Raw genomic sequence first — 56,204 nt, 5'->3', positions numbered from 1 at the left:
ATTGCCGCAAGATCGAGCAGGTTGACGAAATTGGTGTAGCTGCCGAGGTTGGAATTGTATTTGACCGGCTCGGCGTCGAGATCCGCAAGCGTATAGAAGCGCGGCACGGTCGGCACGGCAAGGCAATCGACCGCGGCGATCAGCGGCTCGACCCTGCGCTTCAATTCGGCAAGCTTGTAGAGCGCCTCGAATGTCGCAACCGCCGTGAGTTTGCCGCCCGGTTCGATGATCGAACGCGTCACCGGCAGCATTGCGGCCGGATTTTCCTCCACCAGCGGCTTGGTCGCCGCATAGCGCTCGGCCACCCACGGGCCTTCATAGAGCAACCGCGCCACCGCATGCAGCGGCTCGAAATCCATCTCGACGATGGTAGCACCCATGACGGCCAGCGTTTCGAGATCGGCGCCATAGGCTGCCTCGGCATCCGCATCGCCGAAGAACAATCGCTGCTGAGGTAAAGGCACGCCGATCCGCAGGCCGATATGTGGCGACGTTATAGAGACTGGCGGCAGGCGCCGTGAATAGGCATCCTCCGCGTCATATCCGGAAGCAAGCGCGGTAACCTCTGCGGCGAGGGAGACGGTACGGGCAAATACCGAAATCGTGTCGAGTGTCCGGCAGGCGGGCAGCATGCCGGTCGACGACACCAGCCCGAGCGACGGCTTCAATCCGACAATCCCGTTCATCCCGGCGGGAATGCGGCCCGAACCCGCTGTATCGGTGCCGAGCGCAAAATCGACAATGCCGGCCGCCACGGCCACCGCCGAGCCCGAACTTGATCCGCCGGGAATGAGATCGGCTCGCAGCACGTTGCGCGGCACGCCATAGGGCGAGCGGACGCCGACAAGGCCGGTGGCGAACTGGTCGAGATTGGTCTTGCCAAGCACGATGGCGCCGGCAGCTTCGAGCTTGCTGACCACCGTCGCCGAGCGCTCAGGCATCCGCGAGAATGCAGGGCAGGCGGCCGTTGTCGGCAGGCCGGCAACATCGATATTGTCCTTGACCGCAAACACCATGCCGTAAAGCGGCTTGCCCGCCGGGCCTGCGGCTTGCAGCACCTCGGCTTCGGCAAGCAGCGTGGCCTTATCCTTCAGCGCCAGGAAGATGGCCGGGTCACTGATCTCGGCAAGTCGGGCGAGGCTCGCAAGCACTGCATCGATGGGCGATCGTTGAGGTGAGGCGTTCATGCAACATTCCTTGGAGCCGTGGAAGCCCGATATTGCTGCATACATTAAGAATTGAAAAGGCTAAAATATAATCAAACTGTGATTTCGCACATTTTGTGTCCATTGGCTGCGGCGGACAAAACAAAAGGCCGGGGATCGCTCCCCGGCCTTCGACTCAAACAACTCGTAGATGCGCTGATTAAGCGGACATCTTGAAGGTCGACATTGCCTTTTCGGCAGCAGCCTTGCCCGGCTGGGAGACGCTTTCGGCAACCTTCTTGGAGGTTTCCTGCAGCGACTTGGCCTGCTCGACGGCGAGTTCAGCCTGCTTCTTGAAGAAGGCGGTCTGCAATTCGAAAAGCTCGGAAACCGACTTCACGCCGAGCAGCGATTCAAAATGCGCAAAGGAATTCTCGGTATTGGTGCGCAGGATCTCGATGGCCTTCATGCCGAATTCGACAGTGCCGGCCTGGGCGTTCTGGAGGGTCGCTTCGACGGTCTTGCCAGCTTCTTCAGTCGCGTCCTTGACCTTGGCAAGGGCTTCCTTGGTCTTCACCGAGCTGTTCTCGGCGAAATCGCGGAAGCTCTCGGTGAACTTGGAGGGGTCGAAAGAGGAGATGGAGAATACATCTTCAGATTTCTTCGTAGCCATGCGCATGCTCCTTGTGTGTTTCCGGCCCGCCTTGCGGTGCCCGATTTCTTGTATGAATATTATGTAACATAACTTATTGTGCAGTGCAACATAATTTTGCGACGCGGCAGAATTAACCCTGCGAATGGATTCCCCAGCGGGGTTGTGGACCCCGGGCACGTCAGGCAGTATTAATGTTTTGTTAAGAGTTGTTCCCGCTTTAGTCTCGCGTCATCTAAGGTCAGCCATGCCGCAATTCCAGTATCCCTTCATCGACATTGCCGTGCACCCCGCCGTGCGCGCACGCTTTGCCGCGGGGGATGCGATCGCGCTGTTTTCGCCCGACATGGCCAACGTACTGTGGGCCAATGGCGAGGGCGCCGGCTTTTTCGGCTACTCCGATATCTATGGGCTGCTCGACAATGGCCCCAATCGCGCCAGCGTCTCCTTCCGGCAACTGGCCGCGACCGCAGCCCAGCTGCGCGAGGCGGGCGACCGCCGCTCGTTGACCATCCGCACCAGCAGCGGTTTCCAGAGCGCCACCGTGATGGCCGATGTCACCCTGGTGGAGCTTCGCAAGGGTGACACCGTGGTGATCTTTTCCGCCCCCGTCGCCGCCAATGCGGTTAGCGAAAAGGCGCGGATATCGGCAATGCTCAAGGGTTTTGACGATCCCGATACCCATATGGCCGTGCTTGACAGCGAGGGCAATGTGCTCGAAGCCTCGCACGGTTTCGGCACCATTGGTATCTCCCCTGACACATCACGCAATCTCATCGCCTCGCTGCGTCACACAGATGGCCTGATCAAGCGGCCGATCGCCACTGCCGCCGGCTATCTGCCCGCAGCAATCGGCACGGTGTCCGAGCATCCGCCGCTGCATCTGCTGTTCTGCGTCGAGACGGTGCTGGGGCGCATGGACCCGCCACATGAGCCGCGGGCCGACATCAAGCCGGTTGCGGAAGCCGCCGCTTTCGCTAGCGACGTGGCTGAAGACACCATCGATATGCCCGAAGAGCCTTTCGCGGATGACATGGTGGAGTCTGTCGAGGAGGAGGTCGCCTCGGAGACTGTTCAAGAGACCGCAGCTGAGCCCGCAGACCTCGCCGACAATATTGCCCCTGAACAGGAAACGGTCGCGCCGGACGAGACTGAACTGGCTGCCGACGAGGCGGAAGCCGTGGATCAACAGTTGACGCCGCCGGAGGATTTCCTCGAGGCCGAGCCCACCGTTGACGTCGAGGATATCGAAGACGCCGATGACCTGGAAGAGATTGGCGAGCTGGCAATACTCGATGGCGCCGAGCCGCATGAGATCCAGGCAGCAATCGAAGACGGCGGTCTGGAACACGAAGATGTCGATACCGAGGTGACTGACGTCGAGCCCTCCGCCGAGCTGGAAGCATCCGCCGAGGATGAGGCGCCCGTTGCCCAAGATGAGCCCCTCGTCGCGCCAATTGCAACAGATGGCTCGGAGAATGCCGCTGCGGTCAACGAGGACGTTGCTGCCCTTGCTGAACCTGCCCACGATGCGAGCCAGCCCTTCATCTTCCGTCGCGAAGGTCGTCCGGTGCGTTTCGTCTGGAAGCTCGATGCCCAGGGGCGTTTCGCCGAGGTTTCCGACGAATTCGCCCGCACTGTCGGTCCGCATTCCGGCGATATCAACGGACTGCATTTCCAGGAACTCGCCCACAAGTTCCACCTCGACGCCAATGGCGAGATCGGTCGCCTGCTCGAGCGCCGCGACACCTGGTCGGGGCGGATGATCCGGTGGCCGGTCGAAGGCACCAACCTTGCGGTTCCCGTCGATCTCGCTGCCCTGCCGACCTATTCGCGCAATCGTGAATTCGATGGTTTCCGCGGCTTCGGCATCATTCGCGTCGGCGATGCGGAGGAAGATCCCCGTGCGCTCGGCCTGCAGATCGGCATTGCCGATAGTGAGCCGGCCGACAAACCCGAAGAACGCGTTGAAGACATCAGCCTGACGGTGGACGATCAGTTCGCAGAGGCAGCCGATGCGGTAGAACCAGTCGCCGATGATGCACCGGTCGAAGACCTGCAGGATGAGTTCCATGGCGAAAAGCCGGCGCTCAATATCGTCTCCAATCCGCTGGCGAATTTCTCGGAAAAGATCGTCCACCTCGAAGAGCGCCGCAACAGGGCGCGCGAGGGCCTGACCCAGGCCGAGCAGAACGCACTCAAGGAAATCGCCCGTCAGCTCGAGCCATTCGGCAAGCGGCCGAACGAGCTTGTCGCCGGTGCAAGTGAAGAGACCGATTCCGACGCGACGACCGAAAACGAGAATGACGCCGTCGATATCACCTCAGATGACAGCCATGAGGAATTTGCTATTGCTGCCAGCGAGCTGACGACGGGCGAAGACGCCGCCGAGGTGCCGGTATCCGACGCAGCGCCCGCCGCTGAAACGGATGATTTCCTTGCCGCCGCTGAAAACGATGGAGAGACCACCGGGGAAGCCGATGGTCCGGGCCTGACGGCATCCGCCGCCGACGAGGTGCCGCTGGCGATCCTCATCCATGCCGGCGATCGGCTGATCCACGCCAACTCCGAATTCCGCCGCTTCTCCGGCTACGACAGCGTCGACGCGCTCGATAACGCCGGCGGTCTCGACAGCTTGATCAGCCGCCGTGAAGGCCCCGATGGCGGCGTCTACATGGTGCGCGCTAATGGCACCCAGCTGCCGGTCGCGGCGCGTTTGCAGTCGGTGAAATATGAAGGTGCTACGGCGCTGATGCTGACGCTGATGCCGGCGAGTGTGCCGTTGGTCGAGGAACCCTCGGCCGAAGACGAGCAGGCAGCCCGCAGGCTGTCGGCGCTCCAGGTGGAAGCTGACGAACTACGCGCCATACTGGAAACCGCCACAGATGGTGTCGTGGTGCTCGATACCGATGGCCGTATCCGCTCGATGAACCGTTCGGCGAGCGCGCTTTTTAATTTCGACGACAACGAGACGCGCGGCAAGCCGTTCGCAATGCTGTTTGCTCATGAGAGCCAGAAGGCCGTGCAGGACTATGTCGCGGGCCTTTCCGGCCACGGCGTTGCCAGCGTGCTCAATGACGGCCGCGAAGTCATCGGCCGCGAAGCGTCGGGCGGCTTCATTCCGCTGTTCATGACCATGGGGCGCATGGCCGGCTCCAACAGCTATTGCGCCGTCATCCGCGACATCACCCAGTGGAAGCGTTCGGAGGAAGAACTTCGGACCGCCAAGCGCTCGGCCGAAACCGCCAACCAGCACAAGAGCGATTTCCTCGCCCGCGTCAGCCATGAGATCCGCACGCCGCTCAATGCGATCATCGGTTTTTCCGACATGATCGCCAGTGAACATTTTGGTCCGGCCGGCCACCCGCGCTATGTCGAATATGCGCACGATATCGGTCGTTCGGGCCGGCATGTCCTCGATATCGTCAACGACCTCCTGGATATTTCCAAGATCGAGGCCGGCGAGATGGATGTCGAGTTTGCCGCGGTCGGGCTAAACGATTGCATCTCCGAAGCCGTGTCGCTCGTCCAGCCGCAGGCCAATGCCCAGCGGGTGATCATCCGCACGTCACTGTCGCAATCGGTGCCGGATGTCGTGGCCGATCTCCGCTCGATCAAGCAGATCGCCATCAATATCTTGGCCAATGCTATTCGCTTTACGCCCTCAGGCGGCCAGATCGTCGTCTCGACGGCCTATGAGCCCACCGGTTCGGTGACGCTGCGCATCCGCGACACCGGTGTCGGCATGTCGAAGTCGGAGCTTGAGCAGGCGATGAAGCCCTTCGGCCAGGTCCAGCCCGGCGCCCGCAAGCGCGGCGACGGCACCGGCCTCGGCCTGCCGCTGACCAAGGCGATGATCGAGGCCAATCGCGCCCAGTTCTCCATCCAGTCGGCACCCAACGAGGGCACGCTGGTGGAAATCACCTTCCCGCCGCAGCGGGTTCTGGCGAATTAGTGCTATCGCGTTGCGATTTCGCACCGATTGATGTCGACGAAGCTGGCGTACCCCCCTCATCCGACCCTTCGGGCCACCTTCTCCCCGAGGGGAGAAGAGGGAATTGGCCGCGCCGTCTCGTTCCTCCTCGCCCCTTGGGGGTCCGAAGGACGGGTTGAGACCGGTGGCTCGACCCCGGTCGTCCGCCGAGCGTAGCGGAGGCGGGGTGAGGGGTCCTTGGCGAGGCGCCGAAGTAAAAAGCCCATAGAACATCTTCGGCGAACCTTTTTCAGGAGGTTAGCCGGCTCACCATTCCGCGACCGAGCCGTCCTCGTGGCGCCAGACCGGGTTGCGCCAGCGATGGCCTTCCTTGGCGCGCTCGATGACATAAGCCTCATCCACCTCGATGCCCAGGCCCGGACCCTGCGGGATCGACACGAAGCCGTCAGCATAGTGGAACACCTCCTTGTTGGAGATGTAGTCGAGGATGTCGTTGCCCTTGTTGTAGTGGATGCCGAGGCTCTGTTCCTGGATGAAGGCATTGTAGCTGACGGCATCGACCTGCAGGCAGGCGGCCAAAGCGATAGGGCCGAGAGGGCAATGCGGTGCGAGCGCCACGTCATAGGCCTCGGCCATACCAGCGATCTTGCGGCATTCGGTGATGCCGCCGGCATGCGAAAGATCCGGCTGCAGGATGTCGACATAGCCTTCCGACAGGATGCGCTTGAAATCCCAGCGCGAGAACAGCCGCTCGCCCAGCGCAATCGGCGTCGAGCAATGATTGGCGATTTCCTTCAGCGCTTCGTAGTTCTCCGACAGAACCGGCTCTTCGATGAACAGCAGCTTGAACTGCTCCAGCTCCTTCGCCAGCACCTTGGCCATCGGCTTGTGGACGCGGCCGTGAAAATCGACGCCGATGCCGATATAGGGGCCGATGGCTTCGCGGATGGTGGCAATCGTTTCGACAGCCTTCTCCACCTTGTCCCAGGTGTCGACGATCTGCATTTCCTCGCAGCCGTTGAGCTTGATTGCCTTGAAGCCGCGCGCAACGACGTCCTTGGCGTTGTTGGCGACGTCGGAGGGGCGGTCGCCGCCAATCCAGGAGTAGACCTTGATCTTGTCGCGGCACTGGCCGCCCAAGAGCGCGTGCACCGGCTGCCCATAGGCTTTGCCCTTGATGTCCCAGAGCGCCTGGTCGATCCCAGATATAGCCGACATATGCACGGCACCGCCGCGGTAGAAACCGGCACGGTACATGACCTGCCAATGATCCTCGATCAGCATCGGGTCCTTGCCGATCAGGTAGTCGGCGAGTTCATGGACGTCTGCCTCGACCGTTAGCGCGCGGCCTTCGACCACCGGTTCGCCCCAGCCGACGATCCCCTCGTCCGTCTCGATCTTGAGGAAGCACCAGCGCGGCGGAACGATGTAGGTGGTAAGCTTGGTAATCTTCATGATGGGTCTGTCCGGTTGATGGCGAGGCGCGGCAAGGCACCGGGAACGGATTTCAGGTCGAGGATTTGCGGCTCAGCGCGGCGGAGATGTCGCGGGCGGCGAGATCGAGCATCCGGTTGGAGCAGGCGCGCGCGGCCTCCTGGTCTCGCATCCGCAGGGCCTCAACGAGTTCCTTGTGGACGGCCAGCGCCTCGTCGCGCTTCTCCGCGGCCTCGTTTGATGTGTGCAGCGCGTGCATCAGGGCTGCGTGGATAATCGAGAACAGCTGCCGGAACACCTGGTTGTGGCTTGCCTTGAGCATGATTTCGTGGAAGGCGGCGTCGGCTGATGTGAAAGCCTCGATGTCGTCGCCGGCATCGCGCATGCGCCGCCAGGCGCGGTCGAGATCGGCTATTTCCTGGGTCGTGGCGCGCTCGGCGGCAAAGGCTGCGGCGGCAGGCTCGACGATCCGGCGTGTCTCCAGAATGCAGTCAAGCAGACCCTTGCCCAACACATTCGGCCCCATCCATTCCAGAATCTGCGGATCCAGCAGGCTCCAGTCGTCCTTGCCACAGACAATCGTGCCGACGCGCGGCCGGCTGGTGACCAGGCCTTTCGTTCCCAGGATCTTCAGCGACTCGCGGATGACGGTGCGGCTGACGCCATAGAGTTCGCAGAGATCACTTTCGCGCGGCAGCGGACTGCGCTCGGGATAACGGCCCATGCAGATATCGGTGCCGATGGCTGCCGTGACATTCTTCTGCACGCGCGGTCGTTTGCCGGAGGGCTGCTCGGGCCCTGGCTTGCTGCGATCGATCGATGTGTCCACCCGATGCCCCCACTCCGGAGATGGTCCCTGCATTGCCGGCCGTGCCGACGAAACGCATGAAGCATCCTTATGGGCAGTGGCTTACCCCATTTGTCATACTAAATCAATTCTCAGTCTGATGAATTTGCCAGCACATAAAAAAGCCCTCGGGTGGTACCCGAGGGCGCATTGACATGCTCAGTGGCAGCTTACGCCGCGAGCTTCTTCGCATAGGGGTCGAAGCGCTTGTAGAATGTGTCGCCCTTGGCGGCCATGTCCTTGAGAAGCGGCGTCGGCGCGAAGTGAGCGCCATACTTTGCTGCCAGCGTCTCGCAAAGGGTGACGAAGGTCTTCACCCCCATGCCGTCGATATAGGAAAGCGTACCGCCGGTATAGGGTGCGAAGCCGAACCCGAGGATCGAGCCGACATCGGCCTCGCGCGGATCGGTGACGATGCCTTCCTCGACGGTGCGGGCCGCTTCCAGCGCGATGGTCACCAGCAGGCGTTGCTTGAGTTCGGCAAAATCGACGTCCTCGGCCTTCTTCTGCGGGTAGAGATCCTTGAGGCCCGGCCAAAGCGACTTCTTCGCCGGCTTCGGCGGGTAGTCGTAAAAACCCTTCTGGTTCTTGCGACCGAGACGGCCGAGTTCGGTGACCATCTTGTCGACCAGCGCCATATGATGCTTTTCAACCGAGGCTTCGCCCAGATCGGCAATCGACGCCTTCATAATCTTCTGGGAAAGGTCGATCGCCACCTCGTCATTCAGCGACAGCGGGCCGACCGGCATGCCGGCGAATTTCGCGGCATTCTCGATCATGATGGCCGGCACGCCTTCGGCCAGCATGTCGTAGGCCTCGTTGATATAGCGGAAGACGCAGCGGTTGACATAGAAGCCGCGCGTGTCGTTGACGACGATCGGTGTCTTCTTGATCGCGGCGGCATAGTCGAGCGCCACGGCAATCGCCTTGTCTTCGGTCTTTTCGCCGAGAATGACTTCCACCAGCCCCATCTTGTCGACCGGCGAGAAGAAATGCACGCCAACGAACTGGTCGGGACGCCTGGAGTTTTCCGCGAGGCCCGAGATCGGCAGGGTCGAGGTATTGGAGGCAAAGATCGATGTTGCCGGCAGCACCGCTTCCACGGCTTCGGTGACGATCTTCTTGATGCCACGATCCTCGAACACCGCCTCGATGACCAGATCGGCGTCAGAAAGCTGGCCGTAATCCGGCGTCGCCGTGATCAGCGACAGCAGCTTTTCGCCCTGTTCCTGGGTCGACTTGCCTTTGGAGATGGCTGCCTTCACCAAATCCTCGGAATGTGCCTTGCCCTTGTCGCAGGCGGCCTGGTCGCGGTCGATCAAGACGACGGGAATGCCGGCCTTGGCCGTCACATAGGCAATGCCCGCGCCCATGAAGCCGGCGCCGACAATGCCCACCTTGGTGAACTTGGTCGGCGGCACGTTGGCAGGGCGGCGAGCGCCCTTGCCGAGTTCCTGCATCGACACGAACAGCGAGCGGATCATCGAATAGGCTTCGGTGGTCTGCAGGATGGCGGTGAAATAGCGCTGCTCGATCTTGATACCGAGGTCGATCGGCACCTGCAGGCCCTCATAGACGCATTTCAGGATCGAATGGGCGCCGGGATAATTCATGTTGGTTTCGCGGCGCAGGATGGCATTGGCGGCCGAAAACAGTTGCACGCCCTGCGGCGACCAGATCGTGCCGCCCGATGCCTTGAAGCCCTTCTTGTCCCACGGCGCGACCGGATCGACACCGGCCTTCAGCAGCGCCTTGGCAGCCGCGATCAACTGGTCGGGCTCGACAACCTCGGTAACGAGACCGAGCGCCTTGGCACGCGATGGCGTGATATCCTGGCCGGTGGTCATGATCTGCAGCGCATCCTGCGTGTTGATCAGGCGCGGCAGGCGCTGGGTGCCGCCGGCGCCGGGGAAGATGCCGACCTTGACTTCCGGCAGTGCCATTTTCACCGACTTGCCGTTGGAAATGACGCGTGCATGGCAGGCCATCGCCAGTTCGGTAGCCCCGCCCATGCAGACGCCGTTGATAGCGGCGACCCATGGCTTGCCGCAGGTCTCGATCTTGCGCCACAGCCAGCTCATGCGGCCGGCCGCGTCAAACAGCTTCCTGGTTGCGCCTTCCGGATCGGCAGCGCGCTCGCTTTCGATCATCGAGAACATGTCTTTGAGCATGGTCAGGTCGGCGCCGCCCGAGAAGGCCGCCTTGCCGGAGGCGAAGACCACGCCCTTGATGGCTTCGTCGGCCACCACCTGATCGACGATCGCATCGATCTCATCCATCACATCCATGGTGAAGACGTTCATCGACTTGTCTGGCATGTCCCAGGTGACCAGGGCAAAGCCGTCGGCGTCGGTTTCGACGGTGAAATTCTTGTAGGTCATGTCTCTCTCCCGGAACTCAGACGCGTTCGATGATGGTGGCAGTGCCCATGCCGGCGCCGATGCAGAGCGTCACCAGTGCGGTCTGCAATCCTCGACGCTCCAGCTCGTCCAGCACGGTGCCGAGGATCATCGCCCCGGTGGCACCCAAGGGGTGACCGAGCGCGATGGCGCCGCCGTTCACATTGATCTTGTCATGCGGAATGTTGAAGGCCTGCATGTAGCGCAGCACGACAGCCGCAAACGCCTCGTTGAGCTCGAAGAGATCGATGTCGCTGATGGTCATGCCGGCGCGTTTCAGCAGCTTCTCGGTCACATCTACCGGGCCGGTCAGCATCAATGCCGGGTCCGAGCCGATGCTGGCGATCGCCTTGATGCGGGCGCGGGGTTTCAGGCCCATGGACTCGCCGCCGGCCTTGGAGCCGATCAGCACGGCTGCGGCGCCATCGACGATACCAGAGGAATTGCCGGCGTGGTGGACGTAGTTGATCTTCTCGATATCAGGATGCGCCTGGATGCCGACGGCATCAAAGCCGCCCATCTCGCCCATCATCTGGAACGACGCCTGCAAGGCCGCCAGCGACTGCATGTCGGTCGATGGACGCATATGCTCGTCGCGATCGAGGATTGTCATGCCGTTGAGGTCCTTCACCGGCACCACGGACTTGTTGAAATAGCCCTTTTCCCAGGAATTGGCCGCGCGCTTCTGGCTCTCGACCGCATAGGCATCGACGTCATCGCGGGAGAAGCCGTATTTGGTGGCGATCAGGTCGGCCGACACGCCCTGCGGCATGAAATAGGCCGGCACGGCGACCGAAGGATCGACCGGCCAGGCACCGCCCGACATGCCCATGCCGACGCGGCTCATCGATTCGACACCGCCGGCAATGATGATGTCGTCGGCACCCTGTGCGACCTTGGCGGCAGCAAGATTGACGGCATCGAGACCCGAGGCGCAGAAACGCGAAATCTGCATGCCCGGCGCGCGGTTGTCATAGCCGGCTTCAAACGCAGCGGCACGTGGGATCACCGAGCCCGCTTCCATCACCGGATCGACGCAGCCGAAGATGATGTCGTCGACGGTCTTGGTGTCGAGCCCATTGCGGTCGCGGATCCATTCCAGCGTGTGGGCAGCAAGGCGGACGGGCGGCACTTCGTGCAGCGATCCATCCTTCTTGCCGCGTCCGCGTGGCGTGCGGACGTGGTCGTAGACATAAGCCTCGGTCATGGTTGTTTTCTCCCTTTGGCACTGGGGTGCCTGAAATCTTCAAGTTGATTTCATACGCCTGATTCGCAGAAATCCTAAGTCGCAGTTGTCGCTCAAAACGCTGCCGCATCGAGCGCCATGATGCTGTCGGCGCCGGTTTCGATACGGGCCTTGCGCAGCGCGGTTTCCGGCATCATCCGCTCCATGTAGAACCTTGCGGTCAACAGCTTGTTGGCGAGGAAGTCCGTGCGCGGATCGCCGGCGTCCTGCTTTTCGAGTGCCGCCTTGGCGCTCTTGCCCCACATGAAGCCGAGAATGACAAGGCCGAACAGATGCATGTAGTCGGTGGCGCCGGCACCGGCATTGTCGGGCTTGGCCATCGCATTGCTCATGAACCACATGGTGGCGGCCTGAAGGTCGTTCAAGCCTTTCTTGAGTGCCTTGGTAAACGGCGCCAGACGCTCGTCGGCGCGGTTCTCCTCGCAGAAATCGCCGATCTCCTTGAACACGGCCATGACAGCGCGGCCGCCATTGGCGCCGAGCTTGCGGCCGACGAGATCCATGGCCTGGACGCCATTGGCGCCTTCATAGAGCATGGCGATGCGCGCGTCCCGCACATACTGGCTCATGCCGTTCTCTTCGATATAACCGTGGCCACCATACATCTGCTGGGCCTGCACGGCATTGTCGAAACCGCGATCGGTCATCACGCCCTTGAGGATCGGCGTCATGATCGACAGGATGTCATCGGCCTTCTGGCGCTCGGTCGCATCCGGCGAGCGGTGGGCGATGTCGGATTGCAGCGCCGTGTAGAGCATGAAGGCGCGGCCTGCCTCGTTGATCGAGCGAATCTGCATCAGCGTCCGGCGCACATCGGCATGCACGATGATTGGATCGGCCTTCTTGTCCGGCGCCTTTGGTCCGGTCAGCGAACGGCCCTGGATGCGCTCTCGGGCATAGTTGGCAGCGTTCTGGTAGGCAGCCTCCGAGACAGCCAGCCCCTGCAGGCCGACACCAAGGCGGGCCTCGTTCATCATCACGAACATCGCCGCCAGGCCGCGATTCTCTTCGCCGATCAGGTAGCCGGTCGCATCGTCATGATTGAGCACGCAGGTCGCGTTGCCGTGGATGCCCATCTTGTGCTCGATCGCGCCGCAGGAAACGCCATTGCGGGCGCCCGGCGTGCCATCGTCCTTGAGCACGAATTTCGGCACGATGAACAGCGATATGCCCTTGGTGCCTTCCGGCGCGCCTTCGATACGGGCCAGCACCAGATGGATGATATTTTCGGTCATGCCGTGTTCGCCGGCAGAGATGAAAATCTTCTGGCCGGTGATCCTGTAGGTGCCGTCGGGCTGTGGCACGGCCTTGGTGCGCAGCATGCCGAGGTCGGTTCCGCAATGCGGCTCGGTCAGGTTCATGGTGCCGGACCAGACGCCGGAGACCATGTTCGGCAGATAGGTCTTCTTCTGCTGGTCGGAGCCATGCACGAGGATCGCGGCAATCGCACCATTGGTCAGGCCCGGATACATCATCAGCGCCATGTTGGCCGACGACATGAATTCGCCGACGGCGGAATGCAGCGTATAGGGGAGGCCCTGGCCGCCGAATTCTTCGGGCACCGAAAGACCGCTCCAGCCGCCCTCGCAATATTGGTCATAGGCCTGCTTGAAGCCCTTGGGCACCTCGACCGAACCGTCGTCGTTGCGCCTGCAACCTTCCTGGTCGCCGGACAGGTTCAGCGGGAAGAGCACTTCCTCGGACAGTTTCGCCGCTTCACCGGCGATTGCTTCGAGCATGTCGGCTGTCGCATCGGCAAAGCCGGGCAGGTTGTTGAATTTCTCGATGCCGAGCACATCGTTCAGGACGAACAGCGTATCTTCGACGGGTGGCTTGTAAACGGGCATGCAATCTCTCCTCACCAAAATCCGACAACACGTCTACCTCAAAAAAGTTACTACAAAATTTTGACGTTTGCGTAAACGTCAAAATTTGCGCTGAAGCAAAATGCCGCGGCCAAAACTGTCGGGAAAACCGAGAAAGTGCTCTTGAGGCAGGCCGAGTGCCGAAAAAACACGCTTAAAATGCGCATCAGTGGCAAAGGTTAAATAATTTTCAGATCGGTTAACGGGTTGTTTACCACGATTTGTAAAAGCTCGTTAATGAAAAGCGGTGTCGTGCATTATTCGCCCCGCTCTCCGCAGAAGCATAATCTGATGCGAAAGCCAGGCGAAAGTCCCGGCTGGTAAGATTAGATTTGGCGCACATATTCCCGGGGGGTGGCAGTGACGCACGAATCCGGAAGTAAATGCCGGAATTACAGTCCGGCAACAGAGATGAGCGGGCTGGTGAAATGAACGGATCGCGATCAAACACACCGAATTACGGCAGCAAGTCCTCGCTGGACCAGCTGAATCGGACGATCGAAGGCCTCGAGGCGAGAATCCAGGGACTGGTGAGCGAGCGCAAGCAGGCGCAGGCGCGGCCGGTCCCAAGCAACGCGGATCCACTCGGTGAAATCATGGAGCGCCAGCGCATGCTCGGCGGCGCCCGCGAACGGGTTGCCGCCGCCATGGTGCGGACCCCGCGCCAGGAGCCCGAAGTCCGCCAGTCCTCCTATCGCGCCGAGCCAGAGGTCAGGCAGCCAGCCTATCGTTCCGAACTGGAACCTGCTCTCGAGCGCCAGGCACAGGTCGGCGCCATGGGCGAGATCGCCGCGACGCTTGCCGCATTGCGTGCCGAACTCAAGCACGGCATCCAGGACACGATCGCGCCGGATCTCAACGCAATCGTCAGCGACATGCGCAATCTCAAGACGACGACGCTGGGCGCGTCTGCTGGCACGGCTGACCTGCGCGACGAACTGGCCCGCCTCGGCGACAGCATTGCGCGGCTTGAAGGCGGCAACCGGTTCGATGCTGGCAGCGATCTCCGCGCCGATCTCGACGAGTTGCGCGCCATGACCGCCGGTCTTGCCCGCGAGGACAGTATCCGCAATCTCGAAAAGCGCTGGGACCGGACAGAAACCAGGCTTGCGGCTTTTGAACCCGACGCGCTGAAGGAAGAACTCGTCCAACTCGCGTGGCGCATCGACAGCATCAAATCCGGCCTCGGCGAGTTCAGCGCGGCACCGGCCGTACGTTCGCTCGAGGACAAGTTGATTGCGGTTGCCAGTGCGATCGAGGCCCTCGGCCGCAATGTTGAGGCCAGGTCCGATATGTCGGGCCAGTTTGCCGGGCTCGATCATCGTCTCGATGAAATCAGCCGGGCGATTGCCGCAAGCGCCAGCCAGAGCACCAGCGCCATCGACAATGCCAGCCTGCGCCGGCTCGAAAGCCGCATTGGCGAACTTGCCACTCATGTCGATTCGCTGCAGCAATCCAATCCGGAAAGCGAGATCGCCGAACGGATCGACGCGCTGTCACTGCGGATCGAGGAACTTGCCAATGAGGATGCGGCCCAAAAACTCGAAGAGCGGATCGGCCAGCTCTCCAACCTGATCGAGCGGAATTTCCGCGACAACAAATCGCCCGACCTGTCGAACCATCTCGTCGACATCTCCCGCAAGATCGACGATCTCGGCGCCAACCCGGCCGATGGCCTGATGGAACGTCTTGAGCGTTTGTCGCAACAGATCGAGGATTTCGAGCGGCCGGTCGATTCGTCGCCGCGCGCCATGGCCGATCTGACGGCGATGTCGCGGCTCGAAACCCGTCTTTCCGATATTGCCACGCGGCTTGACGAGAGTGCCGCTGCTGCGCCCGCCGATACCGGTGCCTTGCAGAATCTCGAACGCCAGATCGCCTCGCTGTCCAGTCTGCTTAGTCAGCCGGGCGCCACCCCGCTTGTCGCCGCAGCGACACCGGATGACGTCTCCCATCGCATGGCAGCGCTTGAGGATTACATTTCCTCGAGCGACGAATTCATCGTCGAGGCCGCGCGCCAGGCGGCCGAAGCGGTCGTCGAGGCTTATTCGCGCACAGGCATCGGCGCAGGCAATGCCAGCCCGGCCGAAATGTCGGCGCTGTCTGGTCTGGCTGAAGATCTCCGTGCGCTTGAGGCCCACACCCGCGTCAGCGAGGAGCGCACCGCCGAGACCTTTACTGCCCTTCATCAAACGCTGGTACAGATCGCCAGCCGTCTCGATGAATTCGGCCGCGAAAAGCCCGCGCCTGCCTATGAGCGCGAGGTTTACAAACCCGCCGACATTCCCGCAGCCCTCATGCCCAAGGCGTCGCAGCCCGCCTTTGCCGACAGCGAATTTACTCCGGCCCGCTTCGTGCCGGCTGATGAGCCGGTGCGCCGCCCGCCTGACAATCCGAAGGTCGAGGTGCTGCAGGAGCCAGATCTGCTGGAAGATGCGGCCGACGCCGATATCGCCCATGATACCGTCGATGCGGTCGAGGCCGTCGCGCGCAAGGAAAAGCCTGCGTCCAAGAGCCTGATTGCCAGCCTTGCCGCCCGCCTCAAGCCGGCGAAGAAGGAAAAGCCGGCAACTGGCGAGCGCGTCTCGGTCGACCCCACGCCCTCGCTCGATGCCAGCGAGATGCTGGTCGGCGAAGACAGCAACATGCTGATGGAACCCGGCTCCGGCGTGCCGGATGTCCGAAAGATCATGGAAAAGGTGCGCGCCGGCCAGAAATCCGGCACTGCCGGCGCCAAGGCTGCCCCAATCGGCCAGGCCGACGTGATCGCTGCCGCTCGCCGCGCTGCCCAGGCCGCTGCCCAGGAAGCAGGCCAGCAGAAGCTGGTGCAGCCTGCCGCCGCCAAGGGCAAGCCTGCCGCTAGGGATGCCAAGGTGCCCAAGGCTGGCGGCAACAGCGAAGTACGCCGCCCGATCCTGCTTGCTGCCGCCGCGGTGTTGCTGGTGGTGATGTCTTATCCGCTGGTCTCCAACCTGATTGGCGGCCGCCAGGCCGAGATCCAGAGCGAACAGCAGCCGGTCGCCGTCGAACCGGCAAAGCAGGATTCTGCGATCGATCCGGTCGTCGATCAGCCCGTCCAGGCAGACCGTGCACTCGATTCGAAATCGGTCGAGCCGGCGGATCAGGCAACAGTCGATGCAACGCCCGCAATGGCGCCCGAGAATATCGAAACCGGCGCCGAAAAACTGATGGCGCCGGCCGATGACGCATCACAAGCCGGAGCCCTGACCAAATCGGATGCTGCCGAGCCGGCCGTCGAGGACGCAGCCATTCCGCAGGTCGATCAGCCGACGGTGACGGCGGATGCTCAGGATCCCGTCGCGGCAGAGATTGCCAAGGCACCCGCTACCGCCCCTGCCGAGATCCAAATACCTGCCGGCCTGCAGCCGGCATCGCTGGTCGAAGCCGTCAAGAAGGGCGATCCGCTGGCCTATTTCGAGATCGGCGCGCGTTTCACCGATGGCCGCGGTGGCATGAAGGTCGACCTGACCGAGGCCGCCAAGTGGTATCAGCTCGCCGCCGACAAGGGTCTGGCACCGGCCGAATATCGCCTCGCCAATTTCTACGAGAAGGGCACTGGCGTCGCCCGCGACATGGATAAAGCCAAGGCGCTTTATCTCTCCGCCTCGCAAAAGGGCAATGCCAGCGCCATGCACAATCTGGCCGTCCTCTACGCCACCGGCGCTGCCGGCACGCCCGATTTCAACGAGGCGGCTCGCTGGTTCACCCAGGCGGCCGAACTCAATGTCCGCGACAGCCAGTTCAACCTGGCTATCCTTTATGCGCGCGGCAATGGCGTGGCGCAGGATCTCGAGGAATCCTACAAGTGGTTTGCGGTCGCTGCCAATCAGGGTGACAAGGATGCTGCCCAGAAGCGCGATGAAGTGGCCAATGCCCTCAAGCCCGACCAGCTGAAGAGCGCCAAGGCCAAGCTCGACCTCTGGAAGCCGCAGGCGCTCGACGACAAAGCCAACAACGCGGTCGTTCCGGACCAATGGGTGGCCAAGAGCAACACGACGGCGTCGATCGACATGAAGCGGGCGATCCGCAACATCCAGGCGATCCTCAACAACAATGGTTTCGACGCTGGCAAGCCGGATGGCGAGATGGGCAAGAAGACGGTCGAGGCCATCAAGTCCTTCCAGAAGTCGGTCGGCCAGGAGCCATCGGGCAAGATCAACGACGCGTTGGTCAAGGAATTGCTGGCGCGCAACAAGAAGGCCTGATCGGCCTTCCTTTGCCGACTAACCTGTCGACCGACAAGCGACGCTGAGGGAGCATGAACCCGTCGTTTGGCTAACGTTCATCTGTTGGGACTGTGTGCAGATGGCGCCACCGGGTTTTCTTGTCTGATCGCGAAACAAGTCCTTTGGTTCGATTGACCGCTTGCAGCCGAGTGGCGAATATTGGCGCAACTTCAATCGCGGACATCCCCCATGTTCACCATCCGACCCGCACGCGCTGACGACCTCGATGCCTGCTATGCCATTTCGCTGGCCACCGGCAATGCCGGTACTGGGGCGGCACATCTCTACCGCGATCCGCAGATGATGGGGCACATCTACTCCGCTCCCTACATTGTGCTGGAGCCGCGGCTGGCACTGGTCGTCGAAGACGACAAAGGCGTCGCGGGCTTTACCGTCGGCGCGCTCGACACCTCCGCCTGGGAAGAGCGGCTGGAGCACGAATGGTGGCCGACGCTCAGGGCCAGATACGAGGATCCGTCGGAGATACCGCCCGAAAGCCGGACGCTGGACCAACGGCGCGCTTTCATGATCCATCATCCCGTCCTGGTTCCCGATGCGGTCAAGCATCGCTACCCCGCTCACATGCATATGAACCTCCTGCCGCGCATGCAGAAACGCGGCGTGGGCTCGGCCTTGTTTCGGGCTTGGCTGGAGGTTGCTGCCGGGCACGGGGTGCATGTCGGCGTCAACCCGCTCAATGGCGGAGCACACGCTTTCTGGACCCGCCAGGGCTTTGCTGAGTTGCACCTGCCGAACACTCCATCCAGTCATCTTGTGTTTCTTGGACGTGATCCCTGACAAGTAGATCCGCAACGTTGCTGCACCCTGAAGCAATCACGACTTTCCCGCTAGACTTAGCGCAGATGTTGCCCGACGGAAACTATTGTATTGATTATCGATTTCGCGCCGGATCATGTCTTCCTATCGATTGACACTGCCATGGACCGGGCGCAAGACTATTTTAAAATCAATATGTAACACTTTGAACAGCCCCGAGAAATCCGGACTGTTTCACACCTATTGCCGGCAAGGGATCCGCGCGTGACAATCTACCTGCCCATAGCCGAGCTTTCGGTGAATATCTTCATCATCCTGGGCATGGGCGCGGCGGTGGGCTTCCTCTCCGGTATGTTCGGCGTCGGTGGTGGCTTCCTGATCACGCCGCTGCTAATTTTCTACAATGTCCCCCCGGCAATCGCCGTCGCCACCGGTGCCAACCAGGTCGTCGCCTCGTCGATTTCGGGCGCCATCACCCATTTCCGCCGTGGTACGATCGATCTCAAGCTGGGCACGGTGCTGCTGGTGGGCGGCCTGTTCGGCGCCACGCTCGGCATCTGGATATTCGCGGCCTTGCGGAAGCTCGGCCAACTCGATCTGACCATCTCGCTGCTCTATGTCGTGCTGCTGACGTCCGTCGGCACCCTGATGATGTGGGAAAGCATCAACGCGTTGCGCCGCGCCCGTCGCAATGAGACTGTCACGCTCAAGCGCACCGGCCAGCACAATTGGGTGCACCGGCTGCCGTTCAAGATGCGCTTCAAGAAATCGAAGATCTATCTCTCGGTCGTTCCGGTCGTGGCGCTGGGCTTCGGCGTCGGTATTCTCACCTCGGTGATGGGCGTCGGCGGCGGCTTTATCATGGTGCCGGCGATGATCTATCTCCTGCGCATCCCGGCCAGCGTCGTGGTCGGCACGTCGCTTTTCCAGATCATTTTCGTTTCCACCTATTCCACCGTCGTCCAGGCGGTCACCAATCATTCCGTCGATATCGTGCTCGCCTTCATCCTCATGCTGTCGGGCGTGGTCGCGGCACAATACGGCGTCCGCGTCGGCCAGCGGCTGAAGGCCGAGCAACTCCGTGCACTGCTGGCGCTGATGATCCTCGCGGTCGGCGTGCGCCTGGCGATCGATCTCTTCGTGCCGCCGGCCGATCTTTATTCTATTGCGCGTACGGGAGCGGCCAGATGAGGATCGCGCTGACGGCCGTGTTGTTGGCAATCTTCTGCGCCACGGTCGCCCAGGCCGAGCCGGCGACGGAGGCGAGGCCTCGCATTCCCGAAACGGTCAATATCGGCGTATCGTCGCGCGAAATCGCCATTGCTCCTGATTTCGCTGGCACTGATGTCACGGTGTTCGGCGCGATCGACAACCCCGATACCTATCTGCTAGCGATCGGTGCCTATGACATCGTCGTGTCGCTGGAAGGCCCGCGTGATTTCATCACCATGCGCAAGAAACAGCGCGTTCTGGGCGTCTGGGTCAACCGCAGCGGCGTTACCTTCGAATCGATGCCGCAATCCTATTCGATGGCTTCGACCAGGGTGCTGGACCAGATCGCCACCCCGATGGAGCTGACCACCTACAATGTCGGCCTGCCGCGGGCGCGCATTGTGCCCTCGACTTTTTCGGGCCGTGCCGAGGAAGTCGCCGAATATCGCGATGCCTTCCTCAATCTCAAGCAGAAATCCAAGCTCTTCCAGAGCAATCCGGGCGGCGTGACCTTCGTGTCTTCATCGCTGTTCCAGGCCAATATCCACATCCCCGCCGACATCCCCAACGGCACGCATACGATCCGCGCCGTGGTCTTCAAGACCGGCAGCGTGGTGGCCGAAAGTCAGCTGAAGCTGCATGTCGTCAAGACCGGCCTTGAGCAGACCATCACCCGTGCCGCCGAGGAGAATTCGCTCTACTACGGGCTGTTTTCCGTGCTGCTGGCCGTCATCACCGGTTGGGGCGCGAGCCTGATATTCAGGAAAGAATGAGGCGGCGGCTAAGAGACAGCCTTCCGCGCCACCACATCCTCATAGGCCTGCCGCAGCTTGGCAAACACCGATTCCTGCGGTGTCGGCGCGCCGAGATGCATCGCCCGCAGCTCCTGCATGAAATCCTCCCAAAGAGCCGGGCCGCCATTTTCCAGCAGTTCGGCGCGGATGCTGAGTTCCTCCGAGACCGCCAGGAATTTCCGCCCCCATGCGCCCATCGCCGCAAACACCGGCACCAGCGCGATGCCCATTTCGGTGAGGCTGTAGATCGATTTCTGCTTGTGGCTGGGATCATCCTGCTTGCTGATCAGTCCTTCCTCCATCAGCCGCTTGAGGCGATCGGCGAGGATGTTGGAGGCGATGCCCTCCTCGGACTTCGTCAGCAGCTCACGAAAATGGCGCCGATTGCCGAACATCATGTCGCGCAGCACGATCAGGCTCCAGCGATCGCCGAGAATTTCCAGTGTCAGGTTGATCGGGCATCCCGACCGGTGGGCGTCTTGCATTTCACTCTCCAAAAACTGCTTGCAATATAAAAGCAGTTTCGCTACAAAGCAACTGCTTGCAGTATGCAACTGGTCAAGTCATGGAGAATGGACATGGTCAAGATAATCGCATGGTCTATGGTAACGCTGGACGGGTTCTTCGAAGGTGAAAAACAGTGGGACATCGGCTTCCACAGCGATGGCTGGAGCGACGAGCTCAATGTGATGAGCCATGAATTCGGCGCAAAGGCCGGATTGTTGATGTTCGGTCGGGAGACTTACGAGGGCATGAAATCCTATTGGACGACGACATCAGAGGAAGACGGTGAGACCAAGCGCTACATGAACGCACTGCCAAAACTGGTCGCCTCGCGGACGCTGACCGCATCGGACTGGAACAACACGCGCATGACCTCGGACCCGGTCGGCGAGGTCACCCGGTTGCGCAAGGAGCCTGGCAAGGACATCTATATCTTCGGCAGTGCCGACCTGACGGATGGGCTTCTGAAAGCCGGCCAGCTCGACGAGTTGATGCTCGGCATCGTGCCGGTGACGCTTGGCAAGGGCAATCCCTTCCTCAAGCAAAGCGGGGAAAAAGCCAAGTTCACCCTGATCGAGGCGAGGCCGCTGAAATCCGGCACGGTGATCGTCCGCTACATGCCTCAAAACGTCAAATGATCAGCCACGCAGCGCGTGGTAGGCAAAGCTATGAATGCGGCCCTGGCTGAGCATATGGGCTGTCAGGGTGCTCTTCTCGAACAGGCCGGCAAAGGCGCTGGCGTCGATATCGAGACCACCGGTCAGCACCCCGAAGGACGGCATGATCATCCGCTTGCCGTCAATGGCAAAGCAGGGCCGACGGACGGCCCGCGCGCGTCGCCACAGCGTTGCCGAGGGATGCAGATGCCCAGATATTTCGCCGGCTAAAGGCTTTTTCTGCGGCTCGTGACGAAAATGCAGCCCGGCATGATCGAGCGTATCGACCGAGGTGCCAGCAAGATCGGTCACGCCATCGGGATCGTGGTTGCCATTGATCCAGATCCATTCGCGGCCGCGCGCCATTTCGTTGATCATCACCCGGAACTCGACCGGCATATGCACCGAGCCCGTCCGGTCGTGGAAATTGTCACCAAGCGATATCACGATCTTCGGATTGTGCCGAGAGATCACGCCCTCGAGAATCCGCAACGTCGCCAGCGTATCCCATGGCGGCAGTAACTGGCCGCGCCGCGCAAAGGCAGCACCCTTTTCCAGATGCAGGTCGGAGACACAAAGCACGCCGTGGTCAGGCAAATACATGGCCCCCGCCGGATCCAGCACGATGCGCTGGCCATTGATCTCTGTTTCCTGAGAGGGCGCCGGTATCATCTCACTGTCAATTCTTGCCGTTGCCAGCCGGTTCATGCGCATTCGTTCCCAATGCATCCTCTATGAGATCGGACGCTTCCGCCAGCAGCGACTCGTCGGCAGCGCCCGCCACCGATTCCTTGCCGATTTCCAGCATGATCGGCACGGCGAGCGGCGAAACCTGGTCGAGCCGCATCAGCCTGATGTGCCCCTTGATTCGCATCAGCATATCGCCAAGTCGCTTTATGTCCAAAAGCCCCTGTGCCGCATCGTGCCGCGTCGCCTCGAGCAGGATGTGATCTGGCTCGTGGGCACGCAACACGTCGTAGATCAGGTCGGCCGATACGGTGACCTGCCTGCCGGTCTTCTCCTTGCCGGGATGGCGTCGCTCGATCAGCCCGGCAATCACCGCACAATTGCGGAACGTGCGCTTCAGCAGCCACGTTTCACTCAACCATGCCTCGAGATCGTCGCCCAGCATGTCCTCGTCGAACAGCTCGGAAACCGACGTCTTCTTCTTTGAGAACAGCAAGCCGAGATCTTCCAGTCCCCATATCGCCAGCGAGTAGTCGGTGGCGACAAAGCCGAGTGGCTTGGCGCCGGCGCGGTCGAGCCTGCGGGTCAGCAGCATGCCCAGTGTCTGGTGCGCCAGCCGGCCCTCGAAGGGATAGATGACCATGTAGAAACGGTTGCCGCGCGGAAAGGTCTCGATCAGCAACTCGTCGCGCTTAGGCAGCACCGATTTCTCTTCCTGGATCGCCAGCCAGTCGCGCACTTGGTCGGGCAGACCGGCACGCTTTTCCGGATCGGCTAGCATGGCGCGGACGCCGTCGGCGAGATAGGTCGAAAGCGGAAACTTGCCGCCGGCATAAGCAGGGATACGTGGATCCTGCGAGCGCGCCTCTGATGCCAGGCACTCATTCTCGCGGATACCCTCGAAACGCAGCACCTTGCCGGAAAACAGGAACGTGTCGCCTTGCGCCAGCGTTTCGAGAAAATACTCCTCGACCTGCCCGAGCACCGGCCCGCCGCGTCCGACCGCGCCCTTGCCCGGCCGCACCAGACGGATGTTGAGCACCGGCGCCTCGATGATCGTGCCGATATTCAGTCGATACTGCTGGGCAAACTGCGGGTTGGAGACGCGCCAGAGGCCATCCTTGTTCTTGCGGATCTTGGCGTAGCGCTCATAACTCTTCAGCGCATAGCCGCCGGTGGCGACGAAATCCATCGCGCGTTCGAACATCTCCCAGCTGAGATGTGCATAGGGCGAGGCGCTGATGATCTCGTCATAGAGCAGCAAAGCATCGAACGGATCGGCGCAGGCCATGCCCATGATGTGCTGGCAGAGCACGTCGAGCGCGCCCGAACCAACCGGCGGCGTATCCTGTGCGCCGAGATAGTTGGCATCCAGCGCCGCCTGGCACTCCATCACCTCGAAACGATTGGCCGGCACCAGGATCGCCTTCGACGGCTCGTCCATGCGGTGGTTGGAGCGGCCGATGCGCTGGGCAAGCCGCGAGGCGCCCTTGGGCGCGCCGACATGCACGACGAGATCGACATCGCCCCAGTCCATGCCGAGATCGAGCGTCGAGGTGGCAACGATGGCCCGCAGCCTGTTCTCGGCCATGGCAGCCTCGACGCGCCGGCGCTGGCTGGCATCGAGCGAGCCGTGATGCAGCGCGATCGGCAGGCTGTCGTCGTTGATCCGCCAGAGCTCCTGAAATAGCATCTCGGCCTGCGAGCGGGTGTTGACGAACAGGATCGTCGTCCGGTGCTGCTTGATCGCTTGATAGACCTCGCCCATCGCATAGCGTGCCGAATGCCCCTGCCAGGGAATGCGCTCCTCGGTGCCGAGGATGCTGATCTCCGGCCGCGCGCCGCCTGTCACCGTCACCAGCGACGAGAGATTGCTCGCATCCGGCTGCTGCGCCACCAGCCAGCGCCGCAGATCGTCAGGCTCGGCCACGGTCGCCGACAGGCCGATTGTACGCAGATCGGGCGCGAGTTTCCTCAGCCGCGCCAGACCCAGCGACAACAGGTGGCCGCGCTTGGAGGTCACCAGTGAATGCAACTCGTCGAAGATGACGAATTTCAGGTCCTTGAAGAAGCGCTCCGCTTCGTTCGAGGCAATCAGCAGCGCCACCTGCTCGGGCGTGGTCAGCAGGATATCGGGCGGATTGAGCCGTTGGCGGGTACGCTTGTGCTGCGGCGTATCGCCGGTGCGGGTCTCGATGGTCAGATTGAGCCCCATCTCCTCAACCGGACGACCGAGATTGCGCTCGATATCGACGGCAAGCGCCTTGAGCGGCGAGACGTATAGCGTGTGAATGCCCTGGAACGCCGTGCCCGGTTTTCTCCTGCCGCGACTGTTGAGCGCGATCATCGACGGCAGGAAGCCGGCCAGCGTCTTGCCGGCGCCGGTCGGCGCGATCAGCAGCGCCGATTTACCCTCGGATGTCTTGTCGATCAGTGCCAGCTGATGCTCACGAGGCGCCCAGCCCTTGGCGGCGAACCAGCCGGCGAAGGGCTGCGGCAGGGCGGCATATCCAGTCTCCTCCGTCGCGCGCTTGTCCATCCATGATCCTCTTGGGTAAGACGAGGAAAATAATCCTTTTGTTCCCGATGGCAATATCGGACGCAGTGTTCACCAAAAGAGTGAGTTGACGAGCGGACAAATCACGGATAAATATTATCCATGATTTGGAGATGAACGATGAAACTCAGCGACGGTGTCGAACAGGCCATCCACAGCGTCACAATGCTGTCGACGCTTTCCGCTGGCAGCGTGCTGGCAGCATCTGCACTGGCGGAGTTCCATGGCGTCTCATCGAGCTATCTCCTCAAGCATCTGCAGGCGCTGTCTGGCGCCGGCATTCTGGAAACGGTGCCCGGCCCCAAGGGTGGCTATCGGCTTGCAAGAACCACTGATCAGATCACGCTGCTTGACATCGTGCTGGCGGTCGAAGGCCCGGCGCCCGCATTCCGCTGCAACGAAATCCGCCAGCGCGGTCCCAATCCGCTGGGCAAGCCGACTAAACCCTGCGGCATCGCCTCGGCGATGCTGAGGGCCGAACAGGCCTATCGGGCAGAGCTCGGCCGTACCACGATCGCCGACATTCTCGACGATCTCGGCGAGACAGACCATGACGGCGCAATCGCCGCCCGTGGCTGCGCCTTTCTCGAGATCAATGAACGCAAATCCGCCTGAAATCCCAACCCAAAGGATACGACCATGCACGCTCGTCTGAACCTCTACAAAGCCTCACCGGAAGCCATCAAGGCCGTCATGGCGCTGGAAGACTCCTTCCAGAAATCCGGACTTGAACGCCGGCTCATCCATCTGATCAAGCTGCGCGCCTCGATCATCAATGGCTGCGCCTTCTGCGTCGATATGCATGTCAAGGAATCGCGCCATGATGGCCTGCCCGAGCAGTGGATCAACCTGATGTCGGTCTGGCGGGAATCCACCGTATACGACGCCCGCGAACGCGCCGTGCTCGGCTGGGTCGATGCGGTGACCAATCTTGCCCAGACTGGTGCGCCCGACGACGCCTATGAAGCGCTGCGTGCCCATTTCAGCGAAGACGAGATGGTCAAGATCACTGTCGGCATCGGCGCCATCAATGTCTGGAACCGGCTGGCCGTCGGCTTCCGCTCGCAGCATCCGGTCGATCAGGCCGCAAAGGCTGCCTGATCGTCACGACGAAGACGCGACATGCGACCAGGCGCCCACTTCCGAGCGCCCGACGATGACGCTGCCGGCCTCGATCTCGTGCAGCATGCGCTGTTCGAGGCCGGTGATTTTTATCTCCAGCTCCGATGCCACGCCGCGAGCAGTGACCTCCGGACACATCGTCACCAGCAGCTCGAACGTCTGGTGCGCCCAGTCGCTGCCGCCATTGGCGCCGCCGATGACCGATTCCAGATGCATGGCCGGCGCGGCCAATCCCGCCGCGTGGAACGTTGCCTCGAGCTTGTCGCCCATACGCGTTTCGATTCCCGTGCGCCGGAAGGTTTCGACGATCCAGCGGCAGCACTGGTCATAGGTCGGGGACGGCGGATGCGAGCGAACACCCGCCCAGTCCGGCTCGTGGAAAACCACGATGCCGCCCGGCCGCGCATGATGCGCCACGCCGCGCAGCATGACGACAGGATCGGCTTGGAACATCAACACGTATCGGCCGACCACGGCATCGAACTTCTGTTCGAACTTAAGTGCCGCGGGATCGCCTTCGCGAAAGGAGATGTTGCGAATGGAATGGGTATGCGCGCGTTGTTCGGCCGCCGCCAATGCCGCAGGCGCCCGGTCGGCGCCGACGACATGCCCGGTGCTGCCCACCAGTTCCGAGATCAGCAGGGTGACGTCGCCGGCGCCGCAACCGACGTCGAGCACACGCATGCCGGGCGCCACGCCTGCCGCGACCAGAATGCGCCGGGTGATAGGGTTGATGATATCAGCCTGATGTTTGAGACGCCGGATTTCACGGTCGGAATGGACGAGAATATAGGGCACGTCCTGCTTGCTGCTGCCTGCGACTTCCATGACACCGCCCTCCCAAGCGCGTGACCTCAAGTCCATAAGCATTGCGTGAGATACGAATATGCCGGTTGGGCGTGACCGTCAAATCACATCGCGATGTAGCGGTCGGTGCGGTGGTTGATCGCAATGAAGAAATTCAGCGCCACGGCCCCCAATACAGAGCAGGCGACAATGAACGGGCTGGCGACGAAGAACGCCATGGCCAGGATGCAGAGGTCGATGGCGAGCTGCACCAGCCCCGCCCGCCACTTGAACCGGTCCTGGATATAGAGCGCCAGGATGCCGACGCCGCCGAGGCTGGCGCGATGCCGAAACAGTGCCAGCATGCCCATGCCGATCAGCAACCCGCCGAGGATCGCCGCCCAGACCGGGTTGATATAGCCGATCTCCAGGAGCTTCGGCTGATACTGGGTGATCAGCGACAGCAGCGCCACCGAGGCGAAGGTCTTGATGGTGAAGGCCTTACCCAGCCGTTTGTAAGCCAGGTAATAAAACGGCAGGTTGATGACGAAGAACCCCAGCCCGAAACTCCAGCCGAACGCATAGTGCAGCAGGAAAGCCATGCCGGCGACGCCGCCGGTCAGCAGGCCAGCCTTGGTCAGCAGCATGACGCCAAGCGCGGCCAAAACCGTGCCGGTGAACACGCCCTGCGCATCCTCGAACAGCGAATGCTTGGTGGGCGTGGTGTTCCAGAGTCCGATCTTGGCCATGAAAAATCCGAATATGAGCTGGATCCGGTGTAGCGCGGGACTGGGTGCGACGCAACATCAGGCATGGATCGGCACTGCGAAAGCAGCAACGAACCGCTCAAGGCTCTCCGCCACATAGACTTCGACCCTATCGCTGGGATCAAAGCCCCACCAGAGAAGCGCGCCCTGCCATTGCGCTGATATCAGCGCGCCAGCACCGTTGGGAGCGTTAGGCACTTCGGTAAAGCACGCGTCGAGCGCCGCGCAGAGCGTCCGTTTCCACGCCGCCCCCCGACCCCGCAGCACCGGATCGCGCAAGTCTTCCCGCAACACCAGCAGCCCGTCGGCATAGGTTTCGATGTCGCCATAATCGCCCGACAGGCCAACCAGGATGGCGATCGCACCTTCCGGCGTCTTCGGCATCGTCTGCGCCAGTTCGGCAGTTTTCGCGTCGAGTTGGTCCCAGGCAAAGAGCAGCGCATTCTGCATCAATCCCGACTTGCTCTTGAAGCGTTGGACCAGCGTCGACGGCGAAAGTCCGCAGATCGCCGACATACTGGCGAAGGTCAGTGCATCGGGGCCGCGTTCGCGGATCAGCCGGAATGCGGCCTCCAGCAGTGCGTCATCCGTTTGAGTTTTAGGCCTGGGCATCTTGACAATCCAATATAACCGAACGATCATTTATAAATGAAAAAACACGATACAGGCTCCGCCGGGGAGGGTAAAGCATGCTCGAAGGCAAAATTGCACTGGTCGCCGGCGCCACGCGCGGCGCAGGTCGCGGTATCGCCACGGAGTTGGGTGCCGCAGGCGCAACCGTCTACGTCACCGGCCGCACCACGCGCGCCCAAGCATCCGAATATGCGCGGCCCGAAACAATCGAGGACACCGCCGAACTTGTCACGGCGGCTGGCGGCAAGGGCATCGCCGTCCAGGCCGACCATCTTGTGCCGGAAGAGGTGCGAGGACTGGTCGAGCGAATCCGTGGTGAACAGGGTCGTCTCGATATCCTCGTCAACGACATCTGGGGCGGCGAAAAACTGTTCGAATGGGACAAGCCGGTCTGGGATCATGATCTCGAAAACGGCCTGCGCATGCTGCGGCTCGGCATCGACACGCATCTCATCACCGCTCATTTCGCCCTGCCATTGCTGATCGAGAACCCCGGCGGACTGCTGGTGGAGGTGACCGACGGCACGGCGGAATACAACGCCACGCATTATCGCCTGTCGCCCTTCTATGATCTCGCCAAGACGGCGGTCAATCGCATGGGCTGGTCGCATGCCCAGGACCTCGCGGCGCATGGTGCGACGTCGGTGTCGCTGACCCCGGGCTGGCTGCGTTCGGAAATGATGCTCGAAGCATTCGGCGTGCGGGAAGAGAACTGGCGCGATGCGCTGCAGAACGTCCCGCATTTTGCAATCTCCGAGACACCCCGCTTTGTCGGCCGGGCGGTGTTGGCACTCGCCGCCGATCCCGATCGTGGCCGCTGGAACGGCCAGTCGCTGTCAAGCGGCGGTCTGGCACAGGTCTACGGCTTCACCGATCTCGACGGCTCGCAGCCGGATGCTTGGCGCTACATGCTGGAAGTGCAGGATGTCGGCAAGCCGGCAGATGTCACGGGGTATCGGTGAGGGGCACGGATATGTCGCCAGCCTCGGCGGACCGCTGCTTTTGCAATTTCAAACGCCTTGGCTTTCGCTGAGATCGTGCCGGAAAAGGCTGCTTGTGCAATCTTGGACGAAAGACACCACTCACCAAGCGCGCCCATGCGATCGGCTGCGCCTCTCGCGGGCGTGCTATCCTCTCCCACAAGGGGAGAGGTAAAGTCGCAGCAGCGCCGCAGCTCTGCTTCTCCCCTTGTGGGAGAAGAAGCAATTTCATCGGCTTAGCGATTGCGCCCGAAAAGGGTGTCTACAAGTGGGACGGTGCGCGCAATCGCTAAACGATAGAAATTGCAGATGAGGGGCTTATGAGGTGGAGTGCGGACGGCCTGCCATGCCTTCATACGCTTCATGACCCCCGCTCTTGCGATTTCTAACACTTAAGCTCTGCGAGCAGCACTGCATTCGCCGAGAGGTTTCCGGACGCAAAGCTTAAGAGTTGAAATCGCTTTCTCGCCCGCCAGGGGCGAGATAGGAGCTCGCGGTTCTTGCTATGCTCAAATTCAACGTCGAGATTGTCGAGCGAGGGTGCGGCATATCTATCTCGCCCCCGGCGGGCGAGAAAGCAATTTCAGTATTTAGCCTGAGCGAACGAGACGCTTCAACACGCTGGACAGACCGCGCGAAAGCTAAGTGCTAGAAATTGCAAGAGCGGGGGTCATGAGGTGGAAACAAACCAAACCTGCCATCGTATGAATCAAAATACACCAACATACTCAATGCCTTATCCGCCAATATCCCCGCCCCCAAAATCCCGCTTATACTGATTCCCGTCCCATCACGGATACACCATGAGGCGTCATGGCGAGGTGGGGCCGGTGCCTGGTTTGAGAGGACGACGTAAATTCTCTTATCGGGGGCCTGTGAGAAACGGAGACCTCTTCGGCGGCGTTCGAAAGGACGCGACTGGCCGCGGACGTGCCTCAGAGGCACACATCTCCCCATCGGGCACACTGCCGCGATGGGGAAGCAGATCTCCAGGTTCGCAGGCAAAAACCACCGAAACGGGGCGCAGAGCGCGCCATATATTATTTACTTACGAGGCACGATTTGCGCCCCGGCCGGCCCGGCGTCTGCGTAGCAGATCGCCAATATCCCGACAGGCTTCAGCGAAGCTGATGCCGAAAGGGATCGAGACCCATGCCACGGACGGTAACCCGCCGCGTGAACGCTCTTTCACATCCTGAAAATTCAGAACCCCGGGGCGTGGGAATCCGCTCAACGAACCGGGCGCGCGAGAAACAGCAGCCCGATGATTTCTGCGCCGGCATCCCAGCGGATCGTCGTCTCGATCACGGCAAAGGGCTCCATGCCGTGCCTGCCGAGCATGTCGGTGACGTGGGCGGTCGAATGTGCGTAGCGCAGCGATGGGCGCAGCGCAAAGCCTTCCTCGAACTTCTCGACCGAAAACGCAAACACCCCATCCGGCGCCAGAAGCGCTGCGGCATTGGCGAAGGCTGCGTCGAGGTCGCCGAGATACATCATCACATCGGCCGCCGCGACCAGGTCGGCGCGATGGCGGGGAAAGTCGTCAAACAGCCCCGATTCGCCCGGCGCAAGCGACAAGTCAGCCTTGCCGAGATGCCCATAGAGCTTCTTGGTGTTTGCCTTGGCCAGCATGCGCTCGGAGAGATCGTAGCCTTCGATGTCGCCGGCGCGTGCGCCGAGTGCCGCGGCAAACAACCCGGTGCCGCAGCCGAGATCGACGGCGTGCCGGAATGTCCGGCCCTTGGTCTCGGCGGCAATCAGGGCAGCGAGCTTTTCCGGCACGGTGTATTTGAGCGTCTCGACTAGGGCCGAATCAAATCGATCGGCATAGTCGTCGAACAAGCCCTCGACATAGGCGCTGGGTGGCAAAGAGGGCAGTTCTGCCTCGCCCATCACGGCGAGCTTCAGGCGCGCCCCAAAAATATCGCCCGGCTCGAGCGCAAGCGTCTGTCGCCAGGCGGCGATGGCTTTCGCCGTGTCGCCGGCCTTTTCCGCGTAGTCGCCGAGCCGGTACCAGCCGGCCGCCCAAAGCGGGGTGAGCTCCAGCGCCTGCTCCATCAGTTCGACGGCTGCAGCCGCATCGCCGCCTTCGGCGAGCATCACGGCATAGTCGGCGCGGCGGTCGGCCGTGAGGTCGCCGGAGGTCAAATTGCGTTGGGAAGCGCGCGCCATGGCTTTTTCTTTTCTTTGTTGCAAGGATTGTCTAATTTCCGCCTTGCCAAGCGGTCAAGCGATTCCGCCGATATTAACGATGGAGAATTACATGGCCGATGGGCTGAACAGATTGCTGGGCGATACGCCAGGACGCACGATCGTCAAGCTCGTCATCCTCTGCGTGGTCGTCGGCTTTGTCATGAGCACGTTCGGCCTCTATCCGATGGACATCCTCAACTGGGTCCGCCGCTCCTTCCTCGATCTCTGGCGCAATGGCTTTGCGGCTTTGGGCCGGGTCGGCGACTATCTCATCCTCGGGGCGGCGATCGTCATCCCGGTCTTTATCGTGCTTCGTATTATGAACTGGCGCAAATCTTGACTTCACTTCTCCTAAACCGCCGTGTCTTTCTCGGCGGAACCTTCTCTGCCGCAGGCCTTGTCGTGCTGTCGGGCTGTACCTCGAGCACTGTTCTCGCACCTATCGAGGCGGGCACGGTGGTCGACGCGACCGAAACATCGTTGCCGCTCGTCAATTCGGTGCGCCGCAAGCAGGGGCTGTCGAAACTCGGCACGGATCCGGTTGCAGTCAATGCCGCCAAGGACCAGGCGGTGCGCATGTCACGCTATGGCAAGATGACCCACTATCTCGGCGACGACAAAACCTTCCTGGCGCGGATGAAGCGCATGGATGTGCGGCTGCCGGCGGCGGAAAACATCGCTGAAGGCCAGGATACGGTGCAGGAAGCGGTGGCCGCCTGGATACATTCCAGGAAGCATCTCGAAAACATGCTGGGGCGCTACCGCGGCCTCGGCGTCGCCGTGGCCCGCAACACCGGCACCGGCGACCGTCCCTATTGGGCCATGGTGCTGTCCAATTCGGACGATTCCTTCTTCTCGCGGGGCGCATGAGTGGAAAAAACCGTGAGCCAATCCGGCGCCTTCGAGGTCACGCATCGCATGGTGCTGGGGCTCGCCGTGCCGATGGCGCTCGGCTTTCTGACCATTCCGCTGCTCGGCATCACCGATACGGCAGTGGCTGGAAGGCTGGGTGATCCCAATATCCTTGCCGGTCTGGCGATCGGCGCCGTGCTGTTCGACATCATCTTTGCGACCTTCAATTTCCTGCGTGCCTCGACCACGGCTTTGACGGCGCAGGCTTGGGGGCGCAACGACGGGCCGGAACAGGAGGCGATCTTCTGGCGTGCGCTGCTCCTGGCGCTGGCATTGGGCGTGGTGATCGCTGCTCTGTCGCCCCTGCTGTTGAAGCTCGGCCTCGTGGTAATGGCGCCCGATACGGCGGCCGGTGATGCCACGGCGCATTGGTTCCAGCTGCGGATCTTGTCGGCGCCGGCCGGGCTTGCCAATTATGCGATCCTTGGCTTCCTGCTCGGGCGCGGCAAGGCGCGAATCGGGCTGGTGCTGCAGGCCCTGATCAACGGCATCAATATCGTGCTATGCATCCTGCTCGGGTTGATGCTGAAATGGGGCATATCGGGCATCGCCATTGCCACCGTCACCGGCGAAGTCGTCGGCATGCTGGCCGGGCTGGCGGTGATCCTGCCGGGATTTGCCAATCGCGATCCGCGCCGTGTTCCTGATCTTTTCGACCGGCAGAAGCTGTTGAGCCTGTTCTCGCTCAACACCGACATCATGATCCGCACCTTCGTGCTGCTCGGCGCCTTCCTGCTGATGACACGCATCGGCTCGCATCTCGGTCCGGTGACGCTGGCGGCAAACGCCGTGCTGATGAATTTCTTCCTGATCGGCGGCTACTGGCTGGATGGGCTGGCGAATGCTGCCGAGACCATCATCGGCCGTGCGGTTGGCGCCGGCTTTCGCCCGGCCTTCGATCGCGGCTTGCGGCTGACCGGCTACTGGTCGCTGGCGCTAGCGATCCTGATCTGCATGATCCTGGCCGTGTTCGGCCGGTCGGTGATCGATTTTCTCACCACGGTCGAAAGCGTGCGGCAGGTGGCCTACGACAATCTACCTTGGGCGGCGATCGTGCCGATCAGCGGCTGCCTCGCCTTTCTGATGGACGGTGTATTCATCGGCGCCACTTGGTCGCATGCGATGCGCAATCGGATGATCCTGTCCTTCATCGGCTATATCGCAGCGCTTGCCGTGCTGGTACCGGCCGGCGGCAATGCCGGCCTGTGGATCGCGCTGAATGTGTTTTTATGGCTGCGCGGCATCCTGCTCGCGGCAGGCGTCCCGAAACTCCGCGATCAGATATTCCGGGCGGCCCAATAGTCGACACGTGAGTCCCTGATGTCGTGGATCGATCCAAGCTTCTCGCGGTTGCAAAGCTCCGACAGCCCCCTGACGATGCGGGCGGGCAGGCCCGGCCCTTCATAGACCATGGCCGAATAGAACTGCACGAGATCAGCACCGGCACGGATCTTTTCGGCCGCCGTCTCCGGCGAATGCACGCCGCCGACGCCGATAATCGGAAAATCCGGGCCGAGCCGGTTGCGCATCTTGGCGAGCACGACTGTCGATTTCTCGAATAGCGGCTTGCCCGAAAGCCCCCCTGCCTGCTTTGCCGTCACCTGGTCGCGCAGCCCATTCCGCGACAGGGTGGTGTTTGAAATGATGATGCCGTCCAGCGCACTCGCCTGCACCTCGGTCGCGATATCGTCGAGGCCCTCCTCGGTGAGATCCGGAGCGATCTTCAGGAATACCGGCACCATGCGGCCGGACTTTTTTGCCTGTTCGTCGCGGGCGGCAAGAATCGCCGAGAGCAATTCGCGCAAGCTGTCTCGCGCTTGCAGGTCGCGCAATCCCGGCGTGTTGGGCGAGGAGACATTGGCAGTGAAATAGCGCGCGACGGCATAAAACGCATGGATGCCGGCGACGTAGTCGGCGACCCGGTCGGCCGCATCCTTGTTGGCGCCGATATTGACGCCGACAATGCCGCCGCCGCGCAATCGCTGCAGGCGGGCGAGAACGGGACCATGGCCCTCGTTGTTGAAGCCGAAGCGGTTGATGACGCCCTCGTCAGCCACCAGCCGGAAGAGCCGTGGCTTGGGGTTGCCGTCCTGCGGCTTGGGCGTGACGCTGCCGATCTCGGTAAAGCCGAAGCCGAGTTTCAGCATCGCTTCCGGCACATCGGCATTCTTGTCATAGCCGGCAGCAAGGCCCAGCGGATTGGGAAATGTGAGCCCGGCGACCGTGACTGCCAGCCGCGGATCGGGTGTGATAGAGACGCCCAGCATCAGGCCGGTCTTCAAACCCTGGATCGACATGCCATGGGCGACTTCCGGATCGATCCGGAAAAGCCCGGTGCGGATCAGCGGCCACAGCGCATCCCTCACGCCATGTCCTCCGGGAAGACATGCTTGCCGTCTGCGCCGAGCGGCAATGGCTTGACCCAGAGCGTGTCCGCGAGCCGAAGCGGCGCATAGAGATGCGGGAAGAGATCGCCACCGCGCGAGGGCTCATAAACCAGTGCGTCGCCCAGCACATCAGCGTCCACCGCCACCAGCAACAGATCCGTCTGACCGGCGAAATAGAGTTCGGCAGTTCGTCTTGACTGGGCGGCCGTGGAGAAGTGGATGTAGCCGTCCTGCACATCGATCATGGCCCCGGTGAAGGTGCCGGTTTTTTCGGCTGCCTGCCATAAATCGGTTGGAACGATCTTGTAGACTATGCCCATCGTGAACTCCCGCGCCTGGAACTGGCGCTCCCTACCGCTTTTTGACGCCGCCGGAAAGTCTTGCGCGGCAATAGATGGGCTCAAACCGGAGGTAATTCCGATGTTGCTGACATTTCTTCCCGTCGCCATGGCACTGGCAAGCGTTCCCGCGACCGCGGGTGCCGAGACCACGGCGACAGCCCGGTTCCAGATCGTTGCCGTGTCCGACGGCGTTGTCCGGCTCGACACGCAAACCGGCGCCATGACCCACTGTCGCGACGCGGGCGACGGATTGAGCTGCACAGCGATCGCCACCGACGAACCGAAGGCCACCCTAGCCAAGCCAGATGTGAGGCCCTCCGAGGGCAAGAACACGTCGCTGCAGGATTTCGACCAGGCGCTCGGCATGATGGAACGGGCGATGAAAAGCTTCATGTCCATTACCAAGGAAGCCGACAAGAGCTGCAGTCTCTGATCTCCCAGAGAAACCGCTTTCGGATCGGCTTGCCCTGTTGTAGCCTTCACTCCGAGAAGAATGACGCCGGCACGGGAGGCCGGCGTGTCGAGGGGGAGAATACGGCTGGCCACCACCATCATCATCGCCGATGATCATCCGCTGTTTCGCGGTGCCCTGAAACAGGCTTTGTCGGGACCTGACAGCCAGGCTGAAATCGTCGAGGCCGGCGATTTCGAGTCGGCACGCAAGGCGGCCGCCGCCCATCCCGATGCCGATCTGATGATGCTCGACCTGACAATGCCCGGCGTCTCCGGCCTCACCGGCCTGATGATGATCCGTGCCGAATACCAGAACATGCCGGTGGCGGTGATTTCGGCGAGCGACGACCAGCCGACCATCCGCCGTGCCTTTGAACTCGGCGCGTCAGCCTTCATCCCGAAATCGAGTGGTCTCGAGGAGATTCGCAACGCGATATCGGTCGTACTCGACGGTGGCCTGTGGGTGCCGCCGGGCTATGAGCCGGACCGCGAAGGCGATCCGGAGATAGAAGCCCTGATCGCCAGGTTGAAGACGCTAACGCCACAGCAGACCCGCGTGCTCGGCATGGTCGGCGAAGGCTTGCTCAACAAGCAGATCGCCTATGAACTCGGCGTCTCGGAAGCGACGATCAAGGCGCATGTCTCGGCTGTACTGTTGAAGCTCAATGTCGATTCGCGCACCCAGGCGGTGATCCAGCTCGGCAAGATCGGCGCCATGCCCTCGGTGTGATAATACTCGGAAGTAAAAATTCTCATTGAAGGATTTTATTCCTGTCCGACTTGAAACCTGACCGGACAAAAGCTAATATCCCGCCAATACCGTCTGCCGCCATTCGCAGCATGCATCAGCTGACCTCATCCAGTGCCGTATCGGGACCGTGGCCATGTTCTCACATGACAAAATCTGGGACGCGATCGACCAGCTTGCGGCGCGCCATGACCTGACCCCGTCGGGTCTTGCCCGCAAGGCCGGTCTTGATCCGACCTCGTTCAACAAATCCAAGCGCCAGTCGGGGGATGGGCGGCAGCGCTGGCCGTCGACCGAATCGATCCACAAGATCCTCGAGGCGACCGGCTCGACGATCGATGATTTCATGGCCGTGCTGCAGGGTCGGATAAAGCTATCCGGCCTGCCGGACGGGGCCTTCCCGCCGCAAAGCTCATCGATCCCGCTTCTGGGTTTTGCCCAGGCGGGCGCCGGCGGCTTTTTTGATGACGGGGGCTTTCCGGCCGGCCAAGGCTGGGACGTGGTGGAATTTCCGGTGTCGCCGGCCCAGAAATCCGGCGTCTATGCGCTGGAGGTGCAGGGCGAAAGCATGATGCCGCTCTATCGCGACGGCGACGTGCTGATTGTCGAGCCCGGCGCTCAGGTCCGCCGCAACGATCGCATCGTTGTTCGCACCAAGGAGGGGGAAGTGATGGCCAAGGTTCTGATCCGCCAGACCCCCAAGACCATCGAACTGATGTCGCTCAACCCCGAGCACCCCGGCCGAACGATTGATGTCTCCGACCTCGACTGGATTGCCCGCATCATCTGGGCGAGCCAATAGGAATATTGTCGTCGCCGGCAAAGGTGACGCTTTTGGGTATTTCACCCCTCACCAAGCGCGTCCAGCGATCGGCTTCGCCTCCCGCGGACTTGCTATCCTCTCCCACAAGGGGAGAGGCAAGGTGCCACACACGCCGCTCTTTGGTTGGGGTAAAGCGGCACGAAGAGTCTTCCTCTCCCCTTGTGGGAGAGGATAGTTCGCCCCAAGAGGCGCAGCCGATTGGAATGGCGAACTTGGTGAGGGGTGAATCTATCCCGAAGGCTTCAATGCGATTGTGCCAGCTTTTTTCTTGAAACAAGCCCATCCACCAGCGACCGGCAATAATCGGTGGTCAATTCGCGGCCGCCGAACAGGATGCGGTACATGATCGGCGCGACCGCGTGGTCGATGATCTCATCGCTGTCGATCGGCGTTTCGCCACGCTTTTCGGCGCGCAAGGCAATGGTGCGCAGACTGTCATAGGTAAAGGCGCAGCACTGGCCGGTATAGGGCGCATCCGACGCGTTCGCCATCAGGTCCTGCAGCAGCTCGCGGCCGACGGGCGAGGCGAACTCTTCCATGTATTGCTCGAGAAACGCATGCAGGTCGCCCATCGTCGAGCCGGTATCTTCGGGCTCCGAGATCGGGCGCAGGCGTTCGACGGCGACATCGGCCAGCAATTCGGTGAGGTCGCCCCAACGGCGATAGATGGTCGAGGGCGTCACACCCGCGCGGCTGGCAATCAGCGGTACGGTCAGCTCGGCGCGATCGGCCTCGCGCTGCAACTCTTTCACTGCCTTGTGAACCTCGGCCTGGATGCGCGCACTGCGCCCACCCACCCGCACTCTTTCCTTCACCGCCATGCCAAGCCCATCCCGGCGAATTATTCTTCGCCTTCTTAACGCAAATTATTTGCGTTAAGCCCATTTGTAGCCTATATGGGCTTAACGCTACGATTTAGCTTTAAGGATAGGTGATGTCCATGTCCAGTGCAAGCCCCTCAACATCGAGAGTAAGCGGACGCTTCTCCCGTTCTATCGCCATAGCCTACGGGATTGTGGCAGCAGCGCTGTTTTCCGCCAGCAGCAGTGCCCCCACCCCCGTCTACCATCTCTACCAAGAAACGCTCGGCCTGACGCCGGTGGTGCTGATGACGATCTTCTCCATCTACGCATTCAGCCTGCTGGCAGCCTTGCTGACGGTCGGCTCGCTGTCAGACTATGTCGGGCGCAAGCCGGTGATCTTTGCAGCGTTGGCGCTGAACCTGCTGGCCATGGTGGTGTTTGCCGAGGCCGGTTCGGCCGGCATGCTGATGCTGGCCCGTGCCATCCAGGGCTTTGCCACGGGGGCGGCGATGACCACCTTCGGCGCCGCCATCCTCGATTTCGACAAGACCCGCGGACCGATCTACAACAGCCTCACGGCCTTTATCGGCCTGACCGCAGGCTCGCTGATCTCCGGCGCGCTGGTCACCTATGCACCGTTGCCGACCCAGCTCGTCTACGTCGTGCTGTTTGCGGTGACATTGCTGATGATCGTGCTGCTTTACTGGCTGCCGGAATCGACCACCGGCAAGAAGGGTGCCTGGGCCTCGCTCAAGCCGCACATCGCCATACCCGTGCAGACGCGCAAGCCGCTGCTCAAGATCACCCCAGTCAATATTGCCGGTTGGGCGCTGGGTGGCTTCTACTTCTCGATGATGCCGTCGCTGATCCGCGTTGCAACCGGCCTGAATTCACCCTTCGTCGGCGGCCTCGTCGTCGCCGTGCTGACGCTGACCGCGACCCTCACCGCGCTTGTGCTCAAGAGCCGCCCCGGCCCGCAGGTGCTGACCATTGGCACGGTGTCGCTGATCGTGGGCGTCGCGGTCACGCTGCTTGGCGTCTACCTGCACATGGCTGAGATCATGATGGTCGGCGCGGTGATCACCGGCATCGGCTTCGGCTCGTGCTATTCGGGCGCGCTGCGCATCGTTCTGCCGCTCGCCCATGCCCACGAACGGGCCGGCCTGCTCTCGACCTTCTTTGTCCAGAGTTACCTGGCTTTCTCGCTGCCGGCGATTGCCGTCGGCCTGGTCGCGCCAAGCCTCGGCCTGTCCAACGCGGCCTATCTCTATGGCGGCATCGTCATGCTGCTCGCTGCAATTTCACTTGCGGCGATGCGTCCAATGAAGCGTGAGGCGTCAATTGCCTGATCGTTTCCGCATGTCGCTACGGCAAGCTAGCGGCCGCATATGAAAGCGAGCGATATGTTGGGCCGCCACGGCGTAAGTCACGGATTACGAAAGATACGACTATGTTGCGCTGCGAAATCAGAGCGCGGCTTCGCTGATCGAACCAGTGTGCAGTGCATATCGAGCGCCGGAATCCGTTGAGATGCGTTTGCCGGTCTCAGCAGTAAAATAGTGAAGTTTTTCAGTGGGGAGGCCGAGCGTCATGTCGCCGGAAAAATTGTCTTCCGCACTGGTCGCCACGGTAACATTCTGGTCGCCGATCATGCCATGCAGCAGCCGTTGTGCGCCGAGCTCCTCGACATAATCGAGTTGGAACAGCAATTTTCCATGTGCTGTTTCCGACAGGCGTATGTCTTCTGGGCGGAAGCCCAGCGTGACAGGACCGTCAATATCCCCAGTCGACGCCCCAATGTCGAAGCCGCCGATCAGAACCCGGCCGCCAGCAACCCGGGCCGTCACCAGGTTCATGGCCGGAGAGCCGATAAAGCTCGCGACGAAGGTGGAGGCCGGCTTGTGATAGACTTCGAGTGGGCTGCCGATCTGCTCGATCTCGCCCTTGTTGAGCACCACCAGCCGGTCGGCCAGTGTCATCGCTTCCAGCTGGTCGTGGGTGACGTATATAGACGTCGTGCCCAGGCGCTTCTGCAGCTTCTTGATCTCGCCGCGCATCGACACGCGCAGCTTGGCGTCGAGATTGGAAAGCGGTTCGTCGAACAGGAAGGCCGCAGGCTGCCGAACGATCGCGCGGCCCATGGCGACGCGCTGCCGCTGGCCGCCCGACAGCATGCGCGGCTTGCGCTCGAGATACTGCTCGATCTCCAGCATCTTGGCGGCGTCGCGAACGCGCGCCTCGATCTCGCCCTTCGGCGTCTTGCGGTTCTTCAGGCCATAGGCAAGGTTGTCGTAGACGCTCATGTGTGGATAGAGCGCATAGTTCTGGAACACCATGGCGATATCGCGGTCAGCGGGATCGACCTTGTTGACGACGCGGCCGCCGATGCGCACCTCACCGCCGGTGATTTCCTCAAGACCGGCGACCATCCTGAGCAGCGTGGACTTGCCGCAACCTGATGGCCCGACCAGCACGATGAACTCGCCATCCGCGATGTCGATGGAGATGTCGTGCACGGCCTTGGCACTGCCGGCATAGGTCTTGGATACGGTGTCGATTTCGATCTTCGCCATGGGATTGCTTTCTACTTGTCGCTTTCGGTCAGGCCCTTGATGAACCAGCGCTGGAAGATGACGACGATCAGGATGGGGGGCGCCATGGCGAGCACGGCGATGGCGAAGGCCTCGTTGTAGTCGGGGATTTGCGCGCCGATCCAGACGACGAGGATCTGCTTGATGCCGCGCACCAGCGTGTAGAAGCTCTCGTCATTGGTCATCAGCATCGGCCAGAGATACTGGTTCCAGCCATAGACGAACATGATGATGAACATCGCCGCGATCATCGTCTTCGATAGCGGGATCAGGATGTCGATGAAGAACTTGAACGGTCCGGCGCCATCGATGCGTGCCGCTTCCAGCAATTCGTCCGGCACCGACTTGAAGAACTGCCGGAAGAAGAACGTGCCGGTCGCCGAGGCCAGCAGCGGCACGATCAGCCCGGTATAGGTGTTGATCAGGTGCAGCTTGTGCATCACCTCGTAGGACGGCAGGATGCGCACTTCGAGCGGCAGCAGCAGCGTCGTGAAGATCACCCAGAAGAACAGGGTGGCGAAGCGAAAGCGAAAATAGACGATCGCATAGGCGGCCAGCATCGACAGCACGATCTTGCCGACTGCAAAGCCGATGCCGAGGATCAGCGAATTCAGCATCATCGACAAACCGGTGACCTTGCCGGTGAACCCGCCCTCGTGGGTCAGCACCTTGGTATAGGTCTCGGTGAAGTGGCTGCCGATCGTCAGCGTCAGCCCCTCGCGATGGATCTCGGCGGCTTCATGCGTCGAGGTCGTGAACGCAACCACGACGGGGGCGATCATCAGCAGGGCGCCGAGGATGAGGATCAGGTGATCGAAGAAGCCTGTGCGGTGCATGTCGGCTTCCTTAATTGTAATGAACGCGCCGCTCGATGAAGCGGAACTGGAAAATGGTAAGCACGAGCACGACGATCATCAAGATGACCGATTGTGCCGAGGAGCCGCCGAGATCGTTGCCACGGAAGCCATCCATGTAAACTTTGTAGACCAGCGTGATGGGGTTATTGGCGGCCTTGTCCTTGACCATCACGTCGATGACGCCGAATGTGTCGAACAGCGAATAGGTGAAGTTGATGATCAGCAGGAAGAAGCCTGTCGGCATCAGCAATGGCGCGGTCACCGTCCAGAAACGGCGGAAGCCGGAGCGGCAATCGATCGCCGCTGCCTCGCGCACGGCAACCGAAATCCCCTGCAGGCCCGACAGGAAGAAAATGAAATTGTAGGGAATCTGCTTCCAGACCGAGACGAAGATCATTGCGAATGCGGTGTCGAAATAGTCGAGTCCGACCTTCATGTCCCAGCCGAACATCGCTGCCAGCTTGACGAATGCACCGATGTGCTGATCGAAGAACATCATGCCGATGAGCCCGGCGACCGGCGGCGCGATCGCGTAGACCGAGATCAGGATGGTCTTGTAGGTGGAACTGCCACGGATGACGCCATCGGCCTTGACGGCCAGCAGCAGGCCCAGCGCCAGCGAAAAGAACGTCACGAGCACGGTGAAGATGGCCGTGAACTTGGCAATGCCGAGATATTCGCCCGATTTCAGCACGTCGGTGTAATTGGCCATGCCGACAAAGGTCGAACCAAAACCGAACGGGTCTTCGATGTAAAACGAGGAATAGATAGCCTGCGCCGACGGCCAGTAAAAGAATATGAAAATCACCGCAAGCTGCGGTGCGATGAACAGGTAGGGAATGTAGGACGACTGGAATTGGACGCGCTTCATGGTGGTAGTCTTTCGGAGTCTTGTTGATCGCGGTTGGTGCCGCGAGCACCCTCTTCTCCCCAGCGGGGAGAAGTGCCGAGCAAAGCGAGGCGATGAGGGGGAACTGCGGGTGTGGCGCCCTTCTCATCCGGCCCTTCGGGCCACCTTCTCCCCGAGGGGAGAAGAGGAACCCTTGAGCCTCAGCGTTTTGCAATCAGGCCCCAATCAACCAGACGTCTTGGCGAAGCGGGCGAGCAGTTCGTCGCCTTCCTTCTTGATGGTCGCGAGGCCATCCTTGACCGACACTTCGTTGGCGAAGATGCGGTTATATTCGCGTTCCATGATCTCGCGGATCTGCGGGTAGAAACCCAGGCGATAGCCCTTCGACCATTCGCCACCCGGCAGCGACAGCTGCTTGATGCCGACTTCGGCCACCGGCTTCTTCTCGTACCAGCCTTCTTTCTTGGCCAGTTCGTAGGCTGCCTTGGTCACCGTCACGTAGCCGGTTTCCTCGTGGTAGAACTTCTGGATTTCCGGCGAGGTCAGGAACTGGAAGAAGTCGGCCACGCACTTGTTTTCCGCATCCGTCTTGCCGGACATGGCAAACAGGGCAGCGCCGCCGATGAAGGAATTGGTGCCGGCACCCTTGATGCTGTTCCAATAGGGCAGGAAGGTCGCCGAGAATGGCATCTGGGCAGTCTTCTGCAGGCCACCGAACGAACCGGACGAACCGACCCAGAGAGCCGCCTTGTTTTCTTCGAAAACCTTCTGGTTATCGGACCAGCCGGCGCCGTAGTAGCCGAAATAGCCTTCGTCAGCCCAGGCCTTGAGCTTGGTGAACATCATTTCGAGGTTCGGGTCGGTGACGTTCAGTGTCGTGCCTTCGGTCGAATCGAAGCCGTTATTGTTGGAGGCGAACTGGATGTTGTTGCGCGAGAAGAAGTTCTCGGTGAATTCCCAGGTCAGCTGTGACTGCACGAGCGGAATGAAGCCGGCAGCCTTGAGCTTCGGGGCGACAGCCTCGAATTCTTCCCATGTCTTCGGCACATCGACGCCGGCCTTCTTGAAGGCTTCGTCGTTGATATACATGATCGGCGCCGAGGAATTGAACGGCATGCCGACGAACTTGCCTTCGGAATCGGCATAGAAGTAGCGGATACCGTCGATGAAGGCGTTGCGGTCGAACTTGTAGCCAGACGCGTTGATCAGGTCTTCAGCCGGGATCACAGCGCCCTTGGCGTTGATGATCGTGGCGGCACCAGCGTCGAATACCTGCAGGATGTTGGGCTGTTCGCCCGAACGGAAGGCAGCGATGCCGGCCGCCAGCACTTCTTCATACGTGCCCTTGGAGACCGGGGTCAGGGCGCAGGACGCCTGCGAGGCGTTGAACTTCTTGGAGACTTCATTGATGACGTCGCCGTTCTTGCCGCTCATGCCATGCCACCAAGTGATGTCGGTCGCGGCAAGCGATGTGGTTGCGGAAAAGACGAGGGCCAGAGCGGCCAGCGATAGTTTCTTGAACATGGAAATTCCCTCTCCACCAGTCATTGGTTTCGGGGAGTGCACTAGCCGTGTTGCGTGACGTCGCTGTAACGCTTTGATGTCAGGTTTTTGACAATCAGAACGCGTCCACGAAATGCCTCGACCAGCCCCAAGGGCTGACGGCAATGATGTCGTAACGAAGGGAGAGCAGGGCGGCGTCCTTCTGCTTTGCCAGCCAGTTGAGGCTGGCATTGCGGATACGACGCTGGGTGTTGGGATCGACCGCGAAGACCGCGTCGGCAGTTACGCGTCTCGCCTTGACCTCGACGAAGACGACGAGGTCGCCCTTACGCGCTATAACATCCACCTCGCCGGATTTCGCCTTGTAGCGCATGGCGACGATCCGGTAGCCTTTGAACAACAGGAAGGCGGCGGCAAAATATTCGGAAACGTGACCCCGCATGAACGCTTTCCGGCGATCTCTGAGGGTCCGCTGCGCCATCTTTATTCCTTCAGCGCCATCAGCCGGGCGTAAAGATCCTTGCGTGGCAGGCCGGTCTGGCGGGCCAGCTCACCGGCCGCCTTGGCAGCCGGCATCTGCTCGGCCAGTGCCCGCAGCATATCGTCCAAAGCCTGGCCCTCGGGCGCTGCCTTGGCCTGCGGCGGGGCGACGGCGACGACGATCTCGCCTTTGACATTGTCGTTCTCGGCGTAATAGGCGGCGAGTTCGGCAAGCGTGCCGCGCCGGAACTCCTCGAATGTCTTGGTCAGCTCGCGGCAGACCGTCGCCTGGCGATCGCTCCCGAGCACGTCGGCAGCATCCTTCAGGCTGGACGGCAGGCGGTGGGGTGATTCGAAATAGAGAAGCGTGCCCGGGATATCAGCGATTTCGGTGAGCCGGTCGCGCCGCGCCTTTTCCTTCTGCGGCAGGAAACCGGCAAAGAAGAACGCCTCGTTCGGCAATCCAGCGGCCGAAAGCGCCGTGATCACCGAGGACGCCCCGGGGATCGGTACGACCTTCAGGCCCGCAGCCAGCGCTTCCATTACCAGCCGGTAGCCGGGATCGGAGACCAACGGCGTGCCGGCATCCGATACCAGCGCCACCGATTTGCCGGCACTCAGCGCCGCGATCAGCTTCGGGCCGACCTCGTTGGCATTGTATTCGTGATAAGCGTAGGGTCGCGTCGATATGCCGTATCGGTCGAGCAGGACGCGGGAGACGCGGGTATCTTCTGCCGCCAGCACGTCGGCACCGGCAAGCGTTTCAAGTGCTCTCAACGTAATGTCGCCGAGATTGCCGATGGGAGTGGCGACGAGATAAAGGGCGGGTTCGAGCGGACGAGCGGGCACCTCCAGCGTCCGAAACCGGAAGCTTTTCGAGGAAATGGGCTCTGGATTCTCGTCGTCGGCCAAGGCCTGCTCCGGGTGGGTTCACGTACCGGCCTTTATGGGCAAGCGCGCTCGCATGTGCAAGACCGGTCTATCGCGAATGAAAGCACTTGCAATAGCGACATCTTATCTGCCATTTTGCCCGTCCGCGTGGGGGCGGGTTTTCCGGACATCATGCCGGCACAAAATTAGAAATACGGTAGAGATCATGCGTATTACACTTGAGCGTTCCAATCTTTTGAAATCCCTTGGCCATGTCCATCGTGTCGTGGAACGCCGCAATACCATTCCGATTCTCTCCAACGTCCTGCTGAGGGCCGAGGGCGCGAGCCTGATGATGAAGGCGACCGACCTCGATCTCGAGATCACCGAAGCCGCACCGGCGATGACCGAGCAGCCGGGCGCGACCACGGTGCCGGCGCATCTGCTCTATGAAATCGTCCGCAAGCTGTCGGATGGTTCGGAAGTGGCGCTGTCGACCAATGCCGATGGCACGACGATGAGCGTCGCCTCGGGCCGCTCGAAATTCTCGCTGCAATGCCTGCCCGAATCGGATTTCCCCGATCTGACCGCCGGCACCTTCAGCCACGCCTTCAAGATCAAGGCCTCCGATCTCAAGATGCTGATCGAGCGCACCCAGTTCGCGATCTCCACCGAAGAGACCCGCTACTATCTCAACGGCATCTTCCTGCACACGATGGAAGCCGATGGTGCGCTGAAGCTGCGCGCGGTCGCGACCGACGGGCACCGCCTGGCGCGCGCCGAGATCGAGGCGCCATCGGGTTCCGAAGGCATGCCGGGCATTATCATTCCGCGCAAGACGGTCGGCGAAATCCAGAAACTGGTCGAAAATCCCGACGCGGAGATCCGTTTCGAGGTCTCCGACGCCAAGATCCGCCTGTCTTTCGGCGAGATCGTGCTGACCTCCAAGCTGATCGACGGCACCTTCCCGGATTACCAGCGCGTCATCCCGTCGGGCAACGACAAGGAAATGCGGGTGGATTGCTCGACATTCGCGAGCGCGGTCGATCGTGTGTCGACGATTTCGTCCGAGCGCGGCCGCGCCGTCAAGATTGCACTGGCAGATGGCCAGATGACGCTGACAGTCAACAATCCCGATTCCGGCAGTGCCACGGAAGAGCTTGCGGTGTCCTTCGAGGGTGACCCGCTGGAGATCGGCTTCAATGCCCGCTATCTCCTGGATATTACCAGCCAGCTGACCGGCGACGATGCAGTCTTCAAGCTTGCCGATCCGGGCTCGCCGACCATCATTCTCGACTCGGCGCATGGCGATGCGCTTTACGTGCTCATGCCGATGCGCGTGTAGTATTGTAATTTAGGCCGAGCTAATCATTAAAAAAATACGAATCTGTATAGAAGCTCGTCTTGCTTTTACCTTGTTTCAAACGTCTCTATGATGCGACCTAAGAAAACGGGGAAAGGCACTTCATGCGCAGCTTAAAGAGCCGGTTTGTAGAAAAATTTGATGACGAGATCCGCTTCATAAAAGGCGTCATGTTGCAGCCAAAGACGGTCGGTGCGATCATGCCGACCTCGGCGCGCACCGCCGCCAGGATGGCGAGCATCATCGACACAGGCTCCGGTCTTCCTGTTCTGGAGCTTGGCCCCGGCACCGGGGTCATCACCAAGGCGATCCTCGATCGCGGCGTGAAGCCGGAAGATCTCGTGTCGATCGAGTATTCTACGCCCTTCGTCCAGCACCTCACGGCCAAATATCCCGGCGTCAATTTCATCAACGGCGATGCCTTCAACCTCGCCGAAACGCTGAAAGAATATGAGGGCCAGAAGTTCGATTGCGTGATTTCGGGCATCCCGCTGCTCAATTTTCCCATGCATGCGCGCGTCAAGCTGATCGAGGATCTCCTCAAGCTGATGCCCGCCGGCCGCCCCGTGGTGCAGTTCTCCTATGGCCCGGTCTCGCCGGTTATCGCCCGCCCCGACAGCTACAAGATCCAGCATTTCGATTTCGTGGTGCGCAACATCCCGCCCGCGCAGATCTGGCACTACAAGAGGCTGTCGGGCGACCTCAGTCATCCGCACGCGGATGATGACAGCGGCACGACGTGCGGCTGCAGCAAACGCCGCGCCTCCTGATAGTCTAGGCAGATCGTGTTCGGCCTCTACATTACCCATCCGCAGGTGGCGATCGACCCGGATATTCCCGTTCCGAAATGGGGCCTGTCGCAGCTTGGCCGCGAGCGCGCCGAAAGTGCGGCTCGATTGCCGTGGGCGATGCAGCTCCGCAGGATCATCTCCAGCGACGAGACCAAGGCGATCGAGACCGCAGAAATTCTCGCATCCGGTATTGAGGTCGAGATAGGCGAAGACATGGGCGAAAACGATCGCTCGGCCACCGGCTTTCTCGTGCCCGATGAATTCGAAAAGGCGGCGAACTGGTTCTTTGCGCATCCTGAGCAAAGCTTTCACGGCTGGGAACGGGCAATTGACGCACAGGCACGCATCGTCTCCGCTGTCGACAAAATTCTGGCTGATCATGATCCCAGCATGCCAATCGCCTTTGTCGGCCATGGCGGTGTCGGCACGCTGCTGAAATGCCATCTCACCGGCAGCCCTATCGCCCGTGATCACGACCAGCCCGCCGGCGGCGGCAATCTCTATGCGTTCAGTCTGCCGGACCGGCGGTTGCTTTGCGACTGGGTCGCGATGGATACTTGGTCAGGTTTGACCTAACCTTCCAGTTCCACAAGTTCCAGTTCCCTCAAATGGTCGGGATCGGCGATCGAATGGATAGCGACGATCTTGCCGTCCTTGATCTCCATGTCGATGACCAGCAACAGCTTGCCGTCCGGTGCGACCATGACGCCGACGGCATTGTCGATCAGAACAACATGCGCATTGCGTGCCCGGCCGGAGAAGGCCTGGCTGACTGCATTCGCCCCGCGAAGTTCGGCATTGGCGCCGAGCTTCATTGCCGCGGCATCGGCGTGGAAGACGACATTCGGATCCAGCACTGCGAGCAATCCAGCCAGATCGCCGTCGCGGGAGGCGGCGAGGAAGGCGCTGACGATGCTGCGATTGGCTTTGATATTGTCCGGCTCGTCCGGCGCCTTGCCCTGCACGCGGCGGCGTGCGCGACTGGCAAGCTGGCGAGTCGCCTCGCTGGAGCGATCGATGATCGGGGCGATCTCGTCGAAAGGCAGATCGAACATATCATGCAGCACGAAAGCGATGCGTTCGGCAGGCGCCAGATGCTGCAGCACCACCAGCATCGCCAGCCCCACCGAATCGGCCAGCACGGCTTCATGCTCAAAGCCGCCCGGCTCATGCGGGTCTGTGGCAGGTTCCGGCACGCCGGGGCCGAACGGATCCTCGCGCCGGGATTTCCGCGAGCGCAGCATGTCGAGGCAGACGCGCGAGACAACCGTCGTCAGCCAGCCGCCGATATTGCGGATATCCGCGGATTCGGCGCGGTTGAGCCGCATCCATGCCTCCTGCACCGCGTCTTCCGCCTCGCTCGCCGAACCCAGCATGCGGTAGGCAACGCTGCGCAGATGCGTGCGGTTGGCATTGAATTGCTCGGTCAGAAAATTCTTCTCGTCCATCTGTCACATTCCTTCGCTTCGCTCCGTCAAAGCTATGACGAACGAGATCCGGCCGATGTGACACACAATCGGTCGGGGCGAGATACCGTCGGTAATTCATAGACATAACACTCAAGGAGAATTGAAATGCAAGCCAGAATGACAAACCCCGCCATCATCCTTCCCGAAGCCATGCAGGCGCTGTTCGCGCTCAACAAGTCAACGGAAGCCGATGTGTCGCTCACTGTGCGCAAGCTGGTGCAACTGCGCGCCAGCCAGATCAACGGCTGTAGCGTCTGCGTCGGCATGCATGCGCAGGAGTTGAAGAAGGCAGGCGATAGCGACCAGCGCATCTTCTCGGTGGCCGCCTGGCGCGACACGCCCTATTTCACCGATGCCGAGCGCGCCGCACTGGCGCTGACCGAAGCGGTCACTCGCCTCAGCGATCGCGCTGACCCGGTGCCGGACGATATCTGGGAAGAAGCAACCCGCCACTACGAGGAGAAGTCGCTGGCTGCGCTGATCGTCTCGATCGCGCTGATCAATGTCTGGAACCGGCTGAATGCCAGCGTCAAGCAGGTGGCCGGCGCGCCCTGGAACTGAGGAATCGGCGATCAATTACCAGTGACACCTTCGCCTTTTTTCTTGCAGACCGGTCGCGTGCATGCGACTGGTCTGCCCACCAAAACTACGGGAAGGATAGCGGAATGAACGCCAGGAATCGCCTGATCGTCGGGCTTGACGTGCCCAATATCAGTGAGGCCGAACGGATCGTCAGGAAGCTCGACAGCTCTGTCTCCTTCTACAAGATCGGCTACCAGCTGGCCTTTGCCGGAGGCCTGGAATTTGCCCGCGATCTTGCCCGCGAAGGCAAAAAGGTCTTCCTCGACATGAAGCTGCTCGACATCGACAACACGGTGGCCAGCGGTGTCGAAAACATCGTCAAGATGGGCATGACCATGCTCACCCTGCATGCCTATCCCAAGGCGATGCGGGCAGCCGTCGAAGCTGCCAAGGGGTCCGGCCTGTGTCTGCTCGGCGTCACCGTGCTGACCTCGATGGACGAGCAGGACCTCATTGAGGCCGGCTATGAATATGATCCGCACACGCTGGTTCAGCGCCGCGCCGAACAGGCCCGTCGGGCCGGCATGGGCGGCATCGTCTGCTCGGCGGAAGAAGCAAGCGCGGTTCGCAAGATCGTCGGGCCCGAACTGGCAGTCGTCACCCCCGGCATCCGCCCGGCGGGTGCTGACAAGGGCGACCAGAAGCGGGTGATGACGCCGGCCGAGGCACTGCGCGCCGGGGCCAGCCATCTCGTCGTTGCCCGCCCGATCGTCAAGGCTTCAGACCCGCTGGTAGCGGCACGCGCGATCCTTGCCGAAATGAACGCGGCGTCCTAGATAATCGTTTTACAACAATCATCGTCTTCTGGAGGATTATCATGGCCAAGGGATATTGGATCGCCAGGGTGGATGTGCGCGATCCCGAGCGCTACAAGGATTATGTCGCAGCCGCCAAGCCGGCCTTCGAGCAATATGGCGCGAACTTTCTCGCCCGCGGCGGCGAGTATCATCGGCTCGAAGGCCAGGTGCGCGCCCGCAACGTGGTGATCGAGTTTCCGTCGCTGCAGGCGGCCCATGATTGCTATCATTCCGAACAGTACCAGAAGGCCGCAGCCATCCGCCAGCAGGTCGCCGATGCCGAGATGGTGATCGTCGAAGGCATTTAGGCGATCTAGCGCTTCGCACTGCAGCGAAACGCTGCATTCCGGCGCGAATTCCGCTTCACCTTCGCCCGGCTTTGGGCTAATGAGCGATGAGACGCAGGACTATCAGGAGACAATGCCATGACGCTTTCCAACGTGCCGAAACTCGTGACGATTTTCGGTGGATCTGGATTTCTCGGGCGTCATATCGTTCGCACGCTGGCCAAGCGCGGCTATCGCATTCGTGTCGCCGTGCGCCGGCCTGACCTGGCCTTCCATCTCCAGCCACTTGGCAATGTCGGACAGATCTCGTTGGCACAGGCCAATCTCCGCTACCGCGCCTCGGTCGATGCAGCCGTGCATGGCTCTGACTACGTCATCAATTGCGTCGGCCTGATGCACCAGAGTGGCCGCAACACCTTCGACGCGGTCCAGGATTTTGGCGCCCGCGCCGTGGCCGAAGCTGCCCGCAATGCCGGTGCCGGCCTCGTCCACATCTCGGCGATCGGCGCCGACGTCAACTCGGCTTCGTCCTATGCCCGCACCAAGGGCAAGGCCGAGCAGGCGATCCTCGCCGCCAAGTCCGACGCCGTCATCTTGCGCCCGTCCGTCATGTTCGGCCCGGAAGACAATTTCTATAACAAGTTCGCCGACATGGCGCGGCTTGCACCCGCGATCCCGCTGGTCGGCGGTGGCAACACCAAGTTCCAGCCGGTTTATGTCGCTGACGTTGCCGAGGCTGTGGCCCGCGCCGTCGATGGCAAGGTCGAGGGCGGAAAGATCTATGAACTCGGCGGCGCCGAAGTCAAAAGTTTCAAGGAAATCGTCGAAGATATCCTCGAGATCACCTGTCGTGAGCAGCGACTCGTGTCGCTGCCATTCTTCGTCGCCTCGCTGATTGGATCGGTGGCCTCGCTTGTGCCGTTCATCACACCGCCGATCACGAAAGACCAGGTGATTCTGCTGAAGTCCGACAATGTCGTCTCCAAGCAAGCGATTGCTGAAGGCCGCACGCTCGAGGGTCTCGGCATCCAGCCGGCGCTCGCTGCGGCGATCCTGCCGTCTTACCTCTCGCGTTTCCGGCCGGAAGGTCAGTTTACCCACACCGGCTCGGCCGCTTAACTCATTCTATTCGGACAGCGTTTACCGGCATTTGCTCGGGGTGAAATTGCTCATCCCGAAGGCACATTTCTGCGCACAAGTGCCAAAGTTGCACAAAAGCATCACAACTTACTATACTTTGTTAACTCGGCATTCAGCTTGGTTGATTTATTGATATTCGGCTTTCGACTGAATAAAACCCGGCCACGCCCCGTTTGGTTCGCGAATGCTGGGGCGTAGCGTTTTTTCAGTCTAGCAGGGGAATATCATGGGCAAATCGATCGCACTGTTTTTTGCGTCTGCGGCGCTTGTCATCCTGGCCGGTTCGTTCGTCGCACCGCGCACCGTGGCGGCAGACAAGGCCAAGTGCTCGCCGGCCTATGGTGTCGATCCCTGCACGGTCACGGCGACTATCCCCACCAGCCACTGACATCTGCACGCCGGGACGAAGTTTGGGCCGCTTTTGCGGCCCTTTGCATTTGTGGAAATTCGATGGCCCCTAGCGGCCCTTGATGAGCTTGAGCCGCATCAGGCTCTCGGCACTGGCGATGATCGCTTCCTCATTGGAGCGCGGCGTCCAGCCCAGCAGATCCCTGGCCTTCTGGCCGCTGGCTTCCCTTATGACGCCGAGCTGAGGCACGACCGCCCTGGCGGACGGATTGAACAGTCCGAACAGCCGCACCAGGAAATCGGGAAACTGCCGACGCGGCGCCTTGCTGCCGGCATCGCCCAGCCGCTCGCGCAGCAGCGTGGCAACGTCGAACACTGACATGCATCGCCCGGCAACAGCAATGAACCGCTCGCCTTTGGCTGCCGGATGGGTCATGGCGCGCAGATGCAGGTCGGCGACATCGCGAACGTCGACGACGCCGAAATAGATGCGCGGCGCGCCGGGCATGGCGCCGTTCATCATCATCCGGATCAACACCACAGAGGACGAAAGGTCCGATCCCAGCGCCGGGCCGAATATTCCGACGGGATTGACGACCGAAAGTTCGAGACCACTACCTTCGCTGGCGATGAAATCCCATGCTGCGCGTTCCGCCAGCGTCTTTGACCGCGGGTAAGGCTGGGCGTCCGGCGCATTGACGTCTGTCCAATTGGCTTCGGTGAAGACGCCATTTTCGGGGTTCTGTCCATAGCTGATCGCCGCAAATGAAGAGGTCAGAACCACGCGTTTGACGCCGGCATCGCGCGCCGCCCTCAGCACGCGAAGGGCACCATCGCGGGCGGGGCGGATCAGTTCGTTCTCATCCTTGGGAACGTCGGGTGGAAAGGGCGAGGCGACATGCATGACGTAGTCGCAACCGGCCACCGCATCCGCCCAGCCGGCCTCCTGCTCAAGATCTGCAACGAAGAAGCTCAGGCGCTCTTCGGCATCGACGCCAGCCACCGTCAGCATGGCACGTACATCGACTTCCCGCTTGAGGCTTCGAACGGTAGTGCGGACCTCGTGGCCTGCTTCGAGGAGCTGTAGGATGACATGGATGCCGACGAAACCGGATCCGCCGGTCACGAGAACTCTGCTCATTTCAACTCCCGGTGTCCGTCGATGGCAGGGTGCCAATCCGTCGTCCTGATTTGGGAGACGGATTGGCTATATCAAGTGGCAGGAGCGTATTCGGCTCAGCCCATCGTGTAGAGCCCGACCAGGCCAAGCGTGCCAACGATGATTCGCCACCAGGCAAACGGTGCGTAGCCGCGGCGCGACACGAAGGCCAGCAGCGAGCGGACAACGATGAGGCCGGCGACAAAGGCAGCGATGAAGCCGATGGCGACATTGGTCATATCGTCCAGATTCAGCTCGTTGCGGTATTTGTAGAGATCGAGCGTAAAGGCGCCGACCATGGTCGGCATGGCGAGGAAGAACGAAAATTCCGCTGCCGAACGCTTGTCCGTACCCATCAGCAGAGCGCCGACGATGGTCGCACCCGACCGTGACGTGCCGGGGAGCATCGCCAGGCACTGGCAAAGGCCGATCTTGAAGGCGAGGGGTAGCGGATAGGACATGGCATCGAAGTATCTGGGCTGAAACTTCATCTTGTCGACGGCCAGCAACACGATGCCGCCGGCGATCAGCACGTAGCAGATCAAGATAGGCGATTCGAACAGCACCTGCTTGATGAAGTCGTGCGCAATCGCGCCGATCACAGCTGCCGGCAAAAAGCCGACCAGGATCGACAGCACGAACCAGCGCGAGCGTTCGCTCGACGGCAGGGTCAGCGCGATATCCAGCAATTTGCGGAAATAGACCAGCAGGATGGCGAGGATGGCGCCGAGCTGGATAAGCACCGGGAACGTATTGCCCGTGCTCTTGAATCCGAGGAAATGACTTGCAAGCAGCAGGTGTGCGGTGGAAGAGACCGGGATGAATTCGGTCAGCCCTTCGAGAAGGCCGAGGATGAGGGCGCTGAAATGGTCCATATGTGCCTCTGAGAATATCGCTTGGATGAGGTGGGTCGGTGGGAATATTGGCGAACCCGCCTGTGTGGGCCTTGCCGGCGGTGCAGCAGGCTGCAGTGAGCACTAGCAGCATTTTTTCCTAAAGTCAGTTTACGGATCGGTAAATCGTTAAAATTTTAGCGGTGCAAAGACGGCCGGTTGTCGTTTCGTTTACCGGAACAGTCCAGACTCTATTAGAATGTCGAGAATTGCTTGTGCCTGCCGTGCCAAATTTCTATACCCTGCTGGTGCGAGTCCCTGTCTGATATCGTCGATGCCTGTTCGAACTCCTTCACACCTCCGGTTTGCTGATGCCCGTTCTCTACCATCACCCCATGTCCACCGCCTCGCGGTTCGTGCGCCTGATCTTCTCCGAATACGGCGTGCAGTCGGAACTGATCGAGGAACAGATCTGGGAGAAGCGCAAGGATTTCCTGACCCTCAATCCGGCAGGCACGCTTCCGGTCTATGTCGATGACAATATGCGGGCGCTGTGCGGCGCGACAATCATTTCGGAATTTCTCGACGAAACCAGCGGTGTCCTGAAGCGCGACCGGCGGCTGCTCGCCGAGGACCCGTTCCAGCGTGCTGAGATCCGGCGACTGACCGAGTGGTTCCTGTTCAAGATGGAGCAGGACGTGACGCGGCCACTAGTCAAGGAGCGGGTGCTCAAGCTGCAGATGGCACCGGACCAGGGTGGCGGCGCACCTGATTCCAAGATCCTGCGCACCGCGCGCAACAATATCCGCCAGCATCTTCGCTATCTTGCCTGGCTCGCGGGCTCGCGCACCTGGCTGGCCGGTGAGCGGCTGAGCTATGCCGACCTTGCCGCCGCCGCTGCGCTCTCCGTTCTCGATTATCTCGGCGAGATCGACTGGAACGAGACGCCGCCCGTCAAGGAATGGTACCAGCGGCTGAAATCCCGGCCAGGCTTCCGCCCGTTGCTCAACGATCGCATCCGTGGGGTGACACCCGTCTCCCACTACGCCGATCTCGATTTCTGAGATCATGAGCGCCGCCCCTGACATATCAGGGCAGCAACGGGCTCTGACCCTCTATGTAAAGGCGCTCGCGCGCGAGGCTGGTTTCGACGTCTGCCGCATCACCTCGCCCGACGCGATCCCCCATGCCCCCGCAGATCTCTCACGCTTCATTGAAGCGGGCCATCACGGCACCATGGATTGGCTGCCGGACACTCTGGAGCGGCGCTCCGATCCCAGGAGACTGTGGCCCGATGTCCGCGCCATCATCATGCTCGGCATGAACTATGGACCAGAGAGCGATCCTCGCGAGGGCTTGGCCAGGAAAGACACCGGCAATATCTCCGTCTATGCCCGCAATCGCGACTATCATGACGTGATCAAGGGCAAGCTCAAGGATATCGGCACGCGCTTTGCCGCCCGCACCAAAGGTGAGATCAAGGTCTTCGTCGATACGGCGCCGGTGATGGAAAAGCCGCTTGCGGAAGCCGCGGGGTTGGGCTGGCAGGGCAAGCACACCAATCTTGTCAGCCGCGAATTCGGCTCCTGGCTGTTTCTCGGCAGCATCTTCTCCGCCGTGCCGCTCGACTTCGACGAGCCGGACACCGATCACTGTGGTTCCTGCCGCGCCTGTCTCGACGCCTGCCCGACAAATGCCTTCCCCTCGCCCTACCAGATCGATGCGCGCCGCTGCATCTCCTACCTCACCATCGAGCACAAGGGCACGGTGGATGCGGAGCTGCGGCCGCTGATCGGCAACCGCATCTATGGCTGCGACGATTGCCTGGCGGCTTGCCCATGGAACAAGTTTGCTGCGGCCGGCCGCGAGATGAAGCTCAGGGCGCGCGCTGATCTGCAGGCGCCGGCGCTTGCCGACCTGCTTAAGCTCGACGATACCGCCTTCCGTGCGCTGTTTTCGGGCTCGCCGGTCAAGCGCATTGGCCGCAACCGCTTCATTCGCAATTGCCTAATCGCGGCGGGCAATTCCGGCGACACCAGTTTGGCGCCGCTCTGTCGAAGCCTGCTCGCCGATGGCGCGCCTGAAGTGCGGGCGATGGCCATCTGGGCGCTGGGGCGATTGAGCGCTTTGGATAGCGCTCTATATATGAGGAGTGTCGAGCACGAATCCGATCCGGATGTGCTCGCGGAATGGCAGAGGGCAGGATTTAACCGATGAAGATGCTGATACTGGGCGCCGGGTTTTCTGGAAAAGCGATTGGCAAGCTCGCGAGCGCCACGGCGGAAAAAGTCTGGGGAACGACCCGCAGCGAAACGAAATTCCCGGCTTTGCAGGCGCTGGGCATCACGCCGATCGCTTTCGATGGCGAGACAATCTCGGA

52 protein-coding genes and 1 pseudogene (2 of these 53 cut by a window edge) are annotated in these 56,204 nt (G+C 61.2%); 27 read left to right on the top strand and 26 right to left on the bottom strand.

The window, feature by feature from the left end:
* Positions 1-1,187 carry the 5' portion of an allophanate hydrolase gene (atzF, locus tag ACXHRN_RS24160; protein WP_488638820.1) on the bottom strand. The gene continues 535 nt to the left of window position 1, outside the view, so 1,187 of the gene's 1,722 nt are visible here — the first part of the coding sequence; its start codon is at positions 1,185-1,187; the stop codon falls past the left edge of the window.
* Positions 1,188-1,365: 178 nt separating this feature from the next.
* On the bottom strand, positions 1,366-1,818 hold the full coding sequence (locus ACXHRN_RS24155) for a phasin family protein (protein WP_488638819.1): 453 nt from the start codon (positions 1,816-1,818) through the stop codon (positions 1,366-1,368).
* 226 nt (positions 1,819-2,044) lie between these two features.
* Between ACXHRN_RS24155 and ACXHRN_RS24150 the strand changes: the two genes are divergently transcribed.
* The gene (locus ACXHRN_RS24150) at positions 2,045-5,752 is read left to right on the top strand and encodes a PAS domain S-box protein (protein ID WP_488638818.1); all 3,708 of its coding nucleotides are present in this window, start codon (positions 2,045-2,047) and stop codon (positions 5,750-5,752) included.
* Positions 5,753-6,037: 285 nt separating this feature from the next.
* Here ACXHRN_RS24150 and dgoD read toward each other — a convergent pair whose 3' ends face one another.
* From dgoD to ACXHRN_RS24125, 5 genes are all read right to left on the bottom strand, one after another.
* Positions 6,038-7,186, bottom strand: a complete 1,149-nt coding sequence (dgoD, locus tag ACXHRN_RS24145) for a galactonate dehydratase (protein ID WP_488638817.1) — start codon at positions 7,184-7,186, stop codon at positions 6,038-6,040.
* A 52-nt stretch (positions 7,187-7,238) separates the two neighbouring features.
* Positions 7,239-7,994 carry a FadR/GntR family transcriptional regulator gene (locus ACXHRN_RS24140; protein WP_488638816.1) on the bottom strand — a complete coding sequence of 252 codons (756 nt, stop codon included), beginning with the start codon at positions 7,992-7,994 and terminating at the stop codon, positions 7,239-7,241.
* Between the two features lie 188 nt (positions 7,995-8,182).
* Entirely contained in the window at positions 8,183-10,393 is a 2,211-nt protein-coding gene (locus ACXHRN_RS24135; protein ID WP_488638815.1) for a 3-hydroxyacyl-CoA dehydrogenase NAD-binding domain-containing protein, read from the bottom strand.
* Positions 10,394-10,409: 16 nt separating this feature from the next.
* Positions 10,410-11,618 (bottom strand): acetyl-CoA C-acetyltransferase, encoded by a 1,209-nt coding sequence (locus ACXHRN_RS24130; RefSeq protein ID WP_488638814.1) that lies wholly within the window; start codon positions 11,616-11,618, stop codon positions 10,410-10,412.
* A gap of 92 nt (positions 11,619-11,710) precedes the next feature.
* Entirely contained in the window at positions 11,711-13,504 is a 1,794-nt protein-coding gene (locus ACXHRN_RS24125; RefSeq protein WP_488638813.1) for an acyl-CoA dehydrogenase C-terminal domain-containing protein, read from the bottom strand.
* A 446-nt stretch (positions 13,505-13,950) separates the two neighbouring features.
* Here ACXHRN_RS24125 and ACXHRN_RS24120 point away from each other — a divergent pair, with 446 nt between their 5' ends.
* The 4 genes from ACXHRN_RS24120 (at position 13,951) to ACXHRN_RS24105 (ending at position 20,531) form a co-directional block, all read left to right on the top strand.
* Entirely contained in the window at positions 13,951-17,748 is a 3,798-nt protein-coding gene (locus ACXHRN_RS24120) for a peptidoglycan-binding protein (RefSeq protein ID WP_488638812.1), read from the top strand.
* Positions 17,749-17,958: 210 nt separating this feature from the next.
* The gene (locus ACXHRN_RS24115) at positions 17,959-18,567 is read left to right on the top strand and encodes a GNAT family N-acetyltransferase (RefSeq protein WP_488638811.1); all 609 of its coding nucleotides are present in this window, start codon (positions 17,959-17,961) and stop codon (positions 18,565-18,567) included.
* 243 nt (positions 18,568-18,810) lie between these two features.
* On the top strand, positions 18,811-19,737 hold the full coding sequence (locus ACXHRN_RS24110) for a sulfite exporter TauE/SafE family protein (RefSeq protein WP_488638810.1): 927 nt from the start codon (positions 18,811-18,813) through the stop codon (positions 19,735-19,737).
* A gap of 2 nt (positions 19,738-19,739) precedes the next feature.
* Entirely contained in the window at positions 19,740-20,531 is a 792-nt protein-coding gene (locus ACXHRN_RS24105; RefSeq protein ID WP_488642005.1) for a TIGR02186 family protein, read from the top strand.
* A gap of 8 nt (positions 20,532-20,539) precedes the next feature.
* On the opposite strand, the gene ACXHRN_RS24100 is transcribed toward ACXHRN_RS24105, so the two are convergent.
* Entirely contained in the window at positions 20,540-21,037 is a 498-nt protein-coding gene (locus ACXHRN_RS24100) for a winged helix-turn-helix transcriptional regulator (protein WP_488638809.1), read from the bottom strand.
* A 93-nt stretch (positions 21,038-21,130) separates the two neighbouring features.
* Here ACXHRN_RS24100 and ACXHRN_RS24095 point away from each other — a divergent pair, with 93 nt between their 5' ends.
* Positions 21,131-21,694, top strand: a complete 564-nt coding sequence (locus ACXHRN_RS24095) for a dihydrofolate reductase family protein (protein ID WP_488638808.1) — start codon at positions 21,131-21,133, stop codon at positions 21,692-21,694.
* On the opposite strand, the gene pdeM is transcribed toward ACXHRN_RS24095, so the two are convergent.
* Both pdeM and ACXHRN_RS24085 read right to left on the bottom strand, forming a co-directional pair.
* Positions 21,695-22,420, bottom strand: a complete 726-nt coding sequence (gene pdeM / locus ACXHRN_RS24090) for a ligase-associated DNA damage response endonuclease PdeM (protein WP_488638807.1) — start codon at positions 22,418-22,420, stop codon at positions 21,695-21,697.
* Complete coding sequence (locus ACXHRN_RS24085) at positions 22,392-24,938, bottom strand: ligase-associated DNA damage response DEXH box helicase (protein ID WP_488638806.1); 2,547 nt, start codon at positions 24,936-24,938, stop codon at positions 22,392-22,394. The genes pdeM and ACXHRN_RS24085 overlap by 29 nt, the downstream gene beginning before the upstream one ends.
* 138 nt (positions 24,939-25,076) lie before the next feature.
* On the opposite strand from ACXHRN_RS24085, the gene ACXHRN_RS24080 reads away from it, so the two are divergent.
* Entirely contained in the window at positions 25,077-25,571 is a 495-nt protein-coding gene (locus tag ACXHRN_RS24080) for an RrF2 family transcriptional regulator (RefSeq protein ID WP_488638805.1), read from the top strand.
* Between the two features lie 24 nt (positions 25,572-25,595).
* Complete coding sequence (locus ACXHRN_RS24075; RefSeq protein ID WP_488638804.1) at positions 25,596-26,057, top strand: carboxymuconolactone decarboxylase family protein; 462 nt, start codon at positions 25,596-25,598, stop codon at positions 26,055-26,057.
* 3 nt (positions 26,058-26,060) lie between these two features.
* On the opposite strand, the gene ACXHRN_RS24070 is transcribed toward ACXHRN_RS24075, so the two are convergent.
* The 3 genes from ACXHRN_RS24070 to ACXHRN_RS24060 all read right to left on the bottom strand — a co-directional run bounded on the left by ACXHRN_RS24070 (position 26,061) and on the right by ACXHRN_RS24060 (position 28,243).
* Positions 26,061-26,906 carry a methyltransferase domain-containing protein gene (locus tag ACXHRN_RS24070; RefSeq protein ID WP_488638803.1) on the bottom strand — a complete coding sequence of 282 codons (846 nt, stop codon included), beginning with the start codon at positions 26,904-26,906 and terminating at the stop codon, positions 26,061-26,063.
* Positions 26,907-26,989: 83 nt separating this feature from the next.
* Positions 26,990-27,613: a YitT family protein gene (locus ACXHRN_RS24065; RefSeq protein ID WP_488638802.1), complete on the bottom strand. Its 624-nt coding sequence runs from the start codon at positions 27,611-27,613 to the stop codon at positions 26,990-26,992.
* Positions 27,614-27,670: 57 nt separating this feature from the next.
* The gene (locus ACXHRN_RS24060) at positions 27,671-28,243 is read right to left on the bottom strand and encodes a TetR family transcriptional regulator (protein ID WP_488638801.1); all 573 of its coding nucleotides are present in this window, start codon (positions 28,241-28,243) and stop codon (positions 27,671-27,673) included.
* 77 nt (positions 28,244-28,320) lie between these two features.
* Here ACXHRN_RS24060 and ACXHRN_RS24055 point away from each other — a divergent pair, with 77 nt between their 5' ends.
* Positions 28,321-29,226: an SDR family oxidoreductase gene (locus ACXHRN_RS24055; RefSeq protein WP_488638800.1), complete on the top strand. Its 906-nt coding sequence runs from the start codon at positions 28,321-28,323 to the stop codon at positions 29,224-29,226.
* A 1,248-nt stretch (positions 29,227-30,474) separates the two neighbouring features.
* Here the strand turns inward: ACXHRN_RS24055 and ACXHRN_RS24050 are convergent.
* On the bottom strand, positions 30,475-31,416 hold the full coding sequence (locus tag ACXHRN_RS24050) for a class I SAM-dependent methyltransferase (protein WP_488638799.1): 942 nt from the start codon (positions 31,414-31,416) through the stop codon (positions 30,475-30,477).
* A gap of 91 nt (positions 31,417-31,507) precedes the next feature.
* Here ACXHRN_RS24050 and ACXHRN_RS24045 point away from each other — a divergent pair, with 91 nt between their 5' ends.
* Genes ACXHRN_RS24045 through ACXHRN_RS24035 form a run of 3 tightly spaced genes read left to right on the top strand, consistent with a single transcriptional unit; the run spans position 31,508 to position 33,651 of the window.
* The gene (locus tag ACXHRN_RS24045; protein WP_488638798.1) at positions 31,508-31,777 is read left to right on the top strand and encodes a DUF6460 domain-containing protein; all 270 of its coding nucleotides are present in this window, start codon (positions 31,508-31,510) and stop codon (positions 31,775-31,777) included.
* Positions 31,774-32,307, top strand: coding sequence for a CAP domain-containing protein (locus ACXHRN_RS24040; RefSeq protein ID WP_488638797.1), 534 nt, complete (start codon positions 31,774-31,776; stop codon positions 32,305-32,307). The genes ACXHRN_RS24045 and ACXHRN_RS24040 overlap by 4 nt, the downstream gene beginning before the upstream one ends.
* Positions 32,308-32,355: 48 nt before the next feature.
* Positions 32,356-33,651, top strand: a complete 1,296-nt coding sequence (locus tag ACXHRN_RS24035) for an MATE family efflux transporter (protein WP_488642004.1) — start codon at positions 32,356-32,358, stop codon at positions 33,649-33,651.
* Here the strand turns inward: ACXHRN_RS24035 and ACXHRN_RS24030 are convergent.
* Complete coding sequence (locus ACXHRN_RS24030) at positions 33,627-34,715, bottom strand: quinone-dependent dihydroorotate dehydrogenase (protein WP_488638796.1); 1,089 nt, start codon at positions 34,713-34,715, stop codon at positions 33,627-33,629. The genes ACXHRN_RS24035 and ACXHRN_RS24030 overlap by 25 nt on opposite strands.
* Positions 34,712-35,056, bottom strand: a complete 345-nt coding sequence (locus tag ACXHRN_RS24025) for a DUF952 domain-containing protein (protein ID WP_488638795.1) — start codon at positions 35,054-35,056, stop codon at positions 34,712-34,714. The genes ACXHRN_RS24030 and ACXHRN_RS24025 overlap by 4 nt, the downstream gene beginning before the upstream one ends.
* Positions 35,057-35,156: 100 nt before the next feature.
* On the opposite strand from ACXHRN_RS24025, the gene ACXHRN_RS24020 reads away from it, so the two are divergent.
* From ACXHRN_RS24020 to ACXHRN_RS24010, 3 genes are all read left to right on the top strand, one after another.
* Entirely contained in the window at positions 35,157-35,510 is a 354-nt protein-coding gene (locus ACXHRN_RS24020) for a hypothetical protein (protein ID WP_488638794.1), read from the top strand.
* 60 nt (positions 35,511-35,570) lie between these two features.
* Entirely contained in the window at positions 35,571-36,260 is a 690-nt protein-coding gene (locus tag ACXHRN_RS24015; RefSeq protein ID WP_488638793.1) for a response regulator, read from the top strand.
* A 154-nt stretch (positions 36,261-36,414) separates the two neighbouring features.
* A complete protein-coding gene (locus tag ACXHRN_RS24010; protein WP_488638792.1) occupies positions 36,415-37,080 on the top strand; it encodes a S24 family peptidase in 666 nt (221 codons plus the stop codon).
* 263 nt (positions 37,081-37,343) lie between these two features.
* Here the strand turns inward: ACXHRN_RS24010 and ACXHRN_RS24005 are convergent, their stop codons facing one another.
* A complete protein-coding gene (locus tag ACXHRN_RS24005; RefSeq protein WP_488638791.1) occupies positions 37,344-37,922 on the bottom strand; it encodes a TetR/AcrR family transcriptional regulator in 579 nt (192 codons plus the stop codon).
* A 119-nt stretch (positions 37,923-38,041) separates the two neighbouring features.
* On the opposite strand from ACXHRN_RS24005, the gene ACXHRN_RS24000 reads away from it, so the two are divergent.
* Positions 38,042-39,253 carry an MFS transporter gene (locus tag ACXHRN_RS24000; RefSeq protein WP_488638790.1) on the top strand — a complete coding sequence of 404 codons (1,212 nt, stop codon included), beginning with the start codon at positions 38,042-38,044 and terminating at the stop codon, positions 39,251-39,253.
* A gap of 117 nt (positions 39,254-39,370) precedes the next feature.
* Here ACXHRN_RS24000 and ACXHRN_RS23995 read toward each other — a convergent pair whose 3' ends face one another.
* The 6 genes from ACXHRN_RS23995 to rsmI form a co-directional block, all read right to left on the bottom strand.
* Complete coding sequence (locus ACXHRN_RS23995; RefSeq protein WP_488638789.1) at positions 39,371-40,477, bottom strand: sn-glycerol-3-phosphate import ATP-binding protein UgpC; 1,107 nt, start codon at positions 40,475-40,477, stop codon at positions 39,371-39,373.
* Between the two features lie 11 nt (positions 40,478-40,488).
* Positions 40,489-41,331, bottom strand: a complete 843-nt coding sequence (ugpE, locus tag ACXHRN_RS23990) for a sn-glycerol-3-phosphate ABC transporter permease UgpE (RefSeq protein WP_488638788.1) — start codon at positions 41,329-41,331, stop codon at positions 40,489-40,491.
* A 10-nt stretch (positions 41,332-41,341) separates the two neighbouring features.
* Positions 41,342-42,223 carry an ABC transporter permease subunit gene (locus tag ACXHRN_RS23985; protein ID WP_488638787.1) on the bottom strand — a complete coding sequence of 294 codons (882 nt, stop codon included), beginning with the start codon at positions 42,221-42,223 and terminating at the stop codon, positions 41,342-41,344.
* 204 nt (positions 42,224-42,427) lie between these two features.
* Positions 42,428-43,726 carry an extracellular solute-binding protein gene (locus ACXHRN_RS23980; protein ID WP_488638786.1) on the bottom strand — a complete coding sequence of 433 codons (1,299 nt, stop codon included), beginning with the start codon at positions 43,724-43,726 and terminating at the stop codon, positions 42,428-42,430.
* A gap of 94 nt (positions 43,727-43,820) precedes the next feature.
* Entirely contained in the window at positions 43,821-44,186 is a 366-nt protein-coding gene (locus ACXHRN_RS23975; protein ID WP_488638785.1) for a YraN family protein, read from the bottom strand.
* A gap of 2 nt (positions 44,187-44,188) precedes the next feature.
* Positions 44,189-45,097, bottom strand: a complete 909-nt coding sequence (gene rsmI / locus ACXHRN_RS23970) for a 16S rRNA (cytidine(1402)-2'-O)-methyltransferase (protein WP_488638784.1) — start codon at positions 45,095-45,097, stop codon at positions 44,189-44,191.
* A gap of 184 nt (positions 45,098-45,281) precedes the next feature.
* Here rsmI and dnaN point away from each other — a divergent pair, with 184 nt between their 5' ends.
* The 3 genes and pseudogenes from dnaN (at position 45,282) to ACXHRN_RS23955 (ending at position 47,785) form a co-directional block, all read left to right on the top strand.
* Positions 45,282-46,400: a DNA polymerase III subunit beta gene (gene dnaN, locus ACXHRN_RS23965; protein ID WP_488638783.1), complete on the top strand. Its 1,119-nt coding sequence runs from the start codon at positions 45,282-45,284 to the stop codon at positions 46,398-46,400.
* Positions 46,401-46,522: 122 nt separating this feature from the next.
* Positions 46,523-47,107: pseudogene (pmtA, locus tag ACXHRN_RS23960) on the top strand (phospholipid N-methyltransferase PmtA); the annotation flags it as partial.
* Positions 47,108-47,203: 96 nt separating this feature from the next.
* Positions 47,204-47,785: a histidine phosphatase family protein gene (locus ACXHRN_RS23955; protein ID WP_488638782.1), complete on the top strand. Its 582-nt coding sequence runs from the start codon at positions 47,204-47,206 to the stop codon at positions 47,783-47,785.
* Here the strand turns inward: ACXHRN_RS23955 and ACXHRN_RS23950 are convergent.
* Positions 47,782-48,657, bottom strand: a complete 876-nt coding sequence (locus ACXHRN_RS23950; protein ID WP_488638781.1) for a sigma-70 family RNA polymerase sigma factor — start codon at positions 48,655-48,657, stop codon at positions 47,782-47,784. The genes ACXHRN_RS23955 and ACXHRN_RS23950 overlap by 4 nt on opposite strands.
* Positions 48,658-48,783: 126 nt before the next feature.
* Between ACXHRN_RS23950 and ACXHRN_RS23945 the strand changes: the two genes are divergently transcribed.
* From ACXHRN_RS23945 to ACXHRN_RS23925, 5 genes are all read left to right on the top strand, one after another.
* On the top strand, positions 48,784-49,239 hold the full coding sequence (locus ACXHRN_RS23945; RefSeq protein ID WP_488638780.1) for a carboxymuconolactone decarboxylase family protein: 456 nt from the start codon (positions 48,784-48,786) through the stop codon (positions 49,237-49,239).
* Positions 49,240-49,343: 104 nt separating this feature from the next.
* Positions 49,344-50,036 carry an orotidine-5'-phosphate decarboxylase gene (pyrF, locus tag ACXHRN_RS23940; protein ID WP_488638779.1) on the top strand — a complete coding sequence of 231 codons (693 nt, stop codon included), beginning with the start codon at positions 49,344-49,346 and terminating at the stop codon, positions 50,034-50,036.
* A 41-nt stretch (positions 50,037-50,077) separates the two neighbouring features.
* Positions 50,078-50,365, top strand: a complete 288-nt coding sequence (locus ACXHRN_RS23935) for a DUF1330 domain-containing protein (RefSeq protein ID WP_488638778.1) — start codon at positions 50,078-50,080, stop codon at positions 50,363-50,365.
* Positions 50,366-50,482: 117 nt separating this feature from the next.
* On the top strand, positions 50,483-51,463 hold the full coding sequence (locus tag ACXHRN_RS23930) for a complex I NDUFA9 subunit family protein (protein ID WP_488638777.1): 981 nt from the start codon (positions 50,483-50,485) through the stop codon (positions 51,461-51,463).
* Between the two features lie 247 nt (positions 51,464-51,710).
* Entirely contained in the window at positions 51,711-51,872 is a 162-nt protein-coding gene (locus ACXHRN_RS23925; protein WP_488638776.1) for a hypothetical protein, read from the top strand.
* Between the two features lie 69 nt (positions 51,873-51,941).
* Here ACXHRN_RS23925 and ACXHRN_RS23920 read toward each other — a convergent pair whose 3' ends face one another.
* Together ACXHRN_RS23920 and ACXHRN_RS23915 are read right to left on the bottom strand one after the other, a co-directional pair.
* Positions 51,942-52,973 carry an SDR family oxidoreductase gene (locus ACXHRN_RS23920; protein WP_488638775.1) on the bottom strand — a complete coding sequence of 344 codons (1,032 nt, stop codon included), beginning with the start codon at positions 52,971-52,973 and terminating at the stop codon, positions 51,942-51,944.
* 95 nt (positions 52,974-53,068) lie between these two features.
* Positions 53,069-53,866, bottom strand: coding sequence for an undecaprenyl-diphosphate phosphatase (locus tag ACXHRN_RS23915; protein ID WP_488638774.1), 798 nt, complete (start codon positions 53,864-53,866; stop codon positions 53,069-53,071).
* Positions 53,867-54,195: 329 nt separating this feature from the next.
* On the opposite strand from ACXHRN_RS23915, the gene ACXHRN_RS23910 reads away from it, so the two are divergent.
* The 3 genes in view from ACXHRN_RS23910 to ACXHRN_RS23900 are tightly spaced (at most 4 nt apart) and all read left to right on the top strand, a layout consistent with a single transcriptional unit that may run on beyond the window.
* On the top strand, positions 54,196-54,888 hold the full coding sequence (locus ACXHRN_RS23910) for a glutathione S-transferase family protein (protein ID WP_488638773.1): 693 nt from the start codon (positions 54,196-54,198) through the stop codon (positions 54,886-54,888).
* Between the two features lie 4 nt (positions 54,889-54,892).
* Entirely contained in the window at positions 54,893-56,041 is a 1,149-nt protein-coding gene (gene queG, locus ACXHRN_RS23905) for a tRNA epoxyqueuosine(34) reductase QueG (protein WP_488638772.1), read from the top strand.
* Positions 56,038-56,204, top strand: the 5' end (the start) of a protein-coding gene (locus tag ACXHRN_RS23900) for an SDR family oxidoreductase (RefSeq protein ID WP_488638771.1). Its footprint extends 703 nt past the window's final position; the window shows 167 of its 870 coding nt (coding positions 1-167); its start codon is at positions 56,038-56,040; its stop codon lies off the right edge, out of view. The genes queG and ACXHRN_RS23900 overlap by 4 nt, the downstream gene beginning before the upstream one ends.

This window comes from Shinella sp. OV683, assembly GCF_057787725.1.
Note: the sequence above shows the minus strand (reverse complement) of the source record. Positions and strands in the feature narration are given on the sequence as shown.

What these genes read in the sequence shown, in the direction of transcription:
- ACXHRN_RS24080 (WP_488638805.1), top strand. Translation starts at nt 25,077, where the DNA reads ATGAAACTCAGCGACGGTGTCGAACAGGCCATCCACAGCGTCACAATG.
- ACXHRN_RS23985 (WP_488638787.1), bottom strand. Translation starts at nt 42,223, where the DNA reads ATGAAGCGCGTCCAATTCCAGTCGTCCTACATTCCCTACCTGTTCATC.
- ACXHRN_RS23925 (WP_488638776.1), top strand. Translation starts at nt 51,711, where the DNA reads ATGGGCAAATCGATCGCACTGTTTTTTGCGTCTGCGGCGCTTGTCATC.
- ACXHRN_RS24115 (WP_488638811.1), top strand. Translation starts at nt 17,959, where the DNA reads ATGTTCACCATCCGACCCGCACGCGCTGACGACCTCGATGCCTGCTAT.
- pyrF (WP_488638779.1), top strand. Translation starts at nt 49,344, where the DNA reads ATGAACGCCAGGAATCGCCTGATCGTCGGGCTTGACGTGCCCAATATC.
- dgoD (WP_488638817.1), bottom strand. Translation starts at nt 7,186, where the DNA reads ATGAAGATTACCAAGCTTACCACCTACATCGTTCCGCCGCGCTGGTGC.
- ugpE (WP_488638788.1), bottom strand. Translation starts at nt 41,331, where the DNA reads ATGCACCGCACAGGCTTCTTCGATCACCTGATCCTCATCCTCGGCGCC.
- dnaN (WP_488638783.1), top strand. Translation starts at nt 45,282, where the DNA reads ATGCGTATTACACTTGAGCGTTCCAATCTTTTGAAATCCCTTGGCCAT.
- ACXHRN_RS24150 (WP_488638818.1), top strand. Translation starts at nt 2,045, where the DNA reads ATGCCGCAATTCCAGTATCCCTTCATCGACATTGCCGTGCACCCCGCC.
- ACXHRN_RS24130 (WP_488638814.1), bottom strand. Translation starts at nt 11,618, where the DNA reads ATGACCGAGGCTTATGTCTACGACCACGTCCGCACGCCACGCGGACGC.
- ACXHRN_RS24070 (WP_488638803.1), bottom strand. Translation starts at nt 26,906, where the DNA reads ATGGAAGTCGCAGGCAGCAGCAAGCAGGACGTGCCCTATATTCTCGTC.
- ACXHRN_RS24075 (WP_488638804.1), top strand. Translation starts at nt 25,596, where the DNA reads ATGCACGCTCGTCTGAACCTCTACAAAGCCTCACCGGAAGCCATCAAG.
- ACXHRN_RS24065 (WP_488638802.1), bottom strand. Translation starts at nt 27,613, where the DNA reads ATGGCCAAGATCGGACTCTGGAACACCACGCCCACCAAGCATTCGCTG.
- ACXHRN_RS24005 (WP_488638791.1), bottom strand. Translation starts at nt 37,922, where the DNA reads ATGGCGGTGAAGGAAAGAGTGCGGGTGGGTGGGCGCAGTGCGCGCATC.
- ACXHRN_RS24050 (WP_488638799.1), bottom strand. Translation starts at nt 31,416, where the DNA reads ATGGCGCGCGCTTCCCAACGCAATTTGACCTCCGGCGACCTCACGGCC.
- ACXHRN_RS23910 (WP_488638773.1), top strand. Translation starts at nt 54,196, where the DNA reads ATGCCCGTTCTCTACCATCACCCCATGTCCACCGCCTCGCGGTTCGTG.
- ACXHRN_RS24120 (WP_488638812.1), top strand. Translation starts at nt 13,951, where the DNA reads ATGAACGGATCGCGATCAAACACACCGAATTACGGCAGCAAGTCCTCG.
- ACXHRN_RS23975 (WP_488638785.1), bottom strand. Translation starts at nt 44,186, where the DNA reads ATGGCGCAGCGGACCCTCAGAGATCGCCGGAAAGCGTTCATGCGGGGT.
- ACXHRN_RS23915 (WP_488638774.1), bottom strand. Translation starts at nt 53,866, where the DNA reads ATGGACCATTTCAGCGCCCTCATCCTCGGCCTTCTCGAAGGGCTGACC.
- ACXHRN_RS24085 (WP_488638806.1), bottom strand. Translation starts at nt 24,938, where the DNA reads ATGGACAAGCGCGCGACGGAGGAGACTGGATATGCCGCCCTGCCGCAG.
- ACXHRN_RS24155 (WP_488638819.1), bottom strand. Translation starts at nt 1,818, where the DNA reads ATGGCTACGAAGAAATCTGAAGATGTATTCTCCATCTCCTCTTTCGAC.
- ACXHRN_RS23920 (WP_488638775.1), bottom strand. Translation starts at nt 52,973, where the DNA reads ATGAGCAGAGTTCTCGTGACCGGCGGATCCGGTTTCGTCGGCATCCAT.
- ACXHRN_RS23980 (WP_488638786.1), bottom strand. Translation starts at nt 43,726, where the DNA reads ATGTTCAAGAAACTATCGCTGGCCGCTCTGGCCCTCGTCTTTTCCGCA.
- queG (WP_488638772.1), top strand. Translation starts at nt 54,893, where the DNA reads ATGAGCGCCGCCCCTGACATATCAGGGCAGCAACGGGCTCTGACCCTC.
- ACXHRN_RS24055 (WP_488638800.1), top strand. Translation starts at nt 28,321, where the DNA reads ATGCTCGAAGGCAAAATTGCACTGGTCGCCGGCGCCACGCGCGGCGCA.
- ACXHRN_RS24060 (WP_488638801.1), bottom strand. Translation starts at nt 28,243, where the DNA reads ATGCCCAGGCCTAAAACTCAAACGGATGACGCACTGCTGGAGGCCGCA.
- ACXHRN_RS24020 (WP_488638794.1), top strand. Translation starts at nt 35,157, where the DNA reads ATGTTGCTGACATTTCTTCCCGTCGCCATGGCACTGGCAAGCGTTCCC.
- ACXHRN_RS24000 (WP_488638790.1), top strand. Translation starts at nt 38,042, where the DNA reads ATGTCCAGTGCAAGCCCCTCAACATCGAGAGTAAGCGGACGCTTCTCC.
- ACXHRN_RS24035 (WP_488642004.1), top strand. Translation starts at nt 32,356, where the DNA reads ATGGTGCTGGGGCTCGCCGTGCCGATGGCGCTCGGCTTTCTGACCATT.
- ACXHRN_RS23930 (WP_488638777.1), top strand. Translation starts at nt 50,483, where the DNA reads ATGACGCTTTCCAACGTGCCGAAACTCGTGACGATTTTCGGTGGATCT.
- ACXHRN_RS24010 (WP_488638792.1), top strand. Translation starts at nt 36,415, where the DNA reads ATGTTCTCACATGACAAAATCTGGGACGCGATCGACCAGCTTGCGGCG.
- ACXHRN_RS23945 (WP_488638780.1), top strand. Translation starts at nt 48,784, where the DNA reads ATGCAAGCCAGAATGACAAACCCCGCCATCATCCTTCCCGAAGCCATG.
- ACXHRN_RS23995 (WP_488638789.1), bottom strand. Translation starts at nt 40,477, where the DNA reads ATGGCGAAGATCGAAATCGACACCGTATCCAAGACCTATGCCGGCAGT.
- ACXHRN_RS24135 (WP_488638815.1), bottom strand. Translation starts at nt 10,393, where the DNA reads ATGACCTACAAGAATTTCACCGTCGAAACCGACGCCGACGGCTTTGCC.
- ACXHRN_RS24025 (WP_488638795.1), bottom strand. Translation starts at nt 35,056, where the DNA reads ATGGGCATAGTCTACAAGATCGTTCCAACCGATTTATGGCAGGCAGCC.
- ACXHRN_RS24100 (WP_488638809.1), bottom strand. Translation starts at nt 21,037, where the DNA reads ATGCAAGACGCCCACCGGTCGGGATGCCCGATCAACCTGACACTGGAA.
- ACXHRN_RS24015 (WP_488638793.1), top strand. Translation starts at nt 35,571, where the DNA reads ATGACGCCGGCACGGGAGGCCGGCGTGTCGAGGGGGAGAATACGGCTG.
- ACXHRN_RS24095 (WP_488638808.1), top strand. Translation starts at nt 21,131, where the DNA reads ATGGTCAAGATAATCGCATGGTCTATGGTAACGCTGGACGGGTTCTTC.
- ACXHRN_RS23950 (WP_488638781.1), bottom strand. Translation starts at nt 48,657, where the DNA reads ATGGACGAGAAGAATTTTCTGACCGAGCAATTCAATGCCAACCGCACG.
- ACXHRN_RS24125 (WP_488638813.1), bottom strand. Translation starts at nt 13,504, where the DNA reads ATGCCCGTTTACAAGCCACCCGTCGAAGATACGCTGTTCGTCCTGAAC.
- ACXHRN_RS23935 (WP_488638778.1), top strand. Translation starts at nt 50,078, where the DNA reads ATGGCCAAGGGATATTGGATCGCCAGGGTGGATGTGCGCGATCCCGAG.
- ACXHRN_RS24045 (WP_488638798.1), top strand. Translation starts at nt 31,508, where the DNA reads ATGGCCGATGGGCTGAACAGATTGCTGGGCGATACGCCAGGACGCACG.
- pdeM (WP_488638807.1), bottom strand. Translation starts at nt 22,420, where the DNA reads ATGAACCGGCTGGCAACGGCAAGAATTGACAGTGAGATGATACCGGCG.